Origin of the sequence: Brevibacillus sp. HB1.3, assembly GCF_013186635.1 — a bacterium.
GTDB lineage: Bacteria > Bacillota > Bacilli > Brevibacillales > Brevibacillaceae > Brevibacillus > Brevibacillus brevis_D.
This window is the reverse complement of record NZ_JABMIT010000020.1, coordinates 1-40998: the sequence shown is the minus strand read 5'-3', so window position 1 is coordinate 40998 and position 40998 is coordinate 1. Positions and strand designations below refer to the sequence as shown.

The 40998-nt window shown below is 46.7% G+C and carries 47 protein-coding genes; all 47 read left to right on the top strand.

The window, feature by feature from the left end; translation table 11 throughout:
- Positions 1-209: 209 nt before the first annotated feature.
- Complete coding sequence (gene cpaB / locus HPY31_RS28245) at positions 210-938, top strand: Flp pilus assembly protein CpaB (protein WP_172143263.1); 729 nt, start codon at positions 210-212, stop codon at positions 936-938.
- Positions 935-2338, top strand: coding sequence for a CpaE/TadZ family protein (locus tag HPY31_RS28240; RefSeq protein ID WP_172143262.1), 1404 nt, complete (start codon positions 935-937; stop codon positions 2336-2338). Before cpaB ends, HPY31_RS28240 begins: the two co-directional genes overlap by 4 nt.
- Positions 2339-2349: 11 nt before the next feature.
- Positions 2350-3837 (top strand): TadA family conjugal transfer-associated ATPase, encoded by a 1488-nt coding sequence (locus tag HPY31_RS28235; protein ID WP_172143261.1) that lies wholly within the window; start codon positions 2350-2352, stop codon positions 3835-3837.
- A gap of 11 nt (positions 3838-3848) precedes the next feature.
- Positions 3849-4745, top strand: coding sequence for a type II secretion system F family protein (locus tag HPY31_RS28230; RefSeq protein WP_172143260.1), 897 nt, complete (start codon positions 3849-3851; stop codon positions 4743-4745).
- Positions 4746-4873: 128 nt separating this feature from the next.
- Positions 4874-5671: a type II secretion system F family protein gene (locus HPY31_RS28225; protein ID WP_371811820.1), complete on the top strand. Its 798-nt coding sequence runs from the start codon at positions 4874-4876 to the stop codon at positions 5669-5671.
- Positions 5672-5761: 90 nt separating this feature from the next.
- Complete coding sequence (locus HPY31_RS28220) at positions 5762-5938, top strand: hypothetical protein (protein ID WP_012683911.1); 177 nt, start codon at positions 5762-5764, stop codon at positions 5936-5938.
- On the top strand, positions 5935-6432 hold the full coding sequence (locus HPY31_RS28215) for an A24 family peptidase (protein ID WP_172143258.1): 498 nt from the start codon (positions 5935-5937) through the stop codon (positions 6430-6432). The genes HPY31_RS28220 and HPY31_RS28215 overlap by 4 nt, the downstream gene beginning before the upstream one ends.
- Positions 6429-6860, top strand: coding sequence for a TadE/TadG family type IV pilus assembly protein (locus HPY31_RS28210; RefSeq protein ID WP_016738862.1), 432 nt, complete (start codon positions 6429-6431; stop codon positions 6858-6860). The genes HPY31_RS28215 and HPY31_RS28210 overlap by 4 nt, the downstream gene beginning before the upstream one ends.
- The gene (locus tag HPY31_RS28205; protein WP_172143257.1) at positions 6857-7366 is read left to right on the top strand and encodes a hypothetical protein; all 510 of its coding nucleotides are present in this window, start codon (positions 6857-6859) and stop codon (positions 7364-7366) included. Before HPY31_RS28210 ends, HPY31_RS28205 begins: the two co-directional genes overlap by 4 nt.
- 97 nt (positions 7367-7463) lie before the next feature.
- A complete protein-coding gene (locus tag HPY31_RS28200; RefSeq protein WP_172143266.1) occupies positions 7464-8081 on the top strand; it encodes a DUF4046 domain-containing protein in 618 nt (205 codons plus the stop codon).
- Between the two features lie 108 nt (positions 8082-8189).
- A complete protein-coding gene (locus HPY31_RS28195) occupies positions 8190-8468 on the top strand; it encodes a hypothetical protein (RefSeq protein WP_012683916.1) in 279 nt (92 codons plus the stop codon).
- Between the two features lie 148 nt (positions 8469-8616).
- A complete protein-coding gene (locus tag HPY31_RS28190) occupies positions 8617-9381 on the top strand; it encodes a hypothetical protein (RefSeq protein ID WP_012683917.1) in 765 nt (254 codons plus the stop codon).
- 2 nt (positions 9382-9383) lie between these two features.
- Positions 9384-10262, top strand: a complete 879-nt coding sequence (locus HPY31_RS28185; RefSeq protein WP_172143256.1) for a CpaE/TadZ family protein — start codon at positions 9384-9386, stop codon at positions 10260-10262.
- Entirely contained in the window at positions 10259-11047 is a 789-nt protein-coding gene (locus tag HPY31_RS28180) for an SAF domain-containing protein (protein WP_172143255.1), read from the top strand. The genes HPY31_RS28185 and HPY31_RS28180 overlap by 4 nt, the downstream gene beginning before the upstream one ends.
- The gene (locus HPY31_RS28175) at positions 11044-12162 is read left to right on the top strand and encodes a hypothetical protein (RefSeq protein ID WP_172143254.1); all 1119 of its coding nucleotides are present in this window, start codon (positions 11044-11046) and stop codon (positions 12160-12162) included. The genes HPY31_RS28180 and HPY31_RS28175 overlap by 4 nt, the downstream gene beginning before the upstream one ends.
- Positions 12162-13514, top strand: coding sequence for an ATPase, T2SS/T4P/T4SS family (locus HPY31_RS28170; RefSeq protein WP_172143253.1), 1353 nt, complete (start codon positions 12162-12164; stop codon positions 13512-13514). Before HPY31_RS28175 ends, HPY31_RS28170 begins: the two co-directional genes overlap by 1 nt.
- Entirely contained in the window at positions 13511-14410 is a 900-nt protein-coding gene (locus HPY31_RS28165; protein WP_172143252.1) for a hypothetical protein, read from the top strand. Before HPY31_RS28170 ends, HPY31_RS28165 begins: the two co-directional genes overlap by 4 nt.
- Entirely contained in the window at positions 14410-15249 is an 840-nt protein-coding gene (locus HPY31_RS28160) for a hypothetical protein (protein ID WP_172143251.1), read from the top strand. The genes HPY31_RS28165 and HPY31_RS28160 overlap by 1 nt, the downstream gene beginning before the upstream one ends.
- A 13-nt stretch (positions 15250-15262) precedes the next feature.
- Positions 15263-15409 carry a hypothetical protein gene (locus tag HPY31_RS28155; RefSeq protein WP_007725181.1) on the top strand — a complete coding sequence of 49 codons (147 nt, stop codon included), beginning with the start codon at positions 15263-15265 and terminating at the stop codon, positions 15407-15409.
- A gap of 488 nt (positions 15410-15897) precedes the next feature.
- Positions 15898-16221, top strand: coding sequence for a hypothetical protein (locus HPY31_RS28150; protein WP_253901978.1), 324 nt, complete (start codon positions 15898-15900; stop codon positions 16219-16221).
- 3 nt (positions 16222-16224) lie between these two features.
- Positions 16225-16377 (top strand): hypothetical protein, encoded by a 153-nt coding sequence (locus HPY31_RS28145; protein ID WP_012683926.1) that lies wholly within the window; start codon positions 16225-16227, stop codon positions 16375-16377.
- Entirely contained in the window at positions 16377-16793 is a 417-nt protein-coding gene (locus HPY31_RS28140; protein ID WP_172143249.1) for a hypothetical protein, read from the top strand. The genes HPY31_RS28145 and HPY31_RS28140 overlap by 1 nt, the downstream gene beginning before the upstream one ends.
- A gap of 55 nt (positions 16794-16848) precedes the next feature.
- Positions 16849-17412 (top strand): hypothetical protein, encoded by a 564-nt coding sequence (locus HPY31_RS28135; protein ID WP_172143248.1) that lies wholly within the window; start codon positions 16849-16851, stop codon positions 17410-17412.
- 137 nt (positions 17413-17549) lie between these two features.
- On the top strand, positions 17550-17891 hold the full coding sequence (locus HPY31_RS28130; RefSeq protein WP_012683929.1) for a DUF3870 domain-containing protein: 342 nt from the start codon (positions 17550-17552) through the stop codon (positions 17889-17891).
- A gap of 136 nt (positions 17892-18027) precedes the next feature.
- A complete protein-coding gene (locus tag HPY31_RS28125; RefSeq protein WP_172143247.1) occupies positions 18028-18966 on the top strand; it encodes an ABC transporter permease in 939 nt (312 codons plus the stop codon).
- Between the two features lie 26 nt (positions 18967-18992).
- A complete protein-coding gene (locus tag HPY31_RS28120) occupies positions 18993-19880 on the top strand; it encodes an ABC transporter permease (protein ID WP_371811821.1) in 888 nt (295 codons plus the stop codon).
- 5 nt (positions 19881-19885) lie between these two features.
- Positions 19886-20911 (top strand): ABC transporter ATP-binding protein, encoded by a 1026-nt coding sequence (locus tag HPY31_RS28115; RefSeq protein ID WP_172143245.1) that lies wholly within the window; start codon positions 19886-19888, stop codon positions 20909-20911.
- 117 nt (positions 20912-21028) lie between these two features.
- Positions 21029-22687 carry a peptide ABC transporter substrate-binding protein gene (locus HPY31_RS28110; RefSeq protein ID WP_172143244.1) on the top strand — a complete coding sequence of 553 codons (1659 nt, stop codon included), beginning with the start codon at positions 21029-21031 and terminating at the stop codon, positions 22685-22687.
- Between the two features lie 147 nt (positions 22688-22834).
- On the top strand, positions 22835-23929 hold the full coding sequence (locus HPY31_RS28105; protein ID WP_172143265.1) for a dipeptide epimerase: 1095 nt from the start codon (positions 22835-22837) through the stop codon (positions 23927-23929).
- Position 23930: 1 nt separating this feature from the next.
- Entirely contained in the window at positions 23931-24848 is a 918-nt protein-coding gene (locus tag HPY31_RS28100) for a C40 family peptidase (RefSeq protein ID WP_172143243.1), read from the top strand.
- A 25-nt stretch (positions 24849-24873) separates the two neighbouring features.
- Complete coding sequence (locus HPY31_RS28095) at positions 24874-25833, top strand: ABC transporter ATP-binding protein (protein ID WP_172143242.1); 960 nt, start codon at positions 24874-24876, stop codon at positions 25831-25833.
- 251 nt (positions 25834-26084) lie between these two features.
- Entirely contained in the window at positions 26085-27029 is a 945-nt protein-coding gene (locus HPY31_RS28090; RefSeq protein ID WP_172143241.1) for a sigma-70 family RNA polymerase sigma factor, read from the top strand.
- Between the two features lie 163 nt (positions 27030-27192).
- Complete coding sequence (hslO, locus tag HPY31_RS28085) at positions 27193-28065, top strand: Hsp33 family molecular chaperone HslO (RefSeq protein ID WP_016738840.1); 873 nt, start codon at positions 27193-27195, stop codon at positions 28063-28065.
- A 28-nt stretch (positions 28066-28093) separates the two neighbouring features.
- The gene (locus HPY31_RS28080; RefSeq protein WP_172143240.1) at positions 28094-28996 is read left to right on the top strand and encodes a peptidyl-prolyl cis-trans isomerase; all 903 of its coding nucleotides are present in this window, start codon (positions 28094-28096) and stop codon (positions 28994-28996) included.
- Positions 28997-29078: 82 nt separating this feature from the next.
- Positions 29079-30011, top strand: a complete 933-nt coding sequence (gene cysK / locus HPY31_RS28075) for a cysteine synthase A (RefSeq protein ID WP_012683940.1) — start codon at positions 29079-29081, stop codon at positions 30009-30011.
- A 120-nt stretch (positions 30012-30131) separates the two neighbouring features.
- Positions 30132-31625, top strand: coding sequence for an anthranilate synthase component I family protein (locus tag HPY31_RS28070; RefSeq protein WP_172143239.1), 1494 nt, complete (start codon positions 30132-30134; stop codon positions 31623-31625).
- A gap of 17 nt (positions 31626-31642) precedes the next feature.
- Complete coding sequence (pabA, locus tag HPY31_RS28065) at positions 31643-32227, top strand: aminodeoxychorismate/anthranilate synthase component II (protein ID WP_172143238.1); 585 nt, start codon at positions 31643-31645, stop codon at positions 32225-32227.
- Positions 32228-32408: 181 nt separating this feature from the next.
- Positions 32409-33770, top strand: a complete 1362-nt coding sequence (locus HPY31_RS28060; protein ID WP_172143264.1) for an alkaline phosphatase — start codon at positions 32409-32411, stop codon at positions 33768-33770.
- Between the two features lie 142 nt (positions 33771-33912).
- On the top strand, positions 33913-34083 hold the full coding sequence (gene tatA / locus HPY31_RS28055) for a twin-arginine translocase TatA/TatE family subunit (RefSeq protein WP_012683944.1): 171 nt from the start codon (positions 33913-33915) through the stop codon (positions 34081-34083).
- Between the two features lie 38 nt (positions 34084-34121).
- Complete coding sequence (pabC, locus tag HPY31_RS28050) at positions 34122-34967, top strand: aminodeoxychorismate lyase (protein WP_172143237.1); 846 nt, start codon at positions 34122-34124, stop codon at positions 34965-34967.
- Between the two features lie 52 nt (positions 34968-35019).
- Entirely contained in the window at positions 35020-36207 is a 1188-nt protein-coding gene (gene folP, locus HPY31_RS28045) for a dihydropteroate synthase (RefSeq protein WP_172143236.1), read from the top strand.
- A gap of 3 nt (positions 36208-36210) precedes the next feature.
- Positions 36211-36582 (top strand): dihydroneopterin aldolase, encoded by a 372-nt coding sequence (folB, locus tag HPY31_RS28040; protein WP_172143235.1) that lies wholly within the window; start codon positions 36211-36213, stop codon positions 36580-36582.
- Complete coding sequence (gene folK / locus HPY31_RS28035) at positions 36579-37109, top strand: 2-amino-4-hydroxy-6-hydroxymethyldihydropteridine diphosphokinase (RefSeq protein WP_016738831.1); 531 nt, start codon at positions 36579-36581, stop codon at positions 37107-37109. The genes folB and folK overlap by 4 nt, the downstream gene beginning before the upstream one ends.
- On the top strand, positions 37061-37270 hold the full coding sequence (locus HPY31_RS28030; protein WP_012683949.1) for a helix-turn-helix domain-containing protein: 210 nt from the start codon (positions 37061-37063) through the stop codon (positions 37268-37270). Before folK ends, HPY31_RS28030 begins: the two co-directional genes overlap by 49 nt.
- A 70-nt stretch (positions 37271-37340) precedes the next feature.
- A complete protein-coding gene (gene dusB / locus HPY31_RS28025) occupies positions 37341-38369 on the top strand; it encodes a tRNA dihydrouridine synthase DusB (protein ID WP_012683950.1) in 1029 nt (342 codons plus the stop codon).
- Positions 38370-38586: 217 nt separating this feature from the next.
- On the top strand, positions 38587-39063 hold the full coding sequence (greA, locus tag HPY31_RS28020) for a transcription elongation factor GreA (RefSeq protein ID WP_007725265.1): 477 nt from the start codon (positions 38587-38589) through the stop codon (positions 39061-39063).
- Between the two features lie 102 nt (positions 39064-39165).
- Positions 39166-40686 (top strand): lysine--tRNA ligase, encoded by a 1521-nt coding sequence (gene lysS / locus HPY31_RS28015; protein WP_016738830.1) that lies wholly within the window; start codon positions 39166-39168, stop codon positions 40684-40686.
- Positions 40687-40998: the final 312 nt, after the last annotated feature.

Sequence of the window (40998 nt, the reverse complement as noted above, 5' to 3'; positions counted from 1 at the left end):
CACTCTTAGCAATCATGCGTATTCAGTTTTGAAGGAATGAGACGAAAAGCTGTATTCCCGATTACTTGTAAAAAGTAATGGAGAATGCAGCTTTTTTTGTTGTGTAATAGGTGTAACTGTGCATTTGTTCTGCACAGTTTTTTTGTTTTCTTTTTTTGTCCCTCTAATCTCCACTACGCTAGAAACAATGGAGAGGAGGGGGAGAATGAATGTCTATTCATCCGTTACGACTATTGGCTATATTGCTTTTCGCTACATGTATAGGTGTAGCGACCTACATCATTTTGAAGCCGCATCAAGTGACCTATATTCAATTGCGATCAACAGTGGAAAAAGAAAGTGGCCAATTACTTGAAGCAAGGGATATGGAGCCATTAACACTGAGACTGGGAGGGATCTTTCAACAACCCATTGCACCAATTCCGGGTTTAATTCCATGGGAAGAAGGACAAAGTCTTGTCGGTTTAGCATTCACCCGTCAAGTGAAGGGTGGCCGACCATTATTGCAAATTGATTTGGAGCAAACCAGTAATGCACAAGGCAGCGGAGTGATCACAGAAAAAATGACAGGTATGAGCATTCCCATAGACAATGTTGCAGGAGTTTCACCGCATGTATCAAGCGGAGAAAGGGTGCACGTCTATGCTTCCTTTGAAGATGAGACAGGAGCACATTCTGGACTCCTGCTGCAAAACATGCCGATCATTGGCATTCAACGCGAAATGGAAGGCGATCATCCCAAGCTGGTAGCTGTGACTCTCTCCCTGACACGTGATGAGGCTGTTCTGTTAACACACGCACTTCATTATGGAAAAATCAGACTGGGCTTGGCTGCAGTGAAGGATGAGGGGAATCCAGGAATAGGAGACGTAAAATTCGCTTCAGAGTTAATGAAGACGAAAACTCGCTGGGGTATTAAAAAGGAGGAGCACGAGTGAAAAGGCGGTTGCTCATAGTAGATGATGATCGTGATTCAGTTCGTTTGTTAATGGCACAACTTATAAACAGCAGATGGATCGAAGTGTGCGGGGAAGCATTCGGAGTGGAGGAGGCATGGGCAAAATTACAGGCAAACCAACCCCATTTGGTGTTGCTGGGTGGTATACAAGGAACAGAAAGAGGTGTGTTGTGTCAGCAATTTCGGCTAGCCTTTCCTCATCTTTCATTTATTGCTGCTTGCTCAAGCAATGAACTAATGTGGGAGCCATTTTTCCGGAACTTAGGCCTATGGGTTATTGCCAAACCCATTGAACCAGGGCAAATCGAAGCGTTAGCTATGATGATACAGCCTCCAGGTATGGTAGCAGAAGCTGCGCCACAACAACATCAGTATGTAATCCAGGAACAAACCAGGAGCTATCCGAGTCAGGCGCCTTCGATCTCCGAGCCGATCACGGATAGTTTAGTTCCTGAAATGACTCGTCCCAAACAGCTTATTACTGTTTACGGTCCCAAAGGTGGCGTAGGAAAAACATTTATTTCTCGTGAGCTAGCGATTTTCTTTTCCATGCAAAAAAACGAGGGCATCCCATTGCGTGTAATCGCTGTTGACTTCAATCTTGATCTCGGTACTTTTGCGACTACTTTGAATCTCCCCCGTACCCCTAATCTTTTTACGTGGGTAAAGGATCTTGATGCTCAATTGCATTCGTTTATTCAGGATCAAGGAAAAGACTCGTATTCCATTAGCAGTGAGGAATGGCAGGAATACGCACAAGCCTTGCCGTTATCTCCTCAACATATCGAGAAATATGTGGTTGCTCATCCTGATACAGGCTTGCATGTACTTACGTCCCCCCGTGATATTCGGCAAAGCTTTGAAATCCGTGACTATCATTTATATCTGATTCTCGAAACGTTAAAACAGAGCAACTATGACGTCATTCTTATTGATACGGCTCCGGATACAACAGATGCAACGATTCAAGCTCTGTTTTTTGCAGAACATGTCGTGATGGTGGGAAATCCGGTGGTAGACTCCATTGAAAATATTCAACGATTGCTGAAACTGTTGAGAGAAGCAGAGTACCCTGAAGAACGCATTCAAATTTGCATGAATCGTTTGCAGAGGAAAGAAATGTTTACCTTAGATGAAATTCGTGCCTATTTCCAGCTTCACCCCAGCAAAAAAATTTTCTCCATACCTGATGATGTGGAAGTGAAAAAATCGATTAACACAGGAACGCCAGTCATGCTCCAGTCAGGGAGAATTCCGGCCAAGGAAGCCATTGAGACATTAGGAAAAGCACTGTTTCCTGTAGATGGGGAGCAAATGAAGGCTACTGGAAAAGAGAAACAAAAAGAGAAAACATCTCTCTTCAAATGGTTATGGGGATAAGGGAGGGTATCATGTTCGATAAAAAACAGTTACTAGGCATTTCAAATCAAGTCCGCCCTGCGCAAGAATTACGATCAGCGGGGAGGGGAATGGCGGGAGTTCCTACGACGCTTCACGAAAAAATGCAAGCTCCTGATCATGAGCGGACGAATGAAAAATGGGTTGGAACAGATAGAGAAACATCGATTCGTACCCAGATTGTTGAGAAATACGGAAAGCGACTATGGGAGGAAAAGCATTCTTCACTCTTTATCGATGAGCTGACGGCAGATATTCGAATGCTGCTGGAGTCTCAAACCACGCTGACATCCATACAAATGGAAGCAGAAGTAAAACGGCTGCTGCATTCTTTGACGGGGTGGGGTCCATTAGACGCTTTATTAGAGGATAACGACATCACGGAGATTCTTTTTCATCGCTATAACTATCTCGTCATTGAAAGAAAAAGTACTGGTCGTCTTGAATCTCCGGAGATTGCTGTTTTTCGCGATGAGGAAGAGCTGCTGCGCTTATTAGAACAGATTGCAGCGACAATGGGAATTGAGTTTAATGAAACGAAAGCAGAGCTGCATACACAGCTTCCAGACGGTTCCCGGGTTGCTGCTACGCATCGCTCTATTTCTCCCGATGGTCATATGCTCACGATCAGAAAGCACCGTGAGCTACTCAGTGAGTCCGATTATTTGCGGTACGGTTCCATTTGCGAGCCGATGCTTCTCTTTTTAAACAGAGCCGTCCGTTTATCTCGCGCATCTGGCATTGTCAGTGGAGGAACCGGCTCAGGCAAGACACACATGCTCAATCTCATCTCCCAATATGTCCCTGATCATTTAAGTATTATTACGATCGAGGATGTTTTGGAGATGAAGCTTCAGCATCCTTTTGTGCGCAGATTTTTAGCGAAACCTGCGAATTACGAGGGGAAGGGTGGGTTTTCGATCAAGGATTGTGTGCGCTTGTCCTTGCGAAAAAGGCCGGATGTCATTATGGTCGGTGAGACACGCGGTGGAGAAATCGTAGATATGCTTTGGGCGATGAATACGGACCACCCTGGTAGCTGGAGCACAGCGCACGCAAACTCACCGCGAGCTTTGGTCGATTCAACATTGCCCATTTTATTTGGAAAGGCAGATGAAGGGTATAGTGCTGAAGAGCGCAACTTAATGATCGGTTCAGCACTGGATTTGATTGTTCAAGTAAAACGTTTTGAAGAAGATGGTAGTCGCAAGGTGGTAGCAATAACAGAGGTAGTGGGGACGGGTCAATCGCATGAAGAATGGATAAAGCGAGCCTGCAACATTAAACAGGTTCTCCCTGATCGGGTGTATTTGCAGGATATATACGTGTACGAAGTAACAGGGGTAGAAAATGGGAGAGTAAAGGGTCACTTCAAATGGACAGGCTATCGCCCAGAGCGACTGATTAAGCGATGGCTAGAGAAAGGCCTGTCTCGAGAGGAGATTGAGCGCGTCTTTTTCACCACACCAATACCGCTATAGGAGGGGAAAGCATGGACATTAGCTTACCTGTTGCAATCGGGATGGGAATGGCTATCCTGTTATTGATCTTGCCCAACAAATTGTATATGCGAGAACCGACGGGGAAGCACGAAATCGTAGAAGTGTTGCAACAGGACAGAAAAACGATTTGGAAGCAGTTTGAGGAGAGGTTAGCGAAATCGCGCTCAGGGTGGGGGGTAAACCAGTATGTGACCCTCTCTTTTTTATTGGGGATCGCATCTTTTGGTGTGAGTAGTCAGATCTTGCAGTCTTGGTGGATGGCATTGCCTGCTTTGCTGGCAGGGATTATGTTTACCGAACGGTTAGTGAGTGTATGGGGGGCCCGTCGAAAGGACGATTTCGAAGCAGGCAATGTAAAAGCGATTCGACTTATGGCCAGTTCTTTACGTACTTCTCCATCGTATTTGCATGCGTTTGAACAGGTAGCTACTAGTCCATTTTTATCAGAAATCGTATTAGAGGAATACAGGCGTATTGTAGAGCTATTGCGAGCGCAAGTCCCGTTAGAGCACGTAATGAATCGGTTTTTTGAACGCACAGGATCAGCAGATGTCAAATATTTAGCGACCATTGTCCATATTCAACGTGAGATGGGCGGAGATATGGCCAAAACGCTCGATTTGGCTGCTTCTTCGATACTGCGGCGCAGACAGTCGCTCCGTAGACAAAAAGCAGCTATGGCACAGATCGTTGCACAAGTGAATTTACTAAGCGTCATGCCGTTTGTTTTTGTCATTGCGTTGTATGTGAATAATCCCAATCATTTCGACCCACTTACGGCCACAATCGGGGGACGGTTTCTTATTTTGGGAAGCTTGGCTTCTATTTTGATTGGGGGAGAAGCAATTCGTTTTGTTGCGCATAAAAGCATAAGCAGGGGAGCATAGGGGAGGGTGCAATGTTCGTTCTCGTTCTTAGTATATTGGTGAGTGTTGCTATATTTCTATACGGCTTGCCGTCTTGTGTGAGTAAGGGAGAACCAATATCCGCCACCCTTTTGGGCAGGATTGACTCCGTGAAACAAGCCAAGCTTGAGCAATCGTTTCAACAAGGACGAAAAAGGTGGACACTAGTTCAAAGCTTGGAGAAAAACCAGGTACTGCTACAGCATTTTTACAAATGGACGGGTATCGATAAGAAAAAAGTAGAGGAAACATTGGCGCGTCTGGGGATTGATATAAGCCTGACAGAGATTGTTTTGTTCCGGCTCATCAGTATGTGTTTCATCGTTTCATCTCTAGCTTCATTGTCAATAAGCATGATTCATGGTGAAAAAATCGGTATGGTGACTGGGCTTCCCTTAACGATTAGCTTATTTTTGTACTTGCTGCCGAACATGTTGCTAGATCGGTTAGACAAACGGGCTAAAGCTGAAATTCGAGAGCAGGTCCCAATCTTTTTCAGCATTGTGCAGTCATTGGTGGAAGCAGGCATGCCGTTGCAGCAGGCTGTTAAGCAGACAGCGAGACGTTTTGATGCCAGACTTGGCAGAGAACTCGCGAGCCTAGAAATGGGCGAAAAAAGGCATGGGAACTGGCGAAAGGCACTTGAAGAGCTGGCCTTTCGGTGGGAGGTAGATTCGTTGACTACCATCGCACTAGAGATGAACGAGGCGATGAAAAAAGGGGTTAGCATATCGCAAATGCTGTCTGTCCAAGTAGAAGAGCAAGTGAGACAACAAGAGGACGAAGCTGCTACCCATATGAATCGGTTAAATATCAGATTATTGCCTTTTGTCATTTTGTTAATGGGTCTGCCGCTATTGTTCCTGGTGATGGGGCCTGCATTCATCGGCATCGGAGAAAGCCTATAGAAAAATAAGCGCATGTAAATATTTTTGCGGGAGGCGCTGTCTTTTGGCAGAGTGAAAATAGAACCAAAATCTTAATGAGGAGTGAATGGAATGGGAACCATCGCAGATTACGTCAAGCGTTTTTGGTATGAGGAGGACGGTGTCACGATCGTGGAAATGGTCATTATCATTGCCGTCATCTTGATTGTGCTTATTCCGACACTGACACAACTAGGTACTGCTGAAGACGAGAAGCTGAAGGAACTGCAAGAAAAAATAAGCAAATGACAAACGTAGTCTTGCTAGGCGTATTAGGAGCGGCAGCATGGATGGATTGGAGACAAAGAAGAATACCGAATACGCTTGTTTTTCCAGCGATTGCTGTCGGCTTATGGTATCAGTGGGAAGGTGAATTATTAGCCGGAGCAGTGCTAGGTGTGGCAGGAGCATTTTTGTTGACAGTTGGCCCCGTAATCTTAAAGGGAATGGGGATGGGCGATCAAAAGCTGCTGATGGCTGTTGGAGCTTGGACAAGCTGGAGTGTGGTGTATTCTTTGTTTTTGCATTCTATCATCTTATGCCTGATTGTGATGGTGTTCTATCCGCAGAATTGGGTTCGCCTACGCAATAATCTTCAAATTATTGCAGCCGGATGGACAGCTCATCGACAAGTATGGCTTCCAGGTAGGGAAAAAACAGCCTTTTCATTCCCCTACGCTGTATATTTACTGGGTGCTTTTTTGCTCCAATTTGTGCGAGATGTCATCGGAGCAAGCGGATGATCACACGTATGGGACGAATGATACGTGCGAAGGTGAAAGATGAGCGAGGCAGCCAGATGATTGAGTTTATTTTGGTGTTTCCTTTAGTTTGGATCTTGATCGTATTCTCCTTTGACCAATTCAGCATGATGTACAACAAGCAAAAGGCATTGGCGGCTGCGTATGAGGCAGGGAGAATTGCTGCAGTACAGCCCAATTTCGGTTTGGCTAAATTCCATGCGAAACAGAGAGGTACATCGGAATTAGCACAAGGTATTGGAGTCCTCCACAAAGATGTACAGCTGGAGCTTGATGGGAACGGCTGGAGAAAAGGCAGTCATGTAAAAGCTAAAGCAACAGTTTCATTTCGGCTTCTCTCTACGGGGGAATTATTCGAGATATCTGAAAGCTATCACATGATGGTTGAAAATGCGGAGGAGAAGCAATGAATGATTCGTTGCATCATTTTTTGATTCGAGTGAAGGAAGAGCGCGGGGCAACCATGATTACTGTGCTCTTCTTTCTCTTCTGCTTGGGCAGTCTGCTCTCTATCCTGTTATTTTTGGAGCAGACAGATTATCTAAAAATGAAGATGCAACATACAGCAGATTTGATTACTAAGGGAGCACGTGCGGCTGGAAAATGGGAGTACGTGGATACAAATGGTGATAAGCAAATCAGATTGTTTGCGACAACAGAAGAAGCTGAACGTCGTGATGCGGATATTATTCGCGGGGCACGTGAAGAAGCGGGGATTCTTTGGAGATTAAACAGGCCGAATCTGGAGGGGACAAGTGAAGAGGTCTCTGTTATTCACCAAAAAGGTGAACGGCCTTATTTGTACTTGCAAGGAATCTATCATTTAGAAGTAAAGGTTGAAAAGAATGTGCCTGTATTTTGGGATGAGCTTTTTGTAAAAATGAACAGAGTCTCCCAGTCTGAAGTCTATGAATAAAGTCACAATTTTGAACAGAGGCACTGTTATTTTTGTCCTAATCCCGCATGGTAATTTAGTAGTATATTCCAAAAATGGGGATAGGAGTGAGATGACAGTGCCCTCAAAAATAGTCGATCGGTACAAACGAATTCTTAACGGAGAGCAAAAGCGGTTTTCCCCGTATGAGTTCGAAGATATGCAGTACCGAAAGCAAAAAGTTCAATTAGTTGTAAGATATGCGATTGAAAATGTAAAAAGATGGACTCCTGAGCAGGCGAGACGTGAATTGAACTTGCAGGATGTCAAAGAACTGAAGCTTCATTTGGTGAGAGAATTTATTGAACCGCCCATCGAGGCAAAGGCTGAGGATGTGTATTACTTCGTCGAATTCGCTTATCCGTATTTACCTCGGCTTTCAGAAGAACAACGAGTGTTATGGGTTTACCAAGAAGTGCTTTCAGGCATAAGACGTCATTTTCCCCCAGCTTATTTTCAGAGTATAAAGGGTGAGGAACGGGCAAAAATATGTGTCGACTATATGTGCAAGCATCTACTAAAGCTAGCAGATTTGCGTCAACTGCCAAGTATCTTTAGCAAAACAGAGAGAGCCTATACGCTCCTGAAAACATATAAACTCAAGATTCTCGTCGATACACTTTACTTTTCACCGTTTGATATGGTCACTGAAATGTATCCCGAACTTAGTGATCCCTCTTATTGGGATGAGTTATAAAAATATTTGCACAACCCTGCTGTCTTTTTTTACGGTAGAGGTAGTTTCATAGGCTTATAAGCAGATGAAACGGCCGTACTCTACAGGTGAGAGAAGGAGGCGTTGCGCATGGCAACAGTAGAGGCTCACCAGAAATGCTCTGCATCCGTGGAGCAGCTTCTAGGGCGACAAGTACGCTACCAGAAGCACAAACCTGGCAGACATCTTTCAGTGGAAAGAGTTCCACAGGGAGCGTTCCAGATCGAATCCGTACATCGATTTGGAGACAGAGTAGTACTCAATGACGGGCTAATTGTAATGGAGAATGCTCCAACCGTCATGGAGCGCGCGGGAAGGATTGCTCTTCTTTTCGCGACCGGAGAAGAACTTTACTTTGTAACTGAGTAGGTTCTTTTAATCGCCTTGCACGGGTGCGTGTGAGGCGACCCATAAAGCGAAATGCCTGGTTTGCCAGGCTAAATAAGATTCGCCGCGTCGAGAACGCTGTTGGAGAATATCTATCGTTCTATAAAAAGGAAAATGGGGGTATTTTGACGTGTTGGCAAAGAGTGCAATCGAATTAGTCAACCGCTGCTATGAGGAGACAAACAAGCTGACATTGTTGTCATTGGAAGAGTTTAAGGAATCCTTTATTGCTTTTGTTTTTGGGGATTACCAGGAAGAGTTTATGGTTCAGTATGATCTGGAAGAGTTTTATGAGCATCTGAATCAGCTTCAGTTATCGAATTGCCGGAGAGATTTTGATCGAGCAGTTGAGGAATGGTACATCACAGAGTATGGAAGCGGGTATAAAGGCGTCAATTATCATGACATTTTGTTTACGCTAGTGAAAGAAGCAGTCGTTCAATACCAATCGCCAAATCGGATAGCACTCATCCGAGACGTAACCAAGCTCCTAACAATGCCAAATGGATTTCTCGCCCGATGGCAAGATGGGCAGATACGTGAGCGTCCCATCCCCACCTATTTTAAATACTTGATGAAGCTCGGTGTACGTACACATGAAGATATTGAAACGTTGGTAGACATGTGGCTGGTAGAGTACCCAAACGCATTTAATAAGAAGCAGCAGGAGCTATTTGCCAATCCACCAAGAAGAGGAAGACCTAACAACGTCGAGCTCGCTCTGTTAATCGAGCTCGCCATGAAAGTGAGACCAGAAATGACGGCTCAGGAACGGGAGCGGCTGCGCAAAATATACTATTATCACCGCAAGTCCCTTACTGTTCGAGAGATGGTTGAGAAATTTGAGAAATACATCGCTAGTAAAAATAAATCAAATGATTCCCAGGTGGGATAATCATGTTTCACCAAATGAGCCGCTTTGTCTCCAGGTTCCGTGATTTGGAGCAGCAGGAGTTTTCACAGTCTATTGAGGAAGAGCGGCAATGGAGGATACTTAAAGAAAAGCTTGCTTCTCCACAAATATTTGAACAACTGGAGACGTATCAGCGTAAATGTATTGCCGTTATGAGTTTGTACGCACAGGCTGGAGCTAGTTTTCTTGCAAGTAACCTAGCGTATGCATGGTCAGGAAAAGGCATTCCTGTTACCCTTTGCGAGTTGCCAAAAGTGACATCCTATTATTATTTTGCTCTTGATTTTGAACGTCGAGCTCGACAACAAGTAAGAGATTCTCCTACATCATTGCTCCTCATGCAGAATAACCATCTACGCATCCAGATAGAATCCCCAGCACGACTTCAGCAGGAATCTTCTCAAACAGATACAGCCAACTGGTTACTACGAATTTGTAAGGAGAGCCCTATTGTTGTTATTGATGTTTCTTCCTATTGGAATGATGCTAACTCCAAACAAATTTTTGAGCATGCCGACGAAATATGGGTAGTTTTTGATGCCGATTTGGCTAGACTCACCCGTTTGTTCCTGGTAGAGCCAGTCCCTGCTTGGTGGAAGACAGAAAGAAGAAAAATAAAAATGATAGCAAACAAATGGAATAGCCAATTGTCTCGGACAAGCATCATGAAAAAAGTAGAAGGAACGCTCTCCCTATGGGACCAGCAGCCTGGAGCTACACAGGTAACCAACATGATTCCGTTGATGGATGGAGAGAAAACAGCAATGGCAAGCGCCAAAGCCAATCTACTTTTGGAGATTTTCCCCGAGGAAGAAATTGAGTTTCAGTCATTGATTCATGCTTATAAAGGAAGGATGTTATGAAGAAGCAAACATTACTTGTCATTTGCCTAATTTCGTTTCTGCTAGCAGGGTCGTCCTTTTATGCGGCGACTCAATATATTGACGCGATGGCTGCGGAAAAGCTGTTTGCCCCAGTTATTAAGGTAGCTGCAGGGAAAGAAATATCAGCCTTCGAGCCGATCACACAAGATGACGTGATACTTGTACAGGAAGAGGTGGATGAAATTCTTCCAGGTTCAGCGCGCGATTTGGATACTGTACTGGGGAAAAGGAGCACGCAGACAATGTACGAAGGAGAGCAATTATTAGTGGAAAAGCTGACAGATTCGCAGCTTTTACCGGAAAAAGGGGAGGCGCGCTACGAGTTCCCCCTACTATCCATTCATCCTTTAACGGAATTACGCAAAGGCGATATTGTGAAAATTTGGGTCAAATACAAGAGTCTTTCGGAACTGCAGGACTATCCTACACCACTGCATTTTCGAAAAACGAATGATACAGCAGATTTGTTATTTGAAAGTCAGCTTGCAAGCGTGAGGGACAGTAATGGTATTGAGATCTATACATTAAAGCCAAGCTTGTTACCATCGCCTGATCAGATGGATTCCATCTTTCATGGATCACGAGAAAAACCGTTGCAGAATGGAGAAAAACGATATCGTGACTACCGGGTACAGCCAACAGCACTACCTGCTTTTATCGGCTTTAATTTGACAGACGAGGAGTATGTGATAATAACCGAGGCAATGTCATATGGGATGCTTCAGGTAGGTCATATCATGGGTTCGAAGGAGCAAGCGTCATGAAAATTTTAGTTTGTTATCCGATGAAGTCACTCGCCAAGACGTATATGCCTATGTATAGTGATGTGCTGGTAGCTGAGTCGGCGGCGGAGTTTTCACGGCTTGTGCAGCTTTATATGCCAGAAGCTTCCGTGATATTTTCCGAAATGTTCAACTCTCCCGTTTGGGAATGGCTTCCGGCACTGAAAGCACAGCTCCCGCCCAACTCACCGTTAATTATTGTCCCTCTCTATCGGGATGAGAAGATGATTGAGAAGGTAGCTGAGGAGTCTGGGCTAGAGCATGTATACATTTTATCAGCGCACTTATCCCAAGAAGAAATACGTCATCAAATCAGTCTGATTCTAGGCTTCGTGCAAGAGTGTACAGATCTCGGATCGTCAAAAGAAAAGGGGCTCGTTTACGCTTTATTGAGCTATGGTGCTTCTGGTATTACTACTTTTTGTATTAATTATCCAGTCTTACTAGCGAGGCAGCATCCTGAAAAACGAATTGTTGTACTTGATATGAATGACGCTAAGCCAGATTTATCAAGATTCTTCAAACTCCAACAACATCAATTATCTCTATTTCGTCCTGACTTTATTGATATACAAACAACTGCCAAGCGTAACTGGAGCAATGTCTGCAAACAGAGCGCCCACTTACCTAATCTGTATTACGCACATGCTGCCAGCAAGTGGAAGAGCTCAGAATTAAGCAATCTAATTACTGTGTTTCGCAGGCAATTTGACTATGTATACGTCGATTGGGGTTACTGCTTTCCTGAGTCTGAGACTTTACAGCGGTTGCTTCATACTGTTGACCGTAATCTTTTATTCGTGAGAGCTGATCCCTTTAGTATCGATAGTGCTAGAGAGTGGTTGTATAAATGGAAAGAAAGAGGAGTGAAATGCGAGGTTCTGCTCAGTCATTTAGATCCTGGGCAACCCTTTCGAATTGGAGAGGATGTTTCGGTCTATGGTGTAGTACCACGCATTTCGGAGAACAGGCTTATGCAATCTCATCAGAGCAGCAGCGTATTAATAGAAGAGTTTTTCGCTCCCAAATCGTACATCAGCAGTTTGAAGGAAATTGCTAAGGCGCAATATATGGATAGAAGTGCGGTGTTTGGTTGATGAGAGGGATAGAACGAGAACAATCAGTTAAATCAGACATCCAAACTATCGAGGACATGAAACAAGTAGCAAGAGATTATTTAAATCATTTTGGCAAAACTCGAGAAGAGAAGCTTGAGATGCAACGAATTCTCGCTTTGGCAGAGCAGGGAGACCGTGATAGTCACAACCATATTATTCTTCGCTTACAGCATTATTTTGAGGAAGTCCTCCAACGACCCGTAACCGAACAAATTTTGCCGCATGTTAACGGTTACGAAGGTCTCACCTTTTCTACTTACGGGTGGGGCATACTCGATGCCGTCCTACACTTATCTCCGTGGGTAGAGGAAGTGCGAATTTCTGCAAACCGCAACATTGCGTACCTGGAGCAAGGAGTCAAAAAATTTCTCTCTTACACTCCAAGCTGGAAAGAGGTTGAAACCCTCCAACAAAAGTTGACCAATACAGCGGGTCTATCTTTTAACGAGAAAAAACCTAGATTGAGCGGATACTTACATTCGCTAAAAGCAAGATTGACCATGTTTACTTTCCCTTATTCCAGAGTACCGACCATTCTGGTTAGACGATTTACTACACCTGCTTTTTCGCTCGACCAACTCCGTACACAGCAACAGCCAGCCTTCGACGAAAGAATTCAATGGCTAATGGAGCAGCAAGTGTACGGACGTAGCAATGTGCTGGTTATTGGACCGATGGCTGCAGGGAAAACCACGTTGATGATGTGTATGTTGAAGCTGAAGGATCCTCGGACAGAATATATCACGATCTTTGAAAGTGAACACGAGATGCGATTTGGTGATATTTGGCCAGGGGAAGTGATTGAACTCCAAAACGTGGAGGAAATCGGCATTGAATTAGAGCATTGCTTCAAAGACATGTACCGGTCAACAGCAAATACCATTTTGATTGGAGAAATTCGTGAGCCTATAGAAGCGTACCATTTTATAAATGCCGGAATAAGAGGGACGGACGCTACAATCGGAGCAATGCACGAACGATTTGCTCATAGAGCGTTACATGATCTGACCGATCTTGTTTATCAATACGGAGGGCGGAGTGTCGAGCTAACGCAGGAGAGGATTAGCAGGGCAGTCAATTTTGTCAATTCGCTTACATACCGCAACAGTGGTCACCGTTTTATTGATGCCATTCATACGACGGAGTGGAACTCATCTTTTAATCGAGTTGAATCTATTCCCCTGGTAGGTCGCAACATGCAGACGGGAGCTTATGAATGGACGGGGAATCAACTGAGCCCACATTTAGTTGAATACATGTGTTACGTCGGCAAAGCAGACATTGAAGTGTTGAAAGAGCTACGTCTTACCGATATAGGCAGGCAACTATGATTTACACGTTTCTTTTCCCGGTGTTTCTATGTCTCTTCTCTGGCTTTTTGTTTCTCGGCTTACACCTGTATAAGGGATGGAGAAGTCCACGCGTATTCTTCCCACGTACAGTTGAGGTATGGAGAGAGAAATTTTTAAGGCATTCTACTCGGCGAATGTTGTATGAAAGCTTTGAGCGTTGGTGTCAAATCGTGGGAGGTACGCCAGAAGGATACTTATTACTATCCATGATTGGCGCGATAGCGGGATTCATCTCGGGTATTTTGCTAGGAAATATGGTTGTATCTTTATCGCTATTTCTGTTATTCCTCTTGCTGCCAACGCTGATTCTATACGCACGCTATACCGTGCAAATGAATAAAAAAATCAGCTCATTCTGTCGCTTCGTAGAATTGTTTGCCCGTTATTATAACAGTCGCAAAAACATTGTCCTTACTTTTCGCGAAATGATAGAGGAATGCCCCAAAGAGTTATTGCCTGACCTCCTTCTGCTAAACAATAGCCTTTCGGATGGGGGAAACTCGGTTGCGGCAGTGGAGAAGTTTGCGCAGAGACTGGACCACCCGTGGGCTTTTGACTTTGCAACGTATATTTCTAGCGGTTTGGAAGGAGAAACAGAAGATATTCAATCACCACTAAATCGGTTAACGAATGAGATGTTTGTACAACAAGATGAAAAGCATGAACGTGATAGTGAAATATACTCCATTTGGATCAGCCTGCTAATCGTCATAGCGATTTGCATTTGCTTGATCCCCTACAATCAAGGTTTGCTTCAGGATTCCTACCGTCTCTATTTTTACACGCCAGATGGACAAGCCATTTTAGCGATTGCGGCGACTGTGTGGACTTTTTCGATCCTATTGGCTTTTATTTGGGGAAGGAGATATCGCTAATGCCAATGCTAATCATGTATACCTACCTTGGATTAGGCGCTCTATTTGTTTTTAGTGCAGCGTTTATGATCGGGAAATATTTGTTTCACAAGCAAAAGCCGAAGCTGTTTGTTTCTGGGGTGTGGTGGGAAAAGTGGGAGCAAGCACTCAAGCCTGACGAAGACGACAAATGGGAACAGTTACTTTCACGAGCAGGAAGGCCTTTTGGGTGGGGGAAGCCAGAGTGGGTGTTTCTGCAATTGTTGACTGGAAGTATCGTTTGCATCCTGATTCTTATGTGGGTCGTTGTGAGTCGAATGGAATCATTCCCGCTACTGTCGATGTGTCTGGCATCTGCAGGTAGTTACATGCTGCCTTACATGGGCTTGAAGACGTGGGCAAATCACAGGGAGGACATGCTGAGCACAGATATCGCCAGATTTATCAATCGCTATGTGACCCTTCTAGAAAATCAGGTGCCCATTTACAATGCCATGGTCAAGGCAGCAAGACCGACTAGAAAGCTAAAAGAGTATATCCCTACTTTATCTGAGTGGAACAGAGACCCTAACGAAGCACTTGAGAGCTTTAAACGCAAAATCGGTGTCGACGACGGAATTATCCTCGTATCAAGTATGCGTACAATTGAGACGCTGAGCGAGGGACAAGTAAGTGCAACTATGCAACGAATGGAATGGGCTGTCGATCACCGAAGAATGTTTCGTCATCGAAAAAAGATAAAGTCTTTAGGGATTGGCTACACGGTCATTGTCTACCCGGCATTTTACATGGGTTTATTGGTTGCTATGTTTCCTTGGTATAAGCTGCTTACAGAAATACTGGATAAATATTTGACCTGAGGAGGAGCAACTCATGACGAAGCTATTATCTATCATCATGTGCATCGTTTTCTCTTTAGGAATAATCGTTTCGAGCCTGTCTGAAATAAACACATCAGTAGTGAGGGAAGACGGACTGAGAGATCGAGCAGTTGGGTGGATCGATAAAGCCATACCTTAAATAAATCACGAATGAGAAAAGGGGAAAATTGAGATGTCGAAAATGTTTTTTATATTTTTAGCATGCGTCATGGTGTTAGGGATCGGTGTTAGCAGTTACGGCAATGAGTTAAGCCCTGCGGCAAACGATTCTGCCGAGAGCATTAACCAATCCATCACATCGCTAAACTACGATACTCGAAATGAAAACATCAACTTTAGGATGCAAAACGGCACATCCTATACGTCGTCAAAATAATGCTGCACATCCACGTACTTCTCATCATTTCGATTATGGTAGGGAGCTTGTGCGCGGTGCTTTGGAATCTCCAATCAGAGGAGCAGCTTAAACAGACACAACAGGAAAGGGTGTATCGGGCAGCGACGGTCATCTTCCATTAAAGAAGAGCTGGCGTTTCTAAAACGATGGTGAAAGCAAAAGTCTTTCTTATTTGTCTACTGGTCCTTCTATTGATAACTTCCGCACTGGGAGCTTACCACTTGTACGCAATGGAAAGGGCGATTGCCCGTGGAATATATGCTGACTTACTGGATGATATGCAGGACATCGGGTATTTGGAGTCGACGTTAGCAGATTACTATCTTCTGAAAATGAAAGGACTGGGTTGGGAAGTGACAGGGGATACGTTTGCTGGGAGCTGGCCTCGAACCGAGAGCGAGCGAGCTCGTAAAGAGCGGCAGGAGGCGATTACCTTATCGGTTACCATCCAACCTTCAAAAGTGACCCAATGGCTGCACAAATTTGTGGAGGGGGATACATCCTTTTCCTTTACGGGAAGCCGACCGTCCGAATACTTTGATCCAGGGTGGTAGTGAATGAATAAAATGATTAGCATTTTGGCTGTAATGGCGATTGTTTTGCCTTTGACGGTAGGGTTGCTTCTCACTGGTCCGCAAAATCTCTTTTCGGCATGCACGCAGTTTTTCGGTGATTTGCTCGCTGAAGTAACTCGTTTTGGTACAGGCTAATGGGTCAATTAATCGCTGTGATTCTGAACATTATGGTTATGCTACTCATTCCATTAGGGCTTTTACAGGTACATACGGTTGTTCAGGCCAGGAACGAATTATTGGAAGTGAGCGCGGTCGCTACGAAATACGTTAGCAACCACGGGGGGACGAGTGAGGCCAACCTGCAACAAGAGGTTCGGGCATTAATCGCTCGGGAGCTGAGAGAGAAAAAGCTTTCCATTCCAGATCAGGAGCTGTCTGTCAGCGTCACTCGGACTCGTTCACTTGATCCTGTTCTGTGGAGCCACGAAGATGAGTTTGTCGTGGAGCTGGCAATTCCATACCCCCGCTTTACCTCGTGGATTCCGATGCCAGCTGATTCCTTGCAAGTCCAAAGAATAGGTACAGTTAACATCATGGACTACGATTTGTAAAAGCTCCCGTTAGGAGGCTATCGTTACGGGTATAAATATCTTATCCATTTCTACGATGCTGTTCTTTTTGTTGGTAGGTATGTTTATTGTAGATGCAGACCTCGCCATGCAGAAAAAAACAGAAGTGAAGATACTCCTGGAGTTGTCTAATCATCACGCTACCTTTGCTGTTGATCCTGTACTGAAAACAGAGGGTGTGATTGATCTGCTCGAAGACAAGGCTCTTGAACGTTTTGATGAAAGAATGAATGAGAATGGTGGCTACCGTCGTGAGCAGGCCATGTTCGTCCCTCAAGCAGACAGTGTGACCACTGATCCCATTCCTTTCTCGCGCTATTATGTGGATTTCCGTTCGTGGCGTAATGACCACCAATTACGCTTACAGTACAATGGGAAAACTCTCGTGACAGAGCGAGCAACGAAAGGGCCAGCTCGTCCGGGAGGTGGAATGCTGCAGATCACCATCGTAACTGAGCGTGGGGAGGAATTGCAGCTCGCACCGAAAACAATGGTGGGTCCATCGCATGTCGTAGTTGCCTATATCGACGAGCGACCGTTTTTGCCGATGCTGCCGTCACATTCGTTTCCGGTCGTATCTGTAGAAGAACTGAAAGATTAGTCAGACTTATTTACAAATTGCAAATTCTTCTGGTACTATGTAGGAAAGTGCTTACCCAGCTTGCGATTGTGAGGAAGTCGCTCTCCGAACATCCCGTTTGCCGGTCCGTTAAGCATAGTAAAAGTGGGGTTATTGATTTGTTTGATAAAGATACCATTTATATCGTAGGCGATGCACAGTCCTCTTCGAACAATCCGATTACACAGCAATTCAGTGCTTTTTTTATCGGATTGGTTGTCGATACTTCCAACGACAAGATCGTAGATGCAGCCTGTTCTTCCACGGTCCAACTGACGTCTGATTTTGCTCGGTCGATCTTTATCGGTCATTCGATTATGGCGTCGGAGGAAATTGGCGAAGAGATTCGCTTTCGGTATTTTGGATCTTCCCAAAAAACATTGATCGCAGCGTTTAAGGACGCGCAAAAGAAGTACAAACAAGCAGTTTCCACGAGAAATAAAGCCACAGTCACCAAATGAATACACCCGCTGCTTTATTTATTCGTATGCACGGCATACACGTAAGTAAAACCCAGCAAATGCCATGATCACGTGCATTTGCTGGGTTTTTTGCTTATTACGAGAGGTCAGTTTCTGATGAAAAGGAGGAGAGTCCTTGCTATCTTTTGTTTTCCGCAGATTTATCTCCATGATCGTGACGTTATGGCTCATCATTACCCTCACCTTTTTCCTGATGCATGCCGTTCCGGGATCTCCTTTTGAAAAAGAAGGAAAGGCATTAAATGAAGCAGTTGCTGCCAATCTCAATGCCTACTACAACCTGGATAAGCCACTACTCGTCCAATACGGGCTGTACTTGCAAAAGCTGGTGCAGTTTGACCTTGGGCCGTCGATTGCAAACAGCTCGGATACGGTCAACAAAATGATCGCCCGTGGATTCCCCGTTTCTTTTCAACTCGGTCTGATTTCTGTCGTCTTTGCGATTGTTACCGGTATTGCGCTTGGTGTAATCGCCGCGCTACGACATAACCGTCTCATTGATTACCTTGCCATGATTATTGCTGTTATCGGGATATCTGTTCCCAGCTTTGTTGTCGCCTCCTTATTAATCAAATATTTGGCGGTCGAATGGAAGCTGTTGCCGACCGCAACGTGGGGGTCTTGGCAGCATGTGATTATGCCAGCGCTTGCATTGGCATTTGGCCCGATTGCAATTATCGCTCGTTTGACCCGTACCAACATGCTGGAAGTGTTGACCCAGGAATATATTGAAACCGCTCGTGCAAAAGGGCTGTCTCCGGCGACGATCGTGTTGAAGCACGCACTGCGTAATGCGATTTTGCCTGTCGTCACGCTTTTAGGCGCACTGATTGCCAACGTTTTAACGGGAAGCTTTGTGATCGAAAAAATATTTGCGATTCCTGGGATGGGGAAATATTTCGTAGCCGGCATTAATAACCGTGACTATTCCGTCATTATGGGAACGACCGTCTTCTATAGCGCACTTTTGATTTTCCTGATGTTTGTCGTCGATGTACTGTACGGCATCATTGATCCACGAATTAAGCTGCATCGAAAGGAGAGCGAAGGATGATCGTTTCTGATGATTTATTTATCCCCATGCGAAAAGACAACCTCAATGCGGAAGCGATTGTGCGGCCTCAACTGACGTTTTGGCAAGAAGCTTGGCTTCGTCTGAGAGGAAACAAGCTGGCTCTGTTGGGGTTGGTAGTTATTATCTTGCTTGGGGTTATGGCTACGATTGGACCGATGATCTCTGGTCATGAATACGCCAAACAGTCGATTATTATGAAAAACAAACCGCCGTCGGATGCGAACTGGTTTGGTACTGATGATTTTGGCCGCGATGTGTTCACGCGTGTTTGGTATGGTGCGCGGATTTCCTTGTTTGTTGGTTTGACGGCAGCACTTATCGATTTTTTCATTGGTGTCTTGTATGGAGGAATTGCCGGATATTTGGGCGGGCGAATCGATAATATCATGATGCGCTTCGTGGACATTTTGTACGGACTTCCTTATTTGTTGGTGGTGATTTTGCTAATGGTCGTCATGGGCCCCGGACTTTTAACCATTATTATCGCCTTAAGTGCGACCGGTTGGATCGGGATGGCCCGGACTGTGCGTGGTCAGGTTCTGCAAATGAAAAACTCAGAGTACGTACTGGCAGCAAAAACAATGGGGGCAAAGCCTTTCTACATCATTCGTAAACATCTGCTGCCCAACACAATTGGCATCATCATTGTATATGTCACGTTATCTGTTCCATCTGCGATTTTTGCAGAGGCGTTTCTGAGTTTTCTCGGTCTCGGTATTCAGGCGCCAATGGCTAGCTGGGGAGTGATGGCGAACGATGGACTCCCCACCATTTTGTCGGGGCATTGGTGGCGACTCTTTTTCCCTGCTTTCCTCATCTCGCTGACGATGCTCGCGTTCAACGTGCTCGGTGATGGCTTACGCGATGCATTTGATCCGAAGTCAAGGAGGTAGGCAACATGGATAAAACGGAAAAGCTGCTGGAGGTCAGTGGGCTTCGAGTCACATTCAAGACGCATGGTGGTGAAGTGAACGCCGTTCGGGACGTGAACTTTACTTTGAACAAAGGGGAGACACTGGCGATTGTTGGTGAATCCGGATGTGGGAAAAGTGTGACTGCAAGGAGCATCATGAGACTGATCCCGGAGCATATCGGAAAAATCGCGGGTGGAAGCATTCATTTTAAAGGGCAGGACTTGGCAAAGCTGCCGGAAAAGCAAATGCGCGAGCTGCGTGGGAAAGAAATCTCCATGATCTTTCAAGATGCGATGACATCACTTAACCCGACTATCACCATTGGGGAGCAGATTATGGAGGGAATCATTCGCCATCAAAAGGTCACCAGAAGTGAAGCCAAGCGGCAAGCGGTTGAAATTCTCACCTTGGTCGGGATCGCCAATCCAGAAAGTCGTTTCAAGCAGTACCTCCATCAGTTTAGTGGCGGGATGCGCCAACGGATCATGATTGCGATTGCGCTTGTCTGTAAGCCGTCCATTCTGATTGCGGATGAGCCTACGACAGCGTTGGATGTGACGATTCAGGCGCAAATCATCGAGCTGTTCAAGAGCATTCAGAAAAAGACGGGAGTCTCGATCATTATGATCACGCATGATTTGGGAGTTGTCGCCAAGATTGCGGATCGGGTCAACGTCATGTATGCCGGAAAAGTGGTAGAGTCCGGGCCTGTTCGCGACATTTTTTACAATCCGCAGCATCCGTACACCAAAGGCTTGCTGGCGTCGATGCCTCGTTTGGATGCGGATCGCTCCATACCGCTCAGCCCAATACCTGGAACACCCCCGGATTTGTTCAGCCCGCCAATTGGCTGTGCTTTCGCTGCGCGCTGTGACTACGCGTTGGAAGTATGTCGGAATTACCAGCCAGCGGAGACACATGTTCATAGCAGACACGCGGTTTCCTGTTGGTTGCAGGACCCACGGGCGAAGAAGTTGTTAGCGTCGATGCAATCGCCAACGGGGACCTGATTCATAGCTGTCGAGGGCAGTGGTCAAGCCCGGCTTTGCTCGTGTAAAAGAGGGTGTCGGCTGACGGCGCTATCCTTTTACGTCATACAAAAACAAAAAAATAAGGGGGAAGAAACAGTGAAAAAACTATCAACATTGTTGCTGACGGCTACGCTGGGGGTGTCCATGCTCATGGCTGGATGTACATCGGGTCAACCAGCTGCATCGGGAGAGCCTGCACCAGGTAACACCGCTCAGCCAAATGCTCCGACGCCGGGCGATCAAGCAGCAAAGCTCCTGTTGCTGAATAATATCAAGGAACCGACGTCATTGGATCCGCCGATTGGCTTCGATGAGCCGTCCTATAACATTTTGAACAACTTGATGGAAGGATTGACTCGCCTGGACGAAAATCAAAAGCCTCAACCAGCGGCTGCTTCCGAATGGAAGGTCTCCGTGGATGGAAAAACCTACACCTTTACTCTGCGTGACAACAAATGGTCCAATGGAGAACCGGTAAAGGCTCAGGACTTCGAATTCGCGTGGAAACGCATGCTTGATCCTGCACTGGCCTCTCCAGCGGCATCCCTCGCGTATATTATTGAGGGAGCGGAGGCCTATAACAGTGGTAAAGGACCGGCGGATGGCGTAAAAGTAAAAGCGTTGGACGACAAAACACTAGAGGTTGTGCTCGCTCAACCAGCTTCCTGGACGCTCCTGTTGGCATCAAACCCGGCTTTCTTCCCTGTTCACAAAGCAACTGTAGAAAAAGATCCGAAATGGGCAGCAGAAGCAGCAAGCTTTGTCGGAAACGGGCCATTCAAGCTGACAGAATGGGCGCATGACAGTGAACTGAAAATAATGAAGAGCGATACGTACTGGGATGCAGCAAACGTAACTTTGCCTGGTGCTGTTTGGAAAATGATTGATGACGAGAATACCGAGTACCAAATGTTTACGAACGAAGAGCTGCACAGAACGACAACCGTTCCTGCAGACATGGCAGACCAATTGTTCAAAGATGGGAAAGTATTCGTGCGTGATGGAGCAGGTACAGAGTTCTATCGTTTCAACGTAACAAAGGAGCCATTTGATAATGCCAATATTCGTAAAGCCTTCAGCTTGGCGATTGACCGTAAGACACTGGTCGACCTGGTGCTGATGCGTCAACAAAAGCCGGGAACAGGCTTCGTATCTTATGGTTTGCCTGATGCCAACGGTGAAGGACAATTCCGTGAGGTAGGCGGAGAATTGGTGAACTTCAACCCAGATGAAGCGAAGAAGCTCCTGGAACAAGGAATGAAAGAAAAAGGCTACACAAAGCTGCCAGAGGTTACACTCACGTACCGCAGCGGAACGGCTAACGAAAAAACGGCACAAGCCGCGCAAGAAATGTGGAAGCAGACGCTGGGCGTGGATGTGAAGCTGCAAAAGGTAGAAGGAAAAGTTTTGACGGATATGCAAAAGCAATTGCAGTATCAAATTGCTCGTTCTTCCTGGTTGCCTGACTTCGGTGATGCGATCAACTTCCTCGACATTTTCCAATCGAAGGCAGCGAGCAATCGTACGGGCTGGAGCAATGCGCAATTCGACAAGCTGATCCAAGACGCATACAAGGAGCCAGACGATGCAAAACGTCTGAAGCTGCTTCATGATGCAGAAAAAATCTTGGTGGATGAAGCGCCAATCGCACCGCTTTATTTCTACAACACTTCCTTGCTCTCAAGCGACAAAGTGAGTGGTGTACAAAGCTCTTCACTGAGCTACACAGACCTGAGAAAAGCTGTCGTGAAGTAAGAAAGAGCGGGTTGGGAGAAGTCATTTCAGGCGATGGAATGGCTCTCCCCCCTTTTTTGCTAGAATTTTTAATAGTGCTATAATTTAGTATGTCTATTAGAAAAAACACGAAAGAAAGCACGAGTTCTGGAGAAGATGGAGGAAAACATGATTATTCAAGCCATCGAAGTAAAACGAATATCTGTTCCATTGAAAAAGCCTTTTAAAACGGCTTTGCGTACGGTGCATAGTCTGGAATCGGTTCTGGTGAAAATTACCTGCGACAACGGTATGGTCGGGTGGGGCGAAGCTTCGGCTACTGTCGTCATTACCGGAGACAGCATCGAAAGCATCGAGTCGGCGATTATGAATACGATGAGACCTCAGCTCATCGGCTTGAATTTGCTTGCCTATGAACGAGTTTTCCAAACCTTGCACCAATCCATGGTAGGAAATACGAGTGCGAAGGCAGCGGTAGACATTGCGTTGTACGACCTTATTTCTCAGCGCGCAGGAATGCCGTTGTATCAATTCCTGGGTGGCTACCGTGACCAATTGGAGACGGACTATACCGTCAGCGTGAACTCCCCGAAAGAAATGGGCGAGGATGCCGCTGCCTATCTCAAGCAAGGCTTTCACGTACTGAAAATCAAGGTCGGCAAGGACAATATCGAGGATGACATTTTGCGCATCCAGGAAATTCGCAAATCCGTGGGCAATCAGGTGAAGATTCGTCTTGATGCCAACCAGGGATGGAATGTAAAAGAAGCGGTGCAATCCATTCGCAAAATGGAGGACATGGGTCTTGGCATCGAACTCATTGAGCAGCCTGTAAAAGCGCATGATTTGGAAGGCTTGAAGCGGGTAACAGATTCGGTCGATACGCCCATCATGGCTGACGAGAGTGTGTTTTCACCAGCGCAGGCCCTGCAGGTTTTGCAAAACCGTGCGGCTGACATGATTAATATCAAGCTGATGAAGGCTGGTGGCATTTACAAAGCACAATTGATCAACCAATTGGCTGAAGAGTACGGTATTCCATGTATGGTTGGCAGCATGATCGAATCGCGTCTGGCTGTTTCAGCAGCAGCTCATTTTGCGGCCAGCAAGAAAAACATCACCCGCTTTGATTTCGATGCCCCGTTGATGCTTTTGCACGATGGCATAGAAGGTGGCGTAACATACGAAGGTCGCTTGATGCGCATGCCAGAAGAGTCTGGGCTCGGTATTCGTTCCGTTAGCCTGTGGGAGGGGGAGAACTAAGATGAAATCTGCCATTGTTTCTGTCTCTGTTGCCACTGTGTGGACCAAGCCGGAGTCGCCGCGTGATATTGACCAAGTAGCACTCAAATCCCCGGTAGATGCACGAGGCTGGCTCGCTTCCCTAACTGTGGAGGAGAAGCTTGGTTTTTACGACAATAACGCGATTCAAACACAAGCACTGTACGGTACCCGCGTAGAGGTAGTCGAGGAGCAAGGGGAATGGTCACAGGTACAGATTCCTGATCAGACTACGAACAAAAATGCAACAGGCTATCCTGGCTGGATTCCGTCTCGCCAGCTAGCACCGTGGTCAGATGCTTTTGAGGTACAGCCAGGCCAAAAGCTAGCGATGGTCACAGCGGCGTTTACCCGTCTACATACAGCCGACAAAAAGCCAGACCTGGAGCTTGCCTTTTTGACCAAACTGCCGCTGATTGAGGAAACAGCAGACTGGGTAACGGTAGCGACACCGAACGGCACGGGACTTTTGCCAAAAGCAGATGTCCAAATCGTGAAAGCAAACGAGCCCATCGAGCTTTCCGGTAATCGTGGAGAGGCAATCGTAGAAGCGGGCAAGCGATTCCTCAAGCTGCATTATTTATGGGGCGGCATGTCCTCTTACGGGTATGACTGCTCAGGATTTGCGTACAACATGCACCGTTCTGTCGGTCTCCAGATTCCGCGTGATGCATCTGATCAGGCAAAAGCCGGACAGCTCGTGGAAAAAGAAGCTTTGCTTCCGGGCGATCTGCTGTTTTTTGCCCATGAAGAGGGGAAAGGCAGAGTCCATCACGTGGGCATTTATATAGGGAATGGTGAAATGATTCATTCTCCGGATTCGCGAAGTGCCATCGAGATCGTCAAGCTGGATGGCTACAAGCTCGAAAAGGAACATTGCGTCTCCAGACGATACTGGTAAACGGATAACGGGGAGGAGTGGCCAGATGCAACGAAAGAAGCTGGTCCAGGTAAAGAACCTGACAAAGACCTTTACGTTGGGTAAAGGGCTCTCACTTACGGCAGCGGACAATGTTTCCTTCGATATATACGAGGGGGAAACGTTTGGACTGGTAGGGGAATCTGGCTGCGGCAAATCGACCACAGGCCGTACAATCATTGGCTTGTATCAACCGACGACAGGTGAGGTTATTTTTGACGGGCAAAACGTCCATCAGGCATCATCTGCTGAGCGGAGCAGGCTGACACGCCATATGCAAATGATTTTTCAGGACCCGTATGCTTCTCTGAACCCCCGAATGAACATTTCAGAAATCATTTCGGAGGGCTTGCATCTAAATGGACTATATAAAGGGAAGGAACGGATGAACCGTGTGATCGAGCTGTTGGAGATGGTTGGCTTGCAAAAAGAGCATGCCAACCGTTTCCCGCACGAGTTCAGTGGTGGTCAGCGACAGCGGATAGGGATTGCGCGGGCACTTGCCGTCAATCCAACCTTCATCATTGCTGATGAGCCGATTTCCGCACTCGATGTTTCGGTTCAGGCACAGGTCGTTAATCTAATGAAGAAATTGCAGCAGGAACAAAAGCTGACGTACTTGTTTATCGCGCATGATTTGGCGATGGTCAAGCACATCAGTGACCGGATTGGCGTCATGTACCTGGGCAATATGGTCGAGATGACTGCCAGTGAAATTCTTTACGAATCACCGAAGCATCCTTACACCCAGGCGTTGTTGTCGGCCATACCTGTCCCCGATCCTGATTTGGAGAAAAGCCGCGAGCGTACCATTATCGAAGGTGACGTTCCGAGTCCGATCAATCCACCTAGCGGCTGTGTGTTCCGCACGCGCTGTCCGGTAGCCAAAGCCGTATGCGCCGAAAAGAAGCCTATCTGGCAGGAAGTGGACACCAACCACTTCGTCGCCTGTCACCTGTATCAGTAGCCTTTGTTTTTATCAGAAGATTCGACATTGTCTTTTTGCCATCCTTGGTTAATGAGGATGGCTTTTTCTTCATAAACTTTTAACTCTAGCCTATGAAAGGGCTTTCATCAACTATTCTGAGAGGAGAACTGTTAATATTCTGTTAACTGGCAGGAATCGGACAGGTTTTGTCGAAATACGGATACAGTAAAACATTCCGTGACTCACCTACTTCATCGTGATCTTCCATTCCAGAGAAGTGAGGGTTGCATATGACTCTGAGTACCTCCTCGTTCCATTCAACTCCCCGTCGTTGGCGGGAAGTGGAGACACAGTTGGGAATTGTTGTCCCTAGATCGCTTCGATCGGACACTTCTGCTCTACTGTTTTTGGAAAGCGTCGCTGCAACACCTATGTTGGACAAAGAAGAAGAGCTTGCTTGCCTGATTCGCTATCAAAGGGATGGCGATCTTGAAGCACGTGAAACGATTGTGCGCGCCTATTTACGATACGTAGTTAGTACCGCTTTGCGCCATTTGAAAAGAGGGATGCCGTTCCTGGATTTGATTCAGGAGGGCACGATAGGTTTGTTTACCGCGATTGACAAATTTGATGTGGGACGAGGCGTGCGTCTCTATCATTACTCGCACTGGTGGATCTCTCAAGCGATCACCCGTGCCATCAACGACAAAGCAACTCTGATTCGCATTCCTGTCCACATGCATGAGCAGATTCGCCAGTATCAGAAGCAAGTACTACATCTCGTCCATGCTTTGAACCGGACGCCAGATCGGCAGGAGATTGCCGTACTCTTGGATATTCCATTAGAAAAGGTGGAAGCCATTGAACTGGCTCTCATGATGAAAATGGAATCAATCGACGCTGAACTGGACAGTGAGAAATGGCAGGCTTGGCATGAAGACGAGAGCTTGAGCTACGCAGAAATCATGGATGATGGGTTGGCCTCGCTGGATGACTGGATTGAAAAAGTAGACCTTCGCTCGCAAATGCGCGCAGCGTTGGATCGACTTAGTCCCCGCGCCCAAGAAATTATCTCCATGCGTTATGGTCTCTATGATGACCAAGTGTACACGCTGGAGGAAGTGGGGAAAATGTTTGGTCTTACCCGCGAGCGTATTCGCCAAATTGAAGCGACGACGATTGACCGATTGCGAACGCAAAAAGCCTCGCACGTATTAAAAGATTATTTAACCTAACATAGGATTTAGTGATTTCGGCCCCTCTTCGTACAGAGGGGTCTTTTCTGTCAGAAATGGTCGAATCCTCAAAGTGTCAGACTCACAGCGGGAGAGGCGTAGTCTTTTTCTCCTTGTGGTAAACTGGTAAGATAGCTTCATGATTGAAAAGGAGGATCGCTACATGGGCGATTATATGATAAGAGCAACTGGTTTTAATGGGCATGTTCGTGCATTTGCCGCACGCACGACAGAATCTGTCGAAGATATGCGTCGTCGTCACGACATGTGGAATACAGCGACAGCAGCAGCGGGACGTACGCTGACTATTACCTTGATGATGGGAGCTATGTTAAAAGGAAACGAGAGCCTCCATGTCAAAGTAAAAGGAGGCGGACCAATCGGGCAGATCATGGCGGAAGCAAACGCACATGGTGAAGGAATCGCGTATGTATCCAACCCGCATGTACACTTTGAGCTAAACGATAAAGGCAAGCTCGATGTAGCACGTGCAGTGGGAACAGACGGGTTTGTGTACGTAACGAAAGATCTCGGTCTCAAGGAGCCGTATCAAGGCAGCGCGCCGATCGTTTCTGGTGAGATTGGGGAAGACTTCACGTATTATTTTGTGATGTCCGAGCAAACGCCTTCAGCAGTAGGGGTGGGTGTACTGGTTAATCCTGAGGACCGTTCTGTTTTGGCTGCGGGTGGTTTTATTCTTCAGCTGTTGCCGAATACGCCTGAAGAGGTTGTGGCAGCCATTGAAGAGCGCCTAGGACAGCTTCCACAGGTTTCTCGCATGATTGGCGAAGGTTTGACTCCTGAAGAGATTTTGGCCCGCGTATTGGATGAGCCAAAAATCCTGAGCCGCACGGAGATTCAATTTAGCTGTAAATGTTCAGCGGATAAGGTAGTTCAGGCACTGATCAGCATGGGACGCGAAGAAATGGAAGGTCTGATTGAGGAACAGGGCGAAGCAGAAGTACACTGTCATTTCTGTAATGAACGTTACCATTATGACAGATCCGCGTTGGAAGACATCCTGAAAGACATGTAAGCGCGGCGTCAAGTAGGGGAGTGTTGGCATGACCAACGTAAAAGGGTTGTGGGCATTCATTGGGGCGCTTGTGTTGTTGCTGCTTGCCGTTACCTGGGCATGGTACCAGGCATCAGGCAAGCTGCAGCCTGCCGCCATCGTAGGGGATAAGACGATTAGCAACGACGAGTATGTAACGGCGCTGAAACAAAAGTTCGGTAAGCAAGTGCTAAACGACATGATTAATCGGGAAGTCGTTTTTCAAGAGGCTAAGCGATCCGGCATTACGGTTGATCCGAAGCAGCTGGAGCAAGAGCTTTCCCAGATTCGCGACAGTTACGGCAGTCGGACAGACAGCGAGTTTGAGGCTGCGCTAATCAAACAAGCGGGGACGACCGTGGAAGCCCTAAAGCAAGAGATTTCTTATCAAATCCTGCTGCAAACCCTGGCAACGAAGGACATGACCATCAAGGATGAAGAAATAATAAACGTCTACAATAGCCGATCTGACCGTTATACCCGACCGATGCAGGTGCGTTTAGGACAAATCGTCGTGGCTTCACAAAAAGAAGCGGAACAAGTTTTGGCTGATTTAAAAAACGGGGCCGACTTTCAGACGATTGCCAAAGCGCGTTCGATTGATGCGGATACAGCGGTGAATGGCGGCGATGTAGGCTGGGTTTCCATCAAGGATAATCGATTGCCTGACGAGGCGAAGCCCATTGTAGAAAAGCTGGAGAAAGACAAATATAGCGAAGCGATCAAAATACAAGATCAATACGTCATTTATCAACTGACAGAGCGCAGGGAAGCCAGTCAACGGACGTTTGAAGAGGTAAAAGATGAGCTGCGCCGAGAAATCGCATTTGCCCAGGTCGAGTCGCTGGATGTCGTGCTGGAGCGATTGCGAAAATCGGTAGGGGTCCAGATTTCTGGGCAAGTGCCTCATTGACCAAATAGGCTACCGTTGATATAATTATGTCAATAAATCCTAGCGTTTTACTCGGTTATGAAAAATAGGAGGGGCAGAACATATGCGCGTGGCTAATTCCATTACCGATTTGATTGGTTTTACTCCGCTTGTAAAGCTGAATCGTGTTGTCACCGAAGATATTGCAGACATTTACTTGAAGCTGGAGTTCTTCAACCCAGGAAGCAGTGTAAAAGACCGAATTGCGTTGTCGATGATTGAGGCAGCAGAGGCAGATGGGAGTCTAAAACCGGGTGATACCATCATTGAACCTACGAGCGGAAATACCGGTATTGGACTCGCGATGGTTGCTGCTGCAAAAGGATATCGTGCTATTCTGGTCATGCCAGAGACGATGAGTATGGAGCGACGCAACCTGTTGCGTGCGTATGGTGCGGAGCTGGTTCTCACACCAGGCAGCGAAGGGATGGGCGGAGCGATTCGCAAAGCGGAAGAGCTGGCGAAAGAAGATAGCTCTTATTTCATTCCGCAACAATTTAAAAATCTAGCAAACCCGGCTATTCACCGCGAGACGACTGCCCGTGAGCTGTTGGACCAAGCGAAGGAAATCGGCGGTGTAGATGCGTTTATTTCCGGTATCGGTACAGGCGGAACGATTACGGGTGTAGGGCAAGTTCTTCGTGAACACTATCCGAATGTACAAATCGTGGCTGTTGAGCCTGCGGCTTCGCCAGTTTTGTCCGGCGGCAAACCAGGTCCACATAAGATCCAAGGTATCGGGGCTGGCTTTGTCCCGGATATTCTCGATACACAAATTTACGACGAAATCATTAAGGTAGAAAACGAGGACGCTTTTGAAACGGCGCGTCGTGTAGCTCGTCAGGAAGGCATTCTCGGCGGGATTTCTTCTGGAGCAGCGATCCATGCGGCTCTGCAAGTAGCAGCGAAGCTTGGCAAAGGCAAAAAAGTGATCGCTATCATTCCTTCGAATGGAGAGCGTTATTTGTCCACGCCTCTGTATCAGTTCGAAGATTAATTGTAAAAATATACCGCAAGACCACGGAGCGCCAGGTTGGCGACGTGGTCTTTTCTTTTTGTGTCAGGCAACTATATAATGAACGGATAAATAGTGAAAACCGGAGCGTGAAGAGGAAGAATGTTCCCTACCTTTGCTGATTGCAAGACATATGCCTTATCTTATTCATTGGTTCCCCTAGCCTTGCGTAGACCATGGTCTACGACGATTGATCCGTGGCAGGTACTCACAAAACTACAGCCTTCTCTGCAAAATGCTGTCCTGTTGGAAAGTGGACGAGCTGGGCGGTATACCTTTTTGGCATATGAGCCTATCGCTACGCTGCGCAGTCAGCGAGGAGAAACCATCGTTTCGTACCCAGAAGGAAAAATCGAGAGCATAGAAGCTAAAAACCCATTGAATGCTTTACGAGAGTTGCTCTCTCGTTACCGTACGCCTGTGCTTCCAGGTATGCCAGATTTTGCTGGCGGAGCGGTAGGCTATATTAGCTATGAGATGAACCGCTTTTTTGAGCCTAGCTTGCTACAGATAGCGACTGATGACTTACAGTTGCCAGACCTGTATGTTATGATAATGCAAGACCTTCTAGTCTTTGATCATGAGACCCGAGAGATCATTTGTCTGACGCATTTGAATGCGGGAAATTTGACCGAAGAGAGCTATCGACAAGCAGCACTCCAGCTGGAAAAACGTATGGACTCGATTGCTTCCTTGGCAATGGATCGCGATGAGACAGATTGGGAAGCTTTGCGCAAAAGACCGCTTGCAAAGCTAGTGCCAGCGTCCGTATCCTTTGGCAAAGACCAATTCGAGGAAGCCGTTCGCCGGGTGCAGGAGTACATTGCCCAAGGGGATGTTTTTCAGGTCAATCTGTCGGTACGGCAAAGTAAGCCGGTGCAAGTGACTGCCCCAGAAGTGTACGATGTGCTTCGCAAGCTGAATCCGTCGCCTTATATGGGCTATCTGAGCTTCCCTGAATTTCAATTGGTTAGTGCCTCGCCAGAGCTACTTGTAAAAGTAAAAGGCAAGGAAGTGCATACGCGTCCAATCGCCGGTACACGTCCGCGTGGATTAACGGACGAGCAAGACGATGCATTGGCCCGTGAACTGATTGATAATGAAAAGGAACGCGCAGAGCATGTCATGCTGGTTGATCTGGAACGCAATGACATGGGCCGTGTCTGTCGCTTTGGCAGCGTGGAGGTCAGCGAATTCATGGTCGTGGAGAAATATTCCCACGTCATGCATATCGTCTCTCATGTCAAAGGAGAGCTGGCAGCAGGCAAGGATGCGCTTGATGCGATCGAAGCGACTTTTCCGGGAGGGACGATCACCGGAGCGCCCAAGGTTCGCACGATGGAAATCATCGAAGAGCTGGAGCCAGTCAAGCGAGGCGTCTATACGGGATCAATCGGCTGGTTTGGCTTCAATGGTGATATCGAGGTCAACATTGCCATCCGCACGATGGTGATCAAGGATGGCGTAGCTCATGTCCAGGCTGGAGCGGGTATCGTGATTGACTCGGTTCCAGAGGCCGAGTACGCCGAGTCATTGAAAAAAGCAGAAGCGTTGTGGAAAGCACTTGAGTTGAGCGAGCAGAGAACGATGAGTTGAGAGGAGACGAGTGTACGATGATTTTGATGATTGATAACTACGATTCCTTTACCTACAATTTGGTGCAGTATGTGGGAGAGCTTGGGGAAGAGCTCCAAGTGTATCGCAACGACAAGATTACGCTGGAAGAAATCGAGCGACTGGCACCTGATTATTTGATGGTGTCTCCAGGACCGTGCACGCCAAATGAAGCGGGGATCAGCATGGATGCGATCCGCCATTTTGCCGGAAAAATTCCGATTTTGGGTGTTTGCTTGGGCCATCAATCCATTGGACAAGTGTTTGGCGGAAAAGTCATTCGGGCCGAGCGCTTGATGCACGGAAAGACATCGGAAGTTTTCCATGATGGCAAAACTATCTTTCAGGACATCCCGTCCCCTTTTACAGCGGCACGCTACCATTCCTTGATTATCGAGGAAGCGTCAATTCCGAGTGAGCTGGAAGTAACCGCTCGGACAGCCGAAGGTGAAATTATGGCTGTGCGCCATCGGGAGTACCCAATTGAGGGCGTCCAGTTCCACCCTGAATCGATTATTACCGAGCACGGCAAGCAATTGCTGAAGAACTTCCTTTCCGCATACGCGCGCCATACGACAGGTTAACACATAGATACGACAGGAAAACCGCCTTTTTTCGAGGGCGGTTTTTTGTGTTCTTCGACAAATGTAAATCTATCTTTACTGTTTCCTTAAACTTCTTTACATTGCCTACGTCATTTCTCAATATTGGAAGATTACAATCAAGCTGAAATTAAATAATAATTCATTTCTTAGGAGGTACATGATGTTCCGTACATTCCCCAAAAAACTCGTTCCCGTGGCAGTAATCTCCTCGCTGGCTTTTACAGCGTTCTTCGGCCCTACTACAGATCTTGTAAAAGCAGCAGAAAATAATAACAACGCAAAAGTGAAAAATGTAATCTTCTTGATCGGTGACGGCATGGGTACTGCTTACACAACCGCACATCGTTACATGAAGGACGACCCTTCGACTCCACTGATGGAGCCAACAGAATTCGATAAATATTTGGTCGGTGCACAAATGACTTACGCAGAAGACCACAAGCAAAACATTACAGACTCCGCATCTGCTGCTACGGCGATGTCTTCCGGTAAAAAAACATACAATAATGCCATTGCGGTAGACAACGACAAATCAGAAGTAGAAACGGTACTCGAGCGTGCGAAAAAAGTTGGTAAATCTACTGGCTTGGTAGCGACCTCCGAAATTACACATGCTACTCCGGCTTCTTATGGCGCTCATGACGAAAGCCGCAAGAATATGGATGCGATTGCGAATGATTACTATGATTTGAAAATTAACGGCGAGCATTCTATTGACGTAATGCTTGGCGGTGGCTTGAAAAACTTCGTTCGTAAAGATCGTGACCTGACGAAAGAGTTTAAGAAAGATGGCTACAGCTACGTTACTTCGAAGAGCGAACTATTGGACGACAAAAACGGCAAAATTCTCGGATTGTTTGCAGATGGCGGAATGGACAAAATGATTGACCGCTCCAAGGAAACACCTTCCCTGGAAGAAATGACAAATGCTGCGATCGATCGTCTGAGCAAGAACAAGAATGGGTTCTTCCTGATGGTAGAAGGAAGCCAAATTGACTGGGCTGGTCATGACAACGATATCGTTGGCGCGATGAGCGAGATGGAAGATTTCGAGAGAGCTTTCAAAGCAGCGATTGATTTCGCGAAGAAAGATGGCCATACGCTGGTTATCGCAACTGCTGACCACTCCACGGGTGGATTGTCTGTAGGAGCTAAGGATGAGTACAACTTCTTGGTAGATCCAATCAAAGCCGTGAAACGTACCCCTGATTTCATTTCGACTGAAATTGCAAAAGGTGCAAATGTAGAAGAAACACTCAAGAAGTACATTGACCTGGAGCTGACTCCGGAAGAAATCGCGTCTGTGAAGAAAGCTACTGAAACAAAAGACCAAGTGAAAATTGATAATGCCATCGAAGCGATTATCGATACACGCTCTTTTACTGGCTGGACAACAGGTGGACACACAGGTGAGGATGTAAACGTCTATGCGTATGGTCCTGGTAAAGAAAAAGTATCTGGATTGATCGACAACACCAAAAACGCGGATGTCATTTTCGAAATCCTGGGCGGGAAAAAATAAGCGAGAGTAAAATTTTTGCGAGTGATGGGCTACCATGCTACAGTGGTAGCCTTTTTCGCTTGGGACTGGGAGTAGATTGGGAGCTTTATGCACATCCTTTGAAGAGACTGGGTAATTGACAGGAAAAGGAGTGTTGCCAGCAATGCTGTCGAGCATCGGTATTCCCGGATTGATTTTGCTCTTGATCATTTCCTTGTTGCTTTTCGGACCGAAGAAGCTGCCGGAGATTGGTCGTGCAGTCGGACAGACTTTGAATGAGTTTAAGCTCTCGATGAAAGATTTGACGCCGGATGAAGAGGAGAAAAAGATGTGATATGATGCTCTCGACTATATTATCGGGAGAGAGCGCAGATGCACGTTTATGTAAACGGAACGATTTGTCCGGCTCATGAGGCTACCGTATCGGTATTGGATCACGGGTTTTTGTACGGTATTGGTTTGTTTGAAACATTACGTGTATACGACCGCAAGCTATTTCTATGGGATGCCCATTACGCCCGGCTTTGTTCCGGGCTTTTTGCGTTGCAGATTCAACCTGCTTGGACCAAGGAAGAGCTGGCAGAAGCCATCTTGATGACCATCGATGCCAACGAGTTGCGTGATGCATACGTCCGCTTGAGTATTACGGCAGGTGAAGAAGGAGTGGGCTTGGTAGCAGGGGGATACGAGCGTCCGTCCTTATTCGTATTTGCCAAACCTGTAGTACCTCTGGCATTACCTCCCGTGCCAAAACGGTTGCAGACTTTGGCGTTGGCTAGACAGACAGCAGAAGGCCAGCAGCGCTTTAAATCGCACAATTACTTAAACAATGCTCTTGCACGCCAAGAACTCGGTGCCCGTCCCGATGTGGAAGGTCTGTTTTTGACGCACGATGGCTTCGTGGCGGAAGGAATTGTTAGCAATGTGTTCTGGGTCAAGAACGGCCAGTTGTTTACCCCTTCTATTGATACGGGCATTCTTGATGGTGTGACGCGGCGACATGTTTTGGCGTTGGCACAGCAATTATCGATGCCTGTCGAAGAAGGTCGATATCGCTTGGAAGAGCTGCTCAACGCTGATGAAGTCTTTACGACAAATTCCGTGCAAGAGATCGTTCCGATTACCGAAATTGACGGGTATTCCGTCCCTTCGACATATGGTGCATATTCGTGCGAACTGCACCGCGCCTACCGTCAGTCTGTAGCGGCTAGCGAGTAAATTATGGTATGCTACTATTCAATGTGCGAAGACGGAAAAAGGGAGTTTGATCATGAAATACAATTCATTTCGAATCCATGCTGCGACCTTCGCTGAGATGGTATCGGAGCTTGTCAAAAGGGGGGTTCCTGTTCCGGAAGCCGAACGCATGACGGAAGCGGGGACGAGCCTGAAGATTCACACGGAAAACATGAGTGTGGCAACAGCACAGAGTGTGAGAGAGATTATGCACTCTTTCGATGCGGAAGCTGTTATCTCAGACCAACCAGGTACCGTCGACAAAAAATACGTGCTGCTGTTGGCTTCACACAAGAAGATGGATTTGGCGTTGGATTATATGAAAACCCAAACAGAAGAACTACGAGCGTTGGCGGTAGAGGTACGGGAAGTTTTAGCTATGCCTGCCAAGCTTCGTGCGCGGCGCGAGCTGAACTGTGGCCAGTATGTCCTGCCATTGGGAGAGCGTACGCTAGTCATGGGTATTTTGAATGTGACACCTGATTCATTTTCGGATGGCGGTCGCTATGTCGATGTGGAGGCAGCACTGGCACAAGCGCGTGCGATGGTTGAAGCTGGAGCTGACCTGATTGATATCGGGGGAGAATCGACACGTCCGGGGTCGGAAGCAGTCGATGAGGCGACGGAGCTGGACAGAGTGCTGCCAGTCATTCGGATGCTTTCGCAGGAATTGTCTGTTCCGCTGTCCATTGATACTTACAAAGCTGCGGTTGCAGAACGGGCTATTATGGAGGGGGCACATATCATCAATGATGTATGGGGAGCGAAGCGTGACCCGCGGATGGCAGAGGTAGCTGCTCGTCTTGATGTACCCATTATCCTGATGCACAACCGCGAAGACACGGACTATCACGACTTTTTCCCAAACTATATCAAAGACCTGCGTGAGTCCGTACAGATCGCCTTGCAGGCAGGGGTAAAGCAGGAGCGAATCATCCTCGATCCGGGGATCGGGTTTGTAAGGACTGTCGAGCAAAATCTCGAAACGATGCGCAGGCTGGATGATCTGGTAGGGCTGGGCTATCCCGTTCTACTTGCTACTTCACGCAAGCGGATGATTGGTCATGTTCTCGACTTGCCTGTAGATGAGCGTGTCGAAGGTACGGCAGCGACAGTTGCTCTCGGGGCGGCAAAAGGCTGTCATATGGTACGGGTGCATGATGTCAAAGAAATGAAGCGCGTTACGAAGATGATGGACGCGATGCTAAAAGGGGGCATTTAAGCCTTGGATAAAATCTACTTCAATGGCATGTCTTTTTACGGATATCACGGTGTGTTTGGAGCAGAGGCTGAACTAGGTCAACGGTTTTATGTCGATTTGGAGCTATCGCTCGATTTATCCAAAGCCGGAGCGAGTGACGATCTTCACGATACAGTCAATTACGCCGATATCTTTACTTGTGTGCAAAAAATTGTCGAGGGTGAACGATTTCATCTGGTAGAAAAACTGACCGTTGTGATAGCAGAACGTCTACTGGAGCAATTCCCTTTGCATGAAGTCAAAGCAAAAGTGACCAAGCCGAATCCGCCGATCAATGGGCATTATGAGTCGGTTGCGATTGAGATGATCCGTAGAAGAGAGGATTTTGCTTCATGACAGTTTGTGCGTATTTGGCGCTAGGCTCCAATCTCGGGGATCGGGCACAGAACTTGCGCCGGGCGATACAGAGATTGAACGAGCAACCTGGAATTCGCGTGCTACGTGTCTCCTCTGTTTATGAGACCGATCCATTTGGTTACGTCGAGCAAGATGCATTTCTAAATATGGCGATCGCTGTGGAAACAGAACAGAGCCCGGATCAGCTGCTAGAGACGGCTTTGTCAGTCGAGCGAGAGCTGGGTCGTGTACGAACGGTTCGATGGGGACCGCGCACGATTGATATTGACTTACTGTTGTACGGGACATCTCGTGTTTCGCAAGACAATCTGATGATTCCTCATCCTGGGCTGAGCGAGCGTGCTTTTGTACTCGTGCCGCTTCGAGACGTTTGGCAAGGCGGCGTTTTACCTGAGCATAACCAGACCATTGATCATTATCTTTCCTTATTGGTAGAAGATCACAAGGGGGTACGTGAGTGGGGAGCAATCAACTGGGAAATCGAATCCGGTCCTTCCGAAAGCTAAAAGGGTATACACAACAGTCCCTTTCGGACAAGATGGGAGTGTCATTGTCTTTTGTTGGATCACTAGAGAGAGGAACTCGTACGCCAACAGAGCCTGTATTACGGAAGATCGCCAGCACTTTACAGGTAGACTACGATGAATTATGTGCTATAAATAAGTGATGTAATGAAGTTTGGATAGGATTGTCCTCTCCAAGACCCCGACTAAGCGGGAATAAGGAGGCGAATATAGATGAAAATCGGCAATATTGAATTAAAGAACAACGTAGTGCTCGCTCCAATGGCAGGTGTTTGTAATCCTGCTTTTCGTCTGATTGCCAAGGAGTTCGGTACTGGATTGGTTTGTGCCGAGATGGTAAGCGATAAGGGCATTGTGCACGGAAACAAAAAAACGATAGATATGCTGTTTGTCGACGAACGCGAAAAACCACTAAGTTTGCAGATTTTTGGTGGAGACAAGGAAACCTTGGTGAGTGCAGCGAAATATGTAGACCAACATACGAACGCAGATATCATTGATATCAACATGGGTTGTCCTGTGCCGAAAATTACGAGCTGTGATGCAGGTGCGCGTCTGTTGCTCGATCCAGATAAAATCTACGAAGTCGTATCTTCTGTGGTCGATGCGGTCGACAAGCCGGTTACCGTGAAGATGAGATTGGGCTGGGACGAAGACCATCTGTACGTACTGGATAATGCCAAGGCAGTAGAACGTGCAGGCGGCAAAGCGATCGCTGTTCATGGACGCACCCGCGTACAAATGTACAAAGGGAAAGCGGACTGGGACTGGATCCGTCGAGTGAAGGAAACCGTTTCGATTCCGGTAATTGGAAACGGAGATGTGGCTACTCCTGAGGATGCGAGACGCATGCTGGATACAACAGGATGCGATGGTGTTATGATTGGACGGGCTGCGCTAGGAAATCCGTGGATGTTGTATCGCACCATTCAATACCTGACGACGGGAGAACTAGGTCCAGAGCCAACCGCACGTGAAAAGATGAATATTTGTTTATTGCATGCAGAGCGTTTAATCGCGCTGAAGGGTCCGAGAGTGGGAGTCCTTGAGATGCGTAAGCACGCGGCGTATTACTTGAAAGGCTTGAAGGGCTCGACGCACACGAAAAATCTCGTGAATGCGGTTGAGACAGAAGAGGAGCTTCGTAGCGTCCTCATGAACTTTGTCGACTGGATTGAAAACTACGCAGATGACAGCGAAGAACCGCTGGAAACAGCAAGTGATGAGGCTGTCAGCTACTAAAACTGGTGGTTCATTCCAGACATTGACAAGGGTTCCTTCATATCCTATAATACTCCGTAATATTGGGTGCCGAGCTGCCAGTCCTCACTGGCAGCTTTACCTTTGAACCTCACAGACGATTGCATTCTGCTGTATATTGTATAGAACATCTACATATAATCCTTTGTACTTTACCCAGTATAAATGGAATCATTTTTTAAAACGGGGGAATTGAACCATGTCTGAAAAAGAAGTCATCCTTACACCAGAAGGTTTAACAAAGCTGGAACAAGAGCTTGAAGATTTGAAAACGGTTAAACGTAAGGAAGTAGCTGCTCGTATTAAAGAAGCGATTAGCTTTGGAGATATCAGTGAGAACTCTGAATACGAAGAAGCAAAGAATGAGCAAGCGTTCATCGAAGGCCGCATTCTGACGTTGGAAAAAATGCTGCGCAATGCCCGTATCATCACAAATGAAGATGTAGATACAGGTGTTGTAAGCGTTGGATCCCGCGTGAAGCTGAAAGACCTAGAGTTTGGTGATGTTATGGATTACACGATTGTAGGTTCTGCTGAATCCGATCCGATGAACAACAAGATTTCCAACGAGTCCCCGGTAGGTCAAGCACTCCTCGGCAAAGCAAAAGGCGCGATTGTTGACGTGAACGTACCGGCAGGAGTCATTCAGTACGAGATTCTTGATATTAACCTGTAAGCAGTCGATCTATGGCGTACCTTTTGCGAGGTACGCCGTATCGCTATTATAAAAGTCTGTACAAAATTGTTAATGCAGGCATTTTCTAGAGGAGTGAGCAAAATGGCAAACGAGCAAGACCTTCAGCAAGAAGAACAGCAACAGGAAGGGCTCCACGAGCTTCTTCAAGTGCGTCACGACAAAATGAATCAATTGCGTGAGTGGGGCTTTGATCCGTTCGGTAAAAAATTCGAGCAAACGCATCACGCTGCAGATATAACAAAAGCATTTAGCGAAAAGAGCAAGGAAGATCTGGAAGCGGAAGAGAATGTGGTTACGATTGCAGGCCGCTTGATGGCGAAACGTGGAATGGGTAAGGCGAGCTTTGCTCAACTGCTGGATCGTTCCGGTCAAATTCAAATCTACGTCCGTCAGGATACCGTTGGCGAAGAGCTAAGCAAAGTATTTGATTTGGCTGATATCGGTGACATGATCGGTGTAACTGGTGTTGTTTTCAAAACAAAAACGGGTGAGCTCAGTGTAAAAGCAAAGGAACTATCCTACCTGACGAAGTCATTGCGTCCACTACCTGAGAAATACCATGGTCTCAAAGATATCGAGACTCGCTACCGTAAGCGTTACGTGGATTTGATTGTGAATCCAGAAGTTCGCGATACGTTCATTACACGTAGCCGCATTCTGACTTCGATGCGTCGTTATTTGGACAACCTTGGCTATCTGGAGGTAGAAACACCTACACTCCACGCGATTGCCGGTGGTGCATCTGCTCGTCCATTTATCACGCATCACAATGCGTTGGATATGCAACTGTATATGCGTATTGCAATTGAGCTGCACTTGAAACGCTTGATTGTCGGCGGCTTGGAGAAGGTGTATGAGATCGGTCGCGTATACCGCAACGAAGGAATCTCTACTCGTCACAACCCTGAGTTCACGATGATTGAGCTGTATGAAGCGTATGCCGACTACCAGGATATCATGAGCCTGACAGAGGAAATGGTTGCTCATATCGCACAAGAAGTATTAGGCACCATGAAAATTCAGTACCAAGGCAATGAGATTGACCTGACACCAAAATGGCGTCGTGTTCACATGGTAGATTTGATTAAGGAAAATCTCGGCGTCGATTTCTGGAAGGAAATGAGCGACGATGAAGCGCGTGCTTTGGCAAAAGAGCATGGCGTATCCGTTGAGCCTCACCATACGTTCGGACATGTAGTGAATGAATTCTTTGAGCAAAAGCTGGAGCATACGTTGATTCAGCCTACCTTTGTTTACGGTCATCCTGTAGCGATTTCGCCATTGGCGAAGAAAAATGACCAGGATCCGCGATTCACGGATCGTTTTGAGTTGTTTATCGTAGCTCGTGAGCATGCTAATGCATTTACAGAGCTCAATGATCCAATTGACCAGCGTGAACGCTTTGAAGCACAGCTCTTGGAAAAAGAAGCTGGCAACGACGAGGCGCATGATATGGACGACGATTTCATTGAAGCGCTTGAGTACGGTATGCCGCCAACTGGAGGATTAGGAATCGGAATTGACCGTCTGGTAATGCTGTTGACCAACTCTCCTTCCATTCGCGACGTACTGCTGTTCCCTCACATGCGTAACCGCGACTAGTCTTTTGTAGAATAGAACCATCTGAGAAAAACTCAGGTGGTTCTATTTTTTTTACTTGCACTAAAAAAGGTTAAGTGTTATATTAGTACCTGTTCTTCTTTTCTTACTTAATCGATCGCAAAAATGATGCGAAAATAGTTCTTGCTTTTTCCTCAAGGTATGTGATAGATTAATGAGGTCGCTGAAAAACACGTTGAAAAAACTTGTTGACACGGCCTGGACAACCTGATAAGATGAAATGGTTGTTGTGAAAATGTTCTTTGAAAACTGAACAGCGAAAGCGTTAATGAGTCTATCATTAAATGATTTGCC

Excerpts from the sequence above, each read along its gene's own strand:
- HPY31_RS28220 (WP_012683911.1), top strand. The coding sequence starts at position 5,762 with ATGGGAACCATCGCAGATTACGTCAAGCGTTTTTGGTATGAGGAGGAC.
- dusB (WP_012683950.1), top strand. The coding sequence starts at position 37,341 with ATGAAAATCGGCAATATTGAATTAAAGAACAACGTAGTGCTCGCTCCA.
- HPY31_RS28150 (WP_253901978.1), top strand. The coding sequence starts at position 15,898 with ATGGAAAGGGCGATTGCCCGTGGAATATATGCTGACTTACTGGATGAT.
- HPY31_RS28165 (WP_172143252.1), top strand. The coding sequence starts at position 13,511 with ATGATTTACACGTTTCTTTTCCCGGTGTTTCTATGTCTCTTCTCTGGC.
- HPY31_RS28115 (WP_172143245.1), top strand. The coding sequence starts at position 19,886 with ATGGATAAAACGGAAAAGCTGCTGGAGGTCAGTGGGCTTCGAGTCACA.
- HPY31_RS28210 (WP_016738862.1), top strand. The coding sequence starts at position 6,429 with ATGATCACACGTATGGGACGAATGATACGTGCGAAGGTGAAAGATGAG.
- cpaB (WP_172143263.1), top strand. The coding sequence starts at position 210 with ATGTCTATTCATCCGTTACGACTATTGGCTATATTGCTTTTCGCTACA.
- HPY31_RS28180 (WP_172143255.1), top strand. The coding sequence starts at position 10,259 with ATGAAGAAGCAAACATTACTTGTCATTTGCCTAATTTCGTTTCTGCTA.
- HPY31_RS28215 (WP_172143258.1), top strand. The coding sequence starts at position 5,935 with ATGACAAACGTAGTCTTGCTAGGCGTATTAGGAGCGGCAGCATGGATG.
- hslO (WP_016738840.1), top strand. The coding sequence starts at position 27,193 with ATGGGCGATTATATGATAAGAGCAACTGGTTTTAATGGGCATGTTCGT.
- HPY31_RS28205 (WP_172143257.1), top strand. The coding sequence starts at position 6,857 with ATGAATGATTCGTTGCATCATTTTTTGATTCGAGTGAAGGAAGAGCGC.
- HPY31_RS28185 (WP_172143256.1), top strand. The coding sequence starts at position 9,384 with ATGTTTCACCAAATGAGCCGCTTTGTCTCCAGGTTCCGTGATTTGGAG.
- folP (WP_172143236.1), top strand. The coding sequence starts at position 35,020 with ATGAAATACAATTCATTTCGAATCCATGCTGCGACCTTCGCTGAGATG.
- HPY31_RS28170 (WP_172143253.1), top strand. The coding sequence starts at position 12,162 with ATGAGAGGGATAGAACGAGAACAATCAGTTAAATCAGACATCCAAACT.
- HPY31_RS28135 (WP_172143248.1), top strand. The coding sequence starts at position 16,849 with ATGCTGTTCTTTTTGTTGGTAGGTATGTTTATTGTAGATGCAGACCTC.
- HPY31_RS28230 (WP_172143260.1), top strand. The coding sequence starts at position 3,849 with ATGGACATTAGCTTACCTGTTGCAATCGGGATGGGAATGGCTATCCTG.
- HPY31_RS28070 (WP_172143239.1), top strand. The coding sequence starts at position 30,132 with ATGTTCCCTACCTTTGCTGATTGCAAGACATATGCCTTATCTTATTCA.
- HPY31_RS28105 (WP_172143265.1), top strand. The coding sequence starts at position 22,835 with ATGATTATTCAAGCCATCGAAGTAAAACGAATATCTGTTCCATTGAAA.
- folK (WP_016738831.1), top strand. The coding sequence starts at position 36,579 with ATGACAGTTTGTGCGTATTTGGCGCTAGGCTCCAATCTCGGGGATCGG.
- HPY31_RS28235 (WP_172143261.1), top strand. The coding sequence starts at position 2,350 with ATGTTCGATAAAAAACAGTTACTAGGCATTTCAAATCAAGTCCGCCCT.
- greA (WP_007725265.1), top strand. The coding sequence starts at position 38,587 with ATGTCTGAAAAAGAAGTCATCCTTACACCAGAAGGTTTAACAAAGCTG.
- tatA (WP_012683944.1), top strand. The coding sequence starts at position 33,913 with ATGCTGTCGAGCATCGGTATTCCCGGATTGATTTTGCTCTTGATCATT.
- lysS (WP_016738830.1), top strand. The coding sequence starts at position 39,166 with ATGGCAAACGAGCAAGACCTTCAGCAAGAAGAACAGCAACAGGAAGGG.
- HPY31_RS28080 (WP_172143240.1), top strand. The coding sequence starts at position 28,094 with ATGACCAACGTAAAAGGGTTGTGGGCATTCATTGGGGCGCTTGTGTTG.
- pabC (WP_172143237.1), top strand. The coding sequence starts at position 34,122 with ATGCACGTTTATGTAAACGGAACGATTTGTCCGGCTCATGAGGCTACC.
- HPY31_RS28155 (WP_007725181.1), top strand. The coding sequence starts at position 15,263 with ATGACGAAGCTATTATCTATCATCATGTGCATCGTTTTCTCTTTAGGA.
- HPY31_RS28175 (WP_172143254.1), top strand. The coding sequence starts at position 11,044 with ATGAAAATTTTAGTTTGTTATCCGATGAAGTCACTCGCCAAGACGTAT.
- HPY31_RS28120 (WP_371811821.1), top strand. The coding sequence starts at position 18,993 with ATGCGAAAAGACAACCTCAATGCGGAAGCGATTGTGCGGCCTCAACTG.
- HPY31_RS28095 (WP_172143242.1), top strand. The coding sequence starts at position 24,874 with ATGCAACGAAAGAAGCTGGTCCAGGTAAAGAACCTGACAAAGACCTTT.
- HPY31_RS28090 (WP_172143241.1), top strand. The coding sequence starts at position 26,085 with ATGACTCTGAGTACCTCCTCGTTCCATTCAACTCCCCGTCGTTGGCGG.
- cysK (WP_012683940.1), top strand. The coding sequence starts at position 29,079 with ATGCGCGTGGCTAATTCCATTACCGATTTGATTGGTTTTACTCCGCTT.
- HPY31_RS28195 (WP_012683916.1), top strand. The coding sequence starts at position 8,190 with ATGGCAACAGTAGAGGCTCACCAGAAATGCTCTGCATCCGTGGAGCAG.
- HPY31_RS28160 (WP_172143251.1), top strand. The coding sequence starts at position 14,410 with ATGCCAATGCTAATCATGTATACCTACCTTGGATTAGGCGCTCTATTT.
- HPY31_RS28100 (WP_172143243.1), top strand. The coding sequence starts at position 23,931 with ATGAAATCTGCCATTGTTTCTGTCTCTGTTGCCACTGTGTGGACCAAG.
- pabA (WP_172143238.1), top strand. The coding sequence starts at position 31,643 with ATGATTTTGATGATTGATAACTACGATTCCTTTACCTACAATTTGGTG.
- HPY31_RS28145 (WP_012683926.1), top strand. The coding sequence starts at position 16,225 with ATGAATAAAATGATTAGCATTTTGGCTGTAATGGCGATTGTTTTGCCT.
- HPY31_RS28060 (WP_172143264.1), top strand. The coding sequence starts at position 32,409 with ATGTTCCGTACATTCCCCAAAAAACTCGTTCCCGTGGCAGTAATCTCC.
- HPY31_RS28140 (WP_172143249.1), top strand. The coding sequence starts at position 16,377 with ATGGGTCAATTAATCGCTGTGATTCTGAACATTATGGTTATGCTACTC.